Annotated in this window: 44 protein-coding genes and 2 tRNA genes (1 of these 46 running past the window's edge); 22 read left to right on the top strand and 24 right to left on the bottom strand. The window is 57.6% G+C overall.

Going from position 1 to position 57,671, the window contains the following annotated elements:
* On the top strand, positions 1-110 hold the end of the coding sequence (smpB, locus tag M8N44_RS01960) for an SsrA-binding protein SmpB (protein ID WP_022396625.1). It extends 349 nt beyond the left edge of the window; 110 of the gene's 459 nt are visible here — the last part of the coding sequence; its start codon lies beyond the left edge, outside the window; its stop codon occupies positions 108-110.
* 115 nt (positions 111-225) lie between these two features.
* Here the strand turns inward: smpB and M8N44_RS01955 are convergent, their stop codons facing one another.
* Positions 226-789, bottom strand: coding sequence for a ribonuclease H-like domain-containing protein (locus M8N44_RS01955; RefSeq protein ID WP_022396624.1), 564 nt, complete (start codon positions 787-789; stop codon positions 226-228).
* Positions 790-868: 79 nt separating this feature from the next.
* Between M8N44_RS01955 and M8N44_RS01950 the strand changes: the two genes are divergently transcribed.
* Positions 869-1,333, top strand: a complete 465-nt coding sequence (locus tag M8N44_RS01950; protein ID WP_102728257.1) for a tRNA (cytidine(34)-2'-O)-methyltransferase — start codon at positions 869-871, stop codon at positions 1,331-1,333.
* 107 nt (positions 1,334-1,440) lie between these two features.
* Here M8N44_RS01950 and M8N44_RS01945 read toward each other — a convergent pair whose 3' ends face one another.
* The 3 genes from M8N44_RS01945 to tsaB all read right to left on the bottom strand — a co-directional run bounded on the left by M8N44_RS01945 (position 1,441) and on the right by tsaB (position 4,030).
* Positions 1,441-2,055: a DUF2238 domain-containing protein gene (locus M8N44_RS01945; protein ID WP_102728256.1), complete on the bottom strand. Its 615-nt coding sequence runs from the start codon at positions 2,053-2,055 to the stop codon at positions 1,441-1,443.
* A gap of 89 nt (positions 2,056-2,144) precedes the next feature.
* Complete coding sequence (locus M8N44_RS01940) at positions 2,145-3,287, bottom strand: citrate/2-methylcitrate synthase (protein WP_022396621.1); 1,143 nt, start codon at positions 3,285-3,287, stop codon at positions 2,145-2,147.
* Between the two features lie 74 nt (positions 3,288-3,361).
* A complete protein-coding gene (tsaB, locus tag M8N44_RS01935) occupies positions 3,362-4,030 on the bottom strand; it encodes a tRNA (adenosine(37)-N6)-threonylcarbamoyltransferase complex dimerization subunit type 1 TsaB (RefSeq protein WP_022396620.1) in 669 nt (222 codons plus the stop codon).
* Between the two features lie 125 nt (positions 4,031-4,155).
* Here tsaB and M8N44_RS01930 point away from each other — a divergent pair, with 125 nt between their 5' ends.
* The 3 genes from M8N44_RS01930 to M8N44_RS01920 all read left to right on the top strand — a co-directional run bounded on the left by M8N44_RS01930 (position 4,156) and on the right by M8N44_RS01920 (position 6,230).
* On the top strand, positions 4,156-5,064 hold the full coding sequence (locus M8N44_RS01930) for a hypothetical protein (protein WP_102736324.1): 909 nt from the start codon (positions 4,156-4,158) through the stop codon (positions 5,062-5,064).
* A gap of 80 nt (positions 5,065-5,144) precedes the next feature.
* Positions 5,145-5,666 carry a hypothetical protein gene (locus tag M8N44_RS01925; RefSeq protein WP_022396618.1) on the top strand — a complete coding sequence of 174 codons (522 nt, stop codon included), beginning with the start codon at positions 5,145-5,147 and terminating at the stop codon, positions 5,664-5,666.
* Positions 5,667-5,777: 111 nt separating this feature from the next.
* The gene (locus M8N44_RS01920; protein WP_102726967.1) at positions 5,778-6,230 is read left to right on the top strand and encodes a hypothetical protein; all 453 of its coding nucleotides are present in this window, start codon (positions 5,778-5,780) and stop codon (positions 6,228-6,230) included.
* Between the two features lie 26 nt (positions 6,231-6,256).
* Here the strand turns inward: M8N44_RS01920 and M8N44_RS01915 are convergent, their stop codons facing one another.
* The gene (locus M8N44_RS01915) at positions 6,257-7,183 is read right to left on the bottom strand and encodes a hypothetical protein (RefSeq protein WP_022396616.1); all 927 of its coding nucleotides are present in this window, start codon (positions 7,181-7,183) and stop codon (positions 6,257-6,259) included.
* Between the two features lie 13 nt (positions 7,184-7,196).
* The gene (locus tag M8N44_RS01910; RefSeq protein WP_146018135.1) at positions 7,197-7,856 is read right to left on the bottom strand and encodes a hypothetical protein; all 660 of its coding nucleotides are present in this window, start codon (positions 7,854-7,856) and stop codon (positions 7,197-7,199) included.
* 821 nt (positions 7,857-8,677) lie between these two features.
* On the opposite strand from M8N44_RS01910, the gene M8N44_RS01905 reads away from it, so the two are divergent.
* From M8N44_RS01905 to M8N44_RS01895, 3 genes are all read left to right on the top strand, one after another.
* Positions 8,678-9,250: a hypothetical protein gene (locus M8N44_RS01905; RefSeq protein ID WP_102722525.1), complete on the top strand. Its 573-nt coding sequence runs from the start codon at positions 8,678-8,680 to the stop codon at positions 9,248-9,250.
* Positions 9,251-9,317: 67 nt separating this feature from the next.
* On the top strand, positions 9,318-9,911 hold the full coding sequence (locus M8N44_RS01900; protein WP_102728255.1) for a hypothetical protein: 594 nt from the start codon (positions 9,318-9,320) through the stop codon (positions 9,909-9,911).
* A gap of 17 nt (positions 9,912-9,928) precedes the next feature.
* Positions 9,929-10,171, top strand: a complete 243-nt coding sequence (locus M8N44_RS01895; protein WP_102726963.1) for a hypothetical protein — start codon at positions 9,929-9,931, stop codon at positions 10,169-10,171.
* Positions 10,172-10,544: 373 nt separating this feature from the next.
* Here the strand turns inward: M8N44_RS01895 and M8N44_RS01890 are convergent.
* A tRNA-Arg gene (locus M8N44_RS01890) sits at positions 10,545-10,619 on the bottom strand.
* Positions 10,620-10,988: 369 nt separating this feature from the next.
* Between M8N44_RS01890 and M8N44_RS01885 the strand changes: the two genes are divergently transcribed.
* The 6 genes from M8N44_RS01885 to M8N44_RS01860 all read left to right on the top strand — a co-directional run bounded on the left by M8N44_RS01885 (position 10,989) and on the right by M8N44_RS01860 (position 28,293).
* Positions 10,989-12,350, top strand: a complete 1,362-nt coding sequence (locus M8N44_RS01885) for a hypothetical protein (protein ID WP_215709549.1) — start codon at positions 10,989-10,991, stop codon at positions 12,348-12,350.
* 95 nt (positions 12,351-12,445) lie between these two features.
* On the top strand, positions 12,446-13,633 hold the full coding sequence (locus M8N44_RS01880; protein WP_102722505.1) for an iron-containing alcohol dehydrogenase: 1,188 nt from the start codon (positions 12,446-12,448) through the stop codon (positions 13,631-13,633).
* A gap of 430 nt (positions 13,634-14,063) precedes the next feature.
* On the top strand, positions 14,064-20,510 hold the full coding sequence (locus M8N44_RS01875; protein WP_102722504.1) for an alpha-2-macroglobulin family protein: 6,447 nt from the start codon (positions 14,064-14,066) through the stop codon (positions 20,508-20,510).
* 410 nt (positions 20,511-20,920) lie between these two features.
* The gene (locus tag M8N44_RS01870) at positions 20,921-21,838 is read left to right on the top strand and encodes a DMT family transporter (protein WP_102728431.1); all 918 of its coding nucleotides are present in this window, start codon (positions 20,921-20,923) and stop codon (positions 21,836-21,838) included.
* A 418-nt stretch (positions 21,839-22,256) separates the two neighbouring features.
* Positions 22,257-25,130, top strand: a complete 2,874-nt coding sequence (locus tag M8N44_RS01865; protein WP_102728253.1) for a PD-(D/E)XK nuclease family protein — start codon at positions 22,257-22,259, stop codon at positions 25,128-25,130.
* Position 25,131: 1 nt separating this feature from the next.
* Positions 25,132-28,293: a UvrD-helicase domain-containing protein gene (locus tag M8N44_RS01860; protein WP_102728252.1), complete on the top strand. Its 3,162-nt coding sequence runs from the start codon at positions 25,132-25,134 to the stop codon at positions 28,291-28,293.
* A 228-nt stretch (positions 28,294-28,521) separates the two neighbouring features.
* Here the strand turns inward: M8N44_RS01860 and M8N44_RS01855 are convergent, their stop codons facing one another.
* The 3 genes from M8N44_RS01855 to rseP form a co-directional block, all read right to left on the bottom strand.
* Complete coding sequence (locus tag M8N44_RS01855; RefSeq protein ID WP_102728251.1) at positions 28,522-29,313, bottom strand: PEP-CTERM sorting domain-containing protein; 792 nt, start codon at positions 29,311-29,313, stop codon at positions 28,522-28,524.
* Positions 29,314-29,646: 333 nt separating this feature from the next.
* Positions 29,647-31,032: a DUF6056 family protein gene (locus M8N44_RS01850; RefSeq protein WP_146021216.1), complete on the bottom strand. Its 1,386-nt coding sequence runs from the start codon at positions 31,030-31,032 to the stop codon at positions 29,647-29,649.
* 34 nt (positions 31,033-31,066) lie between these two features.
* The gene (gene rseP / locus M8N44_RS01845; protein WP_102729189.1) at positions 31,067-32,512 is read right to left on the bottom strand and encodes an RIP metalloprotease RseP; all 1,446 of its coding nucleotides are present in this window, start codon (positions 32,510-32,512) and stop codon (positions 31,067-31,069) included.
* A gap of 123 nt (positions 32,513-32,635) precedes the next feature.
* Between rseP and M8N44_RS01840 the strand changes: the two genes are divergently transcribed.
* Positions 32,636-33,433: a thioredoxin-like domain-containing protein gene (locus M8N44_RS01840; protein WP_022396603.1), complete on the top strand. Its 798-nt coding sequence runs from the start codon at positions 32,636-32,638 to the stop codon at positions 33,431-33,433.
* Positions 33,434-33,562: 129 nt separating this feature from the next.
* On the opposite strand, the gene rplT is transcribed toward M8N44_RS01840, so the two are convergent.
* From rplT to M8N44_RS01820, 4 genes are all read right to left on the bottom strand, one after another.
* Positions 33,563-33,946: a 50S ribosomal protein L20 gene (gene rplT, locus M8N44_RS01835; RefSeq protein WP_022396602.1), complete on the bottom strand. Its 384-nt coding sequence runs from the start codon at positions 33,944-33,946 to the stop codon at positions 33,563-33,565.
* A gap of 149 nt (positions 33,947-34,095) precedes the next feature.
* Positions 34,096-34,305 (bottom strand): 50S ribosomal protein L35, encoded by a 210-nt coding sequence (gene rpmI, locus M8N44_RS01830; RefSeq protein WP_012420592.1) that lies wholly within the window; start codon positions 34,303-34,305, stop codon positions 34,096-34,098.
* Positions 34,306-34,429: 124 nt separating this feature from the next.
* On the bottom strand, positions 34,430-35,992 hold the full coding sequence (locus tag M8N44_RS01825; RefSeq protein WP_146021217.1) for a hypothetical protein: 1,563 nt from the start codon (positions 35,990-35,992) through the stop codon (positions 34,430-34,432).
* A gap of 583 nt (positions 35,993-36,575) precedes the next feature.
* Positions 36,576-38,729: an excinuclease ABC subunit UvrB gene (locus tag M8N44_RS01820; RefSeq protein ID WP_102729191.1), complete on the bottom strand. Its 2,154-nt coding sequence runs from the start codon at positions 38,727-38,729 to the stop codon at positions 36,576-36,578.
* An 86-nt stretch (positions 38,730-38,815) separates the two neighbouring features.
* On the opposite strand from M8N44_RS01820, the gene M8N44_RS01815 reads away from it, so the two are divergent.
* Complete coding sequence (locus tag M8N44_RS01815) at positions 38,816-39,196, top strand: magnesium transporter CorA family protein (RefSeq protein ID WP_022396598.1); 381 nt, start codon at positions 38,816-38,818, stop codon at positions 39,194-39,196.
* Positions 39,197-39,235: 39 nt separating this feature from the next.
* Here the strand turns inward: M8N44_RS01815 and M8N44_RS01810 are convergent, their stop codons facing one another.
* Positions 39,236-39,688, bottom strand: a complete 453-nt coding sequence (locus tag M8N44_RS01810; protein ID WP_102726952.1) for a hypothetical protein — start codon at positions 39,686-39,688, stop codon at positions 39,236-39,238.
* A gap of 106 nt (positions 39,689-39,794) precedes the next feature.
* Here M8N44_RS01810 and M8N44_RS01805 point away from each other — a divergent pair.
* Both M8N44_RS01805 and M8N44_RS01800 read left to right on the top strand, forming a co-directional pair.
* Positions 39,795-39,879, top strand: a tRNA-Leu gene (locus M8N44_RS01805).
* Between the two features lie 575 nt (positions 39,880-40,454).
* Entirely contained in the window at positions 40,455-40,826 is a 372-nt protein-coding gene (locus tag M8N44_RS01800; RefSeq protein WP_146021218.1) for a hypothetical protein, read from the top strand.
* 42 nt (positions 40,827-40,868) lie between these two features.
* Here M8N44_RS01800 and M8N44_RS01795 read toward each other — a convergent pair whose 3' ends face one another.
* Positions 40,869-42,029: an MFS transporter gene (locus tag M8N44_RS01795; protein WP_102722937.1), complete on the bottom strand. Its 1,161-nt coding sequence runs from the start codon at positions 42,027-42,029 to the stop codon at positions 40,869-40,871.
* A 230-nt stretch (positions 42,030-42,259) separates the two neighbouring features.
* Complete coding sequence (locus tag M8N44_RS01790; protein ID WP_022397226.1) at positions 42,260-42,640, bottom strand: NADH-quinone oxidoreductase subunit A; 381 nt, start codon at positions 42,638-42,640, stop codon at positions 42,260-42,262.
* A 127-nt stretch (positions 42,641-42,767) separates the two neighbouring features.
* Here M8N44_RS01790 and M8N44_RS01785 point away from each other — a divergent pair, with 127 nt between their 5' ends.
* Positions 42,768-43,859: an MBL fold metallo-hydrolase gene (locus M8N44_RS01785; RefSeq protein ID WP_102722936.1), complete on the top strand. Its 1,092-nt coding sequence runs from the start codon at positions 42,768-42,770 to the stop codon at positions 43,857-43,859.
* Positions 43,860-44,009: 150 nt separating this feature from the next.
* Here M8N44_RS01785 and M8N44_RS01780 read toward each other — a convergent pair whose 3' ends face one another.
* On the bottom strand, positions 44,010-44,834 hold the full coding sequence (locus M8N44_RS01780) for a Cof-type HAD-IIB family hydrolase (protein WP_102722938.1): 825 nt from the start codon (positions 44,832-44,834) through the stop codon (positions 44,010-44,012).
* A 526-nt stretch (positions 44,835-45,360) separates the two neighbouring features.
* Between M8N44_RS01780 and M8N44_RS01775 the strand changes: the two genes are divergently transcribed.
* Complete coding sequence (locus tag M8N44_RS01775; RefSeq protein WP_022397229.1) at positions 45,361-46,722, top strand: ankyrin repeat domain-containing protein; 1,362 nt, start codon at positions 45,361-45,363, stop codon at positions 46,720-46,722.
* A 32-nt stretch (positions 46,723-46,754) separates the two neighbouring features.
* On the opposite strand, the gene M8N44_RS01770 is transcribed toward M8N44_RS01775, so the two are convergent.
* The 3 genes from M8N44_RS01770 to M8N44_RS01760 all read right to left on the bottom strand — a co-directional run bounded on the left by M8N44_RS01770 (position 46,755) and on the right by M8N44_RS01760 (position 50,249).
* A complete protein-coding gene (locus tag M8N44_RS01770) occupies positions 46,755-48,542 on the bottom strand; it encodes a sialidase family protein (protein WP_102722748.1) in 1,788 nt (595 codons plus the stop codon).
* A gap of 85 nt (positions 48,543-48,627) precedes the next feature.
* Positions 48,628-49,416 carry a GDSL-type esterase/lipase family protein gene (locus tag M8N44_RS01765; protein WP_102729192.1) on the bottom strand — a complete coding sequence of 263 codons (789 nt, stop codon included), beginning with the start codon at positions 49,414-49,416 and terminating at the stop codon, positions 48,628-48,630.
* Positions 49,417-49,571: 155 nt separating this feature from the next.
* On the bottom strand, positions 49,572-50,249 hold the full coding sequence (locus tag M8N44_RS01760) for a GDSL-type esterase/lipase family protein (RefSeq protein WP_249852992.1): 678 nt from the start codon (positions 50,247-50,249) through the stop codon (positions 49,572-49,574).
* A 376-nt stretch (positions 50,250-50,625) separates the two neighbouring features.
* On the opposite strand from M8N44_RS01760, the gene pflB reads away from it, so the two are divergent.
* Together pflB and pflA are read left to right on the top strand one after the other, a co-directional pair.
* On the top strand, positions 50,626-52,893 hold the full coding sequence (gene pflB, locus M8N44_RS01755; RefSeq protein ID WP_102729194.1) for a formate C-acetyltransferase: 2,268 nt from the start codon (positions 50,626-50,628) through the stop codon (positions 52,891-52,893).
* 16 nt (positions 52,894-52,909) lie between these two features.
* The gene (gene pflA / locus M8N44_RS01750; protein ID WP_102729195.1) at positions 52,910-53,692 is read left to right on the top strand and encodes a pyruvate formate-lyase-activating protein; all 783 of its coding nucleotides are present in this window, start codon (positions 52,910-52,912) and stop codon (positions 53,690-53,692) included.
* Positions 53,693-53,787: 95 nt separating this feature from the next.
* Here the strand turns inward: pflA and M8N44_RS01745 are convergent, their stop codons facing one another.
* The 3 genes from M8N44_RS01745 to M8N44_RS01735 all read right to left on the bottom strand — a co-directional run bounded on the left by M8N44_RS01745 (position 53,788) and on the right by M8N44_RS01735 (position 57,256).
* Entirely contained in the window at positions 53,788-54,006 is a 219-nt protein-coding gene (locus M8N44_RS01745; RefSeq protein ID WP_102729196.1) for a helix-turn-helix domain-containing protein, read from the bottom strand.
* Between the two features lie 74 nt (positions 54,007-54,080).
* The gene (locus M8N44_RS01740; RefSeq protein WP_180975286.1) at positions 54,081-55,943 is read right to left on the bottom strand and encodes an LpxL/LpxP family acyltransferase; all 1,863 of its coding nucleotides are present in this window, start codon (positions 55,941-55,943) and stop codon (positions 54,081-54,083) included.
* A gap of 590 nt (positions 55,944-56,533) precedes the next feature.
* Positions 56,534-57,256 carry a LamG-like jellyroll fold domain-containing protein gene (locus M8N44_RS01735; protein ID WP_102729199.1) on the bottom strand — a complete coding sequence of 241 codons (723 nt, stop codon included), beginning with the start codon at positions 57,254-57,256 and terminating at the stop codon, positions 56,534-56,536.
* Between the last annotated feature and the right edge of the window lie 415 nt (positions 57,257-57,671).

Genomic DNA, 57,671 nt, shown 5'->3' with positions numbered 1-57,671 from the left:
CGCTGGGCCTTGGCAAAGGCAAGACCCACCGCGACCAGCGCTATGACCTGAAGGCCCGCGTGGAAATGCGGGAAGCCCAGCGGGAAGTGGCCCGCATCAACCGCCGTTAATCAACGCCGTCCGCTTCTTCCTTTCCGGAGGCCGTTCCCGTTTCCCTGCTCTCCGCTCTATATTCTGCCGGAGTGAGCGGGAACGCCCTATAGAAAAGCCGCCGCGGGAAAGGGACTATAACTTCCAATCCACGGGCAACTCCACCTGGCCGCCCTTCTTGTCGTCATAACGGATGAAACCGTGCTCCGCCCCGTACCAGTGGACATCCCGCGTCACCTTCACGTCAAAACAGCAATAGCGGGCAATATCCATCAGCAGGTCCGTATTTCCCGTCTGCACGTATTCCGCCCACCACTTGAGGGCCTGGGTGCCCACGGCCGTTTTTGAAGAGCCGATGGAAGCGGCGGCCACGGAATCCAGCTTGACGCGCACGCCGCCGCGCTGTTCGATGTCCTTGCACAAATCGAGGTTGTTCGTGATGTCGATCATATTCCACATCGTATAGCGCTGGAGCACGCCGTAGTCGAAATGCTCGTGGTTGTACCCTACCACCAGGTCGGCCTGGCGAAGCTGCAGGATAAGGTCGTCCACCATCTCCTCGGAATAAATCGTGTATTTGCCGGAAGCTGTGGAATAAGTCACGCCCACGGAAACGCGCATGTCGGCCGTATTGTGCCAGCCGCCCACCTCCGCTGCGGAATGACGGGTTTCCAAGTCAAAATACACGATGTCTCTCATCGGAGGAAACGTACATTATTTGCCACTTTTGGACAAGTCCCACTTGAACGGAAGGCGCGTTTGTGGTGAAAATAGGCTCATGCAGCCCCGTTTCCACATCGTCATGTTCCATCCGGAAATTCCGCATAACACGGGGGCTGCGGGGCGGCTGGCTCTGGCAACGGGATCCAGGCTCCACCTGAGCCGGCCACTGGGGTTCAGCCTGGATGAAAAGCACGTGCGGCGCACGGGACTGGACTACTGGGCCAAAGTGGACCTGCATGTCTGGGACAGCCTGGAGGAGTTAAAACAGGCGGCAGATCCCTCCGCGCGGTTCTGGTACCTGAGCACCAAGGCGCACCGCTCCCACTGGGAGGCGGATTTCCGGGAGGGGGATTACCTGGTCTTCGGCCCGGAATCCCGCGGACTGCCGGAAAGCATGCTGAAGGAACACGCGGGCACCGCCCTGACCATTCCCATGCCCGGAGAAGGCTCCCGCAGCCTGAACCTCTCCACCGCCGTGGCGATTGTCCTCTATGAAGGATTGCGCCAGCTCGGCATCTGACACGGAGACCGGAGCAATCCTTCTTGCCGCCCCGGTCACGACAGGCCACGGGCATGAATGGACTTCCCGGCAACGGCAGCGGTCCAATCAGAAATGGAAGGCGCTCCCTAGCCAGGAGAAGAAGCGGTCTCCGCGCCCTTCCGCCGCCAGGGGCGCACCAGATAAAAGAGAATCAGGGAGGCGACAGCGCCGCAGGTATCGCAGAACATGTCTTTCTGGGCGTCCCATATATCGCCCTGGGAGCCGAGAAAATCATTCGCGTCATTCCCGCCCACAATGACCGCATACTGCCATTCAATGATTTCATACGCCGCGGCTACAGCCATCACGAAAAAGAGGCCGAAAATCCCCGCCAGCACTTTCCCCGCATATTGCTTGCGCACCAGATACTCCGCTACGGGAAACGCATAAAACCCCACCGTAAAATGGGCCACCCGGTCAAACGGGTTCCGGTGGGCTCCCACCAGCTCCCGGAACCACTCGAAAGGCACTTCCGCAAACGTGTAATGCGCCCCCACCGTATGGCAGGCCAGCCAGAAAAACATCAGCGTGTAGGACCAGTTGCTGAAACGGAATCTCCGGAACCCGGTCGCCAGGAGGACGACCGCCAGCGCCACGGGAATCACCTCCGCCACCCAGACGGAACGGGAAGAAGGGGAAATGCCAAGGGCAATGAACAGCACGGCGAATACCGCCAGCAGGTAGAAGGGATAATTTTTCATGAGGGAGAAAGGAGAAGCAGAAAAGCGCGGGAGCCGACACAGGAAAGGCGCCGGAGATAATCTCCGGCGCCTTTTCCGTTAAAAAACTTTTACCGCATGTCAATGGTAGGCACCGGAATGCGGTCCTTGGGGCCCGTATAAAGGGTCAGGGGCCTGTACAGCGTATTGTCCTCCATCTGTTCCAGCACCTGGGCCACCCAGCCGCAGCAGCGGGCAATGGAGAAAATGGCGGTGAACAGCCTAGTGGGAATGCCGATGCTGTAATAAACCGTGGCGGAATAAAAATCCACATTGGCATTCAGCCCCTTGCGTTCCCGGACAAGTTTGGCGATGCGTTCCGACATGCGGATCCACTTGGGTTCCCCGATCCGGGAGGAAAGGCGGATGGCCATGCGGCGCAGATGCGGAGCGCGGGGATCCAGCACACGGTACACGCGGTGGCCCATGCCCATGATCTTTTCCTTCCGCGCCAGTTTGTCCTCAATGTAGGAATCCACCTTGTCCTCCGTACCTATTTCCTTGAGCATTTCAATCACGCCTTCATTGGCGCCCCCGTGAAGCGGCCCTTTCAACGTGCCGATGGCCGCCGTGATGGCGGAATACATGTCTGAAAGAGTGGCGATGCAGACGCGCGCCGCAAAGGTGGAGGCATTCATGCCGTGGTCGGCATGCAGGATGTAGGCCACGTCCAGAATGTGGGCTTCATCCCGGTTCGGCTCCTCCCCTTTCAGCAGCCACAGGAAATGTTCCGCCTCATTCAGATCCTCCCGCACGGGGGGAAGATCCAGCCCCTGGCACAGACGGTAATAGTACGCCACCATCACGGGCACCTTGGCGATGAGGCTGAGGCCTATCTCTTTCAACTGGCCGGAATCCTTCGTCCGGTCGTCATACATGCCGAGCATGGAAACCGCTGTCCGGAGGGCGGACATGGGCCGGGCGGACTTGGTGGCCGTTTTAAAGAAATCCAGAATGGGCTGGGGAAGGTCGCGGTCGGAACGGAGGCGCTTCTTGATGCCCTCCAGCTCATCCCGGTTGGGCAGCCGCTTGTTGAGAAGCAGGTAAATCACTTCTTCAAAACAGCACATCTCCACCAGGTCATCAATATCGTAGCCCAGATACAGCAGACGCCCTTCCTCACCGCGCACATCACTCAAGGCAGATTCATTAGCTATGATTCCTTTTAAACCTTTGGGATATGTGTGTCGTGCGGAAAAAGTGTCATTGCTCATGTTTTAAAAAATGCTACTAGTGATGAAGATTACCGATTAAAAGTCTAACAATCTTCCAGAAAGTCAAACCTTAATTACGCCTTCACGGCCCACGCGGGGCGTTTGGCGCAGGTGATGTGGGGCGCCCTTACATACAGCGGTTCCGCCGGACCTTCCAAAAGTTCCTCCCTGCGGCCCGCGGCCAGGGACTGCCATGCGACTCCCAGAGCCTCTGCATGCGGGTACACGGGAACGCCCCCCGTCATTTCCCGGGCTGCCAGAGTTTCCGCCGTTTCCGTGGAATAAACGGGCACGCCATTTTCCAGGCATTCCGCCATGCGGGCGCGGGCCTGCTCTGCGGGCAGCACTTCCGGAGCGGCCGCCAGAATGCCGTTTTCCAGCCTTCCCCAGGTCCAGCCGCCGCGCCGGGCGTCGGACATCACGCAGGCCTTCCCGTCGTGAATGCCCAGTCCGTTCCAGGAGGAAAACGCCGCCACGCGGGAACCGTGCACCAGGGAAAGGCCGTCCGCCACGGCAAGAGCCACGCGGATTCCCCCGTAGGCGCCGGGCCCGGAACCGACCACAATTTCCTTTAAACACCGTCCTTCCAGGGCATCCAGCGCCTGGCGCACCGCCTCAAAGATGGCGGAGGAATGGTTGCGTTCAGCTCTCCATTCCACCCGGCACAGCAGTTCCTTTCCGCCCCATGCCGCGGCGGAAGACTGCGCGCAGGAAGTTTCCAGAACCAGCAGAGCATCTTGCATGCGGTGGATTATACAGGAAGTTCCGGCGCGCATAAAACATTTTTTCCCCCGCTTTCCGGAAGCAGCAAATTTGGTTCGCATTTATGCGGAAGTCCCCTTATGCTGGCCTTGCACTTCACCACCGCATGCCCAAGGCACCCAGACACACACCGCCGCGCCAGGACTGGCGCCGGTATGCAGAAACCGCCCGGAAGCCGCGCTCCACGGCAAGCCTTGGCGACATGATGAGGCAATGCAACCGTGACGCCTGGGACAAGACCTACCGCGCCCAGGTCACCTCCGAATGCTGGGAGGACGAATGCCAGGAATTCACCTTCATGGACCTTCCGCGCAAAACCCGGTTCGTCAGGCACGCCGTAGCCACCCTTCTTCTGCTCCCGCTGGCCCTGATTACGGCCATGTCCCTGTGCGACCAGCTCGCCCACGCTTCCGGCAGTCTCAACATCCTCTTCTCCATCCCCGTATGGTACGCCCTGATGGGGGCGGCCGTGTGGGTGGTGCTGGGCAGCAGCAGGCTGTTCACCTCATCCCTGCTGTACCTGTACGTGCTGGGCCATGAACTGACTCACGTGCTGGCGGTCTTTTGCAGCCGCGGCTCCATCCATGCCTTCAAGGCGGATCTGGACGGGGGATACATCCAGACGGATAAAAACAACCTCTTCATCTCCCTTTCTCCCTATTTTCTGCCTCTTTGGGCCATGCTGTGGGGGCTGGTCTGGGGGATGGCGTACCTCTTCTGGCCCACGGTCACCTGCCAGGCCCTTCTTTACTCCGGCCTGGGCTTCTGGTGGTGCTTCCACCTGTTCTGGACGGCATGGATCATCCCCAAGGACCAGCCGGACCTGGCGGACAACGGAACCTTCTTCTCCCTAATCCTTGTTTACTTTGCCAACCTGCTTCTCTTCCTGGTGCTGCTGCGCCTGTTCAACGCCGTAAGCCTGCACCGCTTTTTGACGGACTGCGTCCACAATGCGGAAAGGCTGTGGGACGCCCTCAGGGACCTCCTCATGCTGGCGGCCGGCTTGTTCCTGTGAAAAATATTCTTTTCCTTACCGGCAAGGATGAACGGCAGAAGGTGAAAAGGAATCCAACCTTTCAGCAAAAAGGAGATTCCATGCAAGCCACACACTTCATTACCCTGACCATGGCCGCCGTTTCCCTGATGGGCTGCAACCCCAAGGAAACCGTGAATGCCCTCACCTCCGATCAAAACGTCACCCAGCAGATGGCCGTGAGATTCGCGGAAAACATGGTAGGCCTCCCGCGGGCACTCGTCGTCTCGGATGCCAGAAAAGCGGCGCCAGGCGATAAAGTCACCGTCAAGGGAGCCGTACTGGGGGATGAACCCGTTTTCTCAAAAAATATTGCCTCCTTCACCATCGGGGATCCGGCCCAGCTCCTGGCCAACATGAAGGAGCGCGGAGTGTGGTCCACCGGAACGGTGCCGGTGGAAATACGGAAAAACAACACGATGACCGTTCAATTTGTGGATGACCAGGGCCAGCCCATCAAACACTCCGCCAAAGGTGTGAACGGGCTGAAGGAACGTGACGCCGTCATCATTACCGGAACCATTGATCCTCATTCCACTCCTGAAAATCCGGTGCTGAACATTGAAAGCATCGTGATTGAATAGCAACCCTTCTGTGCCAAACCCTGATTCATGTCAAACGGTTCGGGCGTCTTGCGCCTGAACCGTTTTTCGTATCAGGATGCGCGCATGGGATTTGATCCAGCATCTTTGGGAATGATAACACTGGCCGCCACTTCGGCGGCAGCGGGCGCGGCCTCCGCGTCCGCCCAGAAAAAAAGTGCAGAAGCCACCAGGCAGGCGGCGGATGCAAACGCCGCCACCCTCAGGAACGAGGCGGACCTCCAGAAACAGACGGGCGTGGAAAATGCCAAACGCATGCAGCAGGACGCCACACGGCAAATGGGCGACGCCCGCCTGGACGCCGCCCAGTCCTCCCTGCTCCGGGATGGTTCCGTGCCGGTCAGGGAACAGGCCCTGGCGACGCGCCTGCAAACCCGGATTCAGGATGAAGCGGCGGCAGCCATGAGGAATGCCCAGTCCCTGTACAACCGGGCGAACATGGAACAGTACATGGGCCGCGCCAATGCAAGAGCCCAGAAAACCGCCGCGGCAGGCACCCTGCTCTCCGGATTCGCCCAGGGAGGCAACGCCCTTCTCAAATGGTGAGGCAATCGGCGATAGCTGGAGACCAATCAGCGGGAACCGGAATCTGCCTGAGGAACCTCCGCAGGCGCCGGAAGGACTTCCGGCACCACGCCGCCTATCCCTATTTTGATATTCACGGGAACCGGCCTGATGCGGGAGGCCCCCTGGTACAGGGCGGCCACTTCTACAAACCGGGGCGATTTCCTGAACAGGAAGGACTTCCCCCTGTATTCATTATAAGAATGGTCGCAGGTAGGGACAGGCTTCAATCTTGCGCCTTTCACATCGTGAAACACAAAATCCTCCGCCCGGAACATCTTCTCCGAATACACCTCGGAATACACCATGAACTTCCATTCCTCCCCCGGTTCGTTCGCCGGCGCATGACGGCTGCGCCCCGTCTGCCTGGTCACTTTCAGCGTCACCGTCTCCAGCTTGGACATGTCGGCTACCTCCACCCGGTTATTCTCCAGGGCTCTCCGCACGGCAATAGGGTCCGGCACCGGAATGGAAACTCCGCTCTCCTTCAATTCCACCATCCCGAAATCCAGAGACTCCAGCCCCTGGCACAAAGGGAGAAAAAGAGTGCCGCTCACCTGAATCCAGCGGGCTCCCGGAGAAGGAACATCCTTTAAATTAAGGCTCACGTTTACCCGCCTCAAGCTCTTGTCCTCAATAACCCCTTCCCATAGACGGACGGAGCGCACCCTCAGACGCACGCCATTGGAATCGACAGCCGTCAATTCCTGTTCCGGCTGTTCCGGAGCCAGCATTTCAGAACCGGGAAACACGCAATACAGCACGATGCCTGTCTTGGTGAAATTAAAAGGCTCCCCCCTCACCAGTCCCATGGAAGACAGCCCGATGACGGGGCCCTTCAAGCTGGTGCCGGAATAAGAAGCGCTCTTGATGGGAACATCCGCCGCCATCAGCGTTCCCGCACACCAGCAGGCGATTGTGACAAACCATTTCATCTGCTTATTCGGACTAACAGCCGGGAATGGCAGCCCCTCCCAGGCCGATCTTCATATCTACGGGCACCTTGCGGAACATGCGCTTATTCCAATAGGAAACCACCACGCGCAAGGAGCGGCAGCGGGCGGAAACACGGTAATCCTTCCCCCACATGCGCATCTTCCTGCCCCGGCTGTTCAAATCGCCGCGGCCTTTCAGGGGAAGCCCGTTTTCCTCCCTGACACTCATGGAATTGAAATAAAAATCACTCCTTCCCTCCACCTTCAGATTCCAGCGGTTAAAGTTTTTTTCCAGCGTAAGGGCCACCTTGTCCTTCCGCGGCTTTTCAAGAGGCAATTCCACCCTGGTTCCTTCCTCCAGCAGAGGCAGGACTACAGCGGGCAGCTCCACCAGGTCATCAGCAAAAGCGCACAAAAGAAATCCCCGGAGGCGCACCCACTCCGCACCGGGATCAGGGCGCTGGATAGCGACGGCAAACCAGACGGGATCACCGTGTCCCACGCCGGACGCCTTGGTTGCATCGGCGGAAACCCTGTAAATCTTCAGGCTTCTTCCCGTTGAATCCGTGCAGACAAGCTCTTCCGGGGCCTCTTCATAAAAAACGGGGCCCCCAAGCTGATCTTCATAAACGCATGACATCCCCAGCAGCAACTGGGGAATAATTTTGGTCACAGGATCTTCCACCAGAATTCTCAGGAAGGACAAATGCAGCGCCGCATCCCGGAGCAACGGAACATTCGTTGAAGCAACAGCGGGATGGATAGCTGAACACACGAGAAAGAGACACGCGGAAAAACACTTCATGGAGGTAGCGACGGGGGCAATCTAACAAACACTAACGTCTGCGCAAGGAAAAAGGAACGCTTTGAAAACAAGCTGGACATAGCGACCACTCAGTATTCCTGCTTTCCCGCCGCTCTCCGTGGTTTTCCTTTCCTCCATCCACTATTCATAAAAAAACATGGTAAAATGGAAATCTGCTCAAATAACAAGGAAATAAAATTACTTTAAAAAATATAGCCAAATCCAGAATTGCTATATATTCACATCATATAAGTGCTGAAAGCCCTCCCCATTTCAAGAGAGTGTAAATCCCGGATAGAGTCCAACCTTGTCAAGTTGACTTCGCGCGTTCCAGCTCTATAAGTCATTTTATCCATTCTAACCTTTAAGATCTTTTAATCCAACGCCATGAGAACAGAGAAATATTTTATGATTGCCTTCGCCTGTGCCCTTATGAACGTCATAGACGTTCATGCAGAAAACAGGATGCTGGAAATCACATCCCAAACAGAAAACCCATCAGCTGATTGTATCATTAAAAAATTGAATAAAAAAAGGATAAGGGGCGAAAAGAAATAGGCATAGGAGAAATTGTAACACTGACACTAACACGCAAAGGAGGCAAGCCATTGAATAAGAATACGAAGGTTACCTGGACTAAGAAGGGAAAAGGAGCAACGTTAAATGGACGCGGAACCACTGCAACCTTGATGGCTGACTTGATCATGGAAAATAATAATGTTACCGTCAAAGCAGAAGCTGAGGATTTTCCTCCGGCAGAAATTACTTTTAACCTTAAAAAACCTACTCGTTTAACAGGAAAAAAAGGAGAAGAATACAGCAATCAATCAAATATTGGGTTCGGCATTACTGGGTACATTATCATTACTGTACATCCAACGTCCGTTAGCTTTTCCAACTGTGGTATTATAGAGAAAGATGGGGGTACCGTCCTTGACCCAAAAGAACCTCCGCCATTTAAACTTAACGACCATGATCCCGGCAATAAGGGAGATCCTCCTAATTTGCGCAATGAATTAGATGACCACGTAACTTTGGTTATGTTATTTAACACCATTGCCAAATTAAACGGAACGTGCAAATGGACATGGTTATCCAATTATGAAGCAACTCAAATTAAGAAGCGTATTGAACAAATCCAACAGACATTTACCGTCACACGGACAAATGATCCTGAATTCCCGAAACAGAAAAACTGTTCCGGAACCATTACAAAATTCAAAGTCCCTTTTTCGGTAAAGGCTATAGAACAAATATTATAAATTTTTATATAAAATGATAAATATATTAATATCAATTGGAATTTTCATTTTTTCCATCTATCCTACTATGGCAAAAATACAATTATTTGATGCCAGCCTCGTCAAACCTGATTCTCTTGAGGTTTTAAAAAACGCTCAGACATCAGCATCAACATTAAAAAAACTTCTTGATAAAGGTCAATCAGAAGAATTTTTCAAGGAAGCAGCCATGGAGCTCGAACGCATCAGGAAGTCTACAGGAGAAAATGAATTTCCAAGTGAAGAAATTCGTAACAATATCCCTTGGATTCTTTATTTTATCGCCAATACACCTCTTCTTACCATAGATTCAGCCGATCAGGCAAGGCGCACTATAAACAGCCGCGACGCAGATCTTTATCTTAAGGAGGAAGCCCTGGAAATGCTCGCCATTTCCACTTATCGCGACCTTTTTCCCGATGATAAAGCATCAAGAGAATCGATGGCATCCTACGGGGCTGCCATTATGCGTGACTTCCTCAACGGCACTAAATCAAAATCCTACTCGGACGAACCGGTATTCGTTTCTGATAAAGAAGCAAAAGCCACGCTGAAGAAAAACATTGAAATCATGGAAAACGCATTTTCTAAAATTGCTCAAATCCAAAAAAAGGAACAGGACCGGAAACAGAAAAAAAGATAAATGACGTCTCTAAAGACATGAACAAACGGATTCATGACAACGACCAGCAATTCAAGGATTACACCGTTGTAAGCAACACGCAAACTTCCCGAAACCTTCTGCTAAAGAACATTATTGAACGCTCGGAGAAGAATTTCATGATTCTTCTTACTAATTTATTTCCCGGCAAAAAAACAGAGATTCGTAAATATATCAAGATGGCAGGATATTCCGACCAAGAGATTCATCAATTTATCGATCGCACCTTGAAAAAAGATTGAAAGGCCAAATTGCTTGATAGAACACTTGGCACTCGAAACTAAAATCAATCCGGAGTTAGTGTCAAATTACTTGCCTTAATCAATTCATTACAAAAGCTTTCGTTTTTTCGGATGGGCCACCATTGAGAATGGCGGGTATTCTCTCCGTTTTTACCTGCTGTTCCCTGCAACGCACAACGCAACAAGCCAAGCATGGTTTCTCTTCTTCCACTCAGCCATCATGATGGAGAAATTGCGGGCATGTCTTGTGAAAAGTACAAAATGTACCCTTGAATGTAGCTCGACCCAGAAGATCAGAGATGCATTAGGGGAATGCAATAAATAAAAATCCTTGCATTTTCAATACTTACGCAAGGTATTAGAAGGATTTAGGTGGCGTCCCCGGCAGGAATCGAACCTGCATCTAGTCTTTAGGAGAGACCCGTTCTATCCATTGAACTACGGGGACCGGACATTGTCCGTGCAGGACAATAAACGGGAAGGTTTCCCCGCTCAAGCAAAAAGCAGGGCAATTACTCCATGAACCTTGATTTTGAAGCATTTTTTTCCTAGAACCGTTTTCGTGAGTTTTTTCCCAACTGCTTGTTTTCTCTCTGTTCTCTGCGTTTCCCTGACCGGATACGGCCATTGTCATGACAGCCTGCCGGACGCAAGGCCGGCCATACGCGCCATGTACCGGCCCGCCCCAACCCCGGATCAAACAGGATTGGGCCCGGAGGAGGTAAAGTATTACCCTCTCCGCCTTTACTGGGAATGGGAACGGTATACTCCCCGGGTCCTGTCTCTGCTTTTGCCGGAAGCGGCCCGGAATTATGAAATGGCCGCTGTGGATTGTCCCTCCTGGGAGCCGGAACGCGCAGTCGCCCTCATAGGAAACGAACTCCACTGGGCGGTAGCGGCAGAAGGCAACAAAACAGATTATTTTATCAACAGCGCTCCCCTGTGGAAGAGCTGGTGGGCCTCCCTTCTTGAAAAATATCTTCCGGATTATTTTCCGGAAGAAACATTCCCTGCATGGCTACACCCCTCTGCCGCTCTGCTGAATGCATGGAAGGATCAAAAAATCCGCCGTCTGCATTGGCAGGAGTACAGCAGGAATTACGTTCGCCGCGGCGTTGCCATCCTGCCGCATGCTCTGGCGCAGGAACTCAAAACCACCTGGAAGAAGTGCATGGAAACCGCCGTGCTGGACATTCCTGCGGAGATGTTCGGGTGCTGTGACCAAGGATATTCCTTTTACTCCGCGGCTCCCGGACTGATTGCCACGGAACTGCATTCTTACCGCGGCCGTTTACCCCTGAAACGCCAGATGTTCCACATTTTCCATCTTCTTGTTGACGCGGCGAGCATGGATAATTTTACGCCTGAGACCCAGCTCATGATTCATGAGTTATGCGCCGACACCCGCAGAATTGCCGGGGAAATGAAGAAAGTTCCCCCGCGCGGTTTTTACTGGCGAGAGTTGGACGCAAAATTTTATTCTTCCTGTCCTGACTCGGCAAATAACTTTTGGGAAGGGAAAAAGCCCTCTTTGCGCCAGGGCAAGTCTGCTGAAGCATTCCTTCGGAAAGAGTGTATGACGCTGCCTCTTTCAACAAATCCGGTCTGGAAGGATCTGTTCCCCAATGCTCCGGAACACGCCACGGCCTGGATGAAAATTTATTCGGACGGCCAGTGCGGGGGCGCCTATATCCACCAGGGATTTCTCCACACAGCCACCACGTATCTGGGACGGCATTCCCGCTTTCTGTACGATTTCAGCCGGATGGACCATCCGCCCGCCATGACGCCCTATGATTTGTGGTGGAACGGGGAAGAAATGAGAGTCCGGCGTTCCTTTTTGAAACTGGAACCTGCTGCGGAACAGGAATTGAAGACCTATCTCCATTTGCTTTCCCGCTTCCGGGGCGGCAAGAATCATCACGGAGCCTTCTCTGGCATGCTGTTCAGTACGGACCTGGGCTGCAAAGACCTGATTCTGCAAGCTCTGAAAGAAGAATTCATGGAAGATGAGGATTCCTGCCCCCCTATTCAGTCATCCGTGCTGGACCACGTTTATTCGTTCTGGACTTCGGGAGACGTCAATTATCTTCAGGAAGGCTCCGGCCAATTGAATCAGCTCCGGAAAAACAGGGAGGAATTGGAACGGTATATGAAAAAACATCCTCCGGAACAATAAATCCGCCCTTCCGGAAGCGGAACGGGGCGCACAAAAGCCTTGAGCCGGGGATGGAAGAGCCGTAGCGTTAAAGGTACCGTCACCGCATCCCCGCCATGCTCAATTTCGTTTACGATAACAAGACCACGCTCATTTTCGGAAAAGGAACCCAGCATGAAGCGGGCGCCCTTCTCAAGCCGTTCGGCAAAAAAGTCCTCCTCCACTACGGAGGCGGCAGCATCAGGCGTTCCGGCCTTTACGACGCCGTCACGGCTTCCCTGAAAGCCGCCGGCGTGGAGTATGAGGAATTGGGCGGCGTCCAGCCGAACCCCACGCTTCCCCTGGTATATGAAGGCATCCGCCTCTGCCGGGAACACGGCCTGGGCCTCGTGCTGGCTGTGGGAGGCGGCAGCGTGATTGATTCCGCCAAGGCGATTGCGCTGGGCGTTCCCCATGAAGGGGACGTATGGGACCTGTATCTTTCCAAACAACAGCCGCAGGCGGACCCGCTGCCCGTCGCCACCGTGCTGACCATTCCCGCCGCAGGCAGCGAGAGCAGCCCGAACACGGTCATCACCAATGAAGAAACCAGGCGGAAGCTGAGGTACGGTTCTCCCAAATTGCGCCCCGTGTTCAGCATCATCAACCCGGAATTGTTTTTCACGCTCCCGCACCACCAGATGGCCAACGGCGTCAGCGACATGATGAGCCACATTTTTGAGCGCTATTTCACCAGAACCCTGCATACGGACCTTTCCGACGGCCTTTGCGAAACCACCCTGCGCACCATCATGAGAAACGCCCGCATCCTGAACGGGAACCTGCACGATTACGACGCCTGGGCGGAGATTGCGTTTTCCGGCAACCTCGCCCATAACAACCTGCTGGGCGTGGGCCGTGAACAGGACTGGGGCTGCCACGCCATGGAGCACGAACTGAGCGCCCTGTATCACGTGGACCACGGCGCGGGCCTGGCCGTCGTCACCCCGGCATGGATGAAGTATGTTTCCCCCAAACACCAAGGAATGTTCGCGCAGTTCGCCGTGAAGGTGATGGGTGTGGAGGGTTCCTTCCGGGAGCCGGATGCCCTCATCCGGGAAGGCATTTCCCGTCTGGAACGTTTTTACCGGGAATTGGGGCTTCCGACGACCATGGAAGAGTTGAACATCAAGTCCGGGGATTTTCCACTGATGGCGGAACAGGCCATCAGCGTGCGCGGCCCCATCGGGGGGCTGGAAAAACTGGACGCCCGGGACGTCCAGGCCATTTACCGCCTGGCATGCGAAGGCCCGCTGCCCGATTGACGGCATCCCCGTTTCTTCCTTCATCCTGCATTCCGGGACGGCCAGCCATGCAGGCCGTCTTTCCCTCCCGCAGAGACATGAACATGCATGCGGTTCGGCTCCCTCATCCGGCAGAGCTGATTCGGGACGAGGGGACGGCAGTGGAATATAAATATACCCAGGCAGTCCCTTTCCCTGGGAAGAAGAGAAGACGGCGGTTGCATATCCTCCGGAGGGGAACCTGAGGAAGCCGCCCTGAAAGCTCAAAAAGGACGCCGCGGCAGACGATCCGCACCGGAATACAGGCCGGAACGTAAAAGAAGTCCGGTTTGCTCGTTGAAAGTCAATCCTTCCAACGCTTCTGGCCATTGAACGGCATTAAGACAATCTCCCGCATGTTGTAACCTACTTGTAACTTGCCAAATATTTTACATGGAAGTAGTCTGGTTGAATGAACAGAATCTTTTCCCTGCTTTTTCTGGCGGGAGGCTTGCTGGCTTCCGGAATGCCGTGCCCGGCAGCCGCTTCCACTCCACCACAGCGTCAGGACGGCCCGTCCGCCCATGCCGATGACAAGGGAGGACTTCCGGAAGATTCCACTTCTTCATCCCAAAAAGGCGCCAAGGATGCGGACAAGGCAACTTCCATCTCCCAGCAGAGGAAGCAGTCCGTTGAGGCTATTGAAAAGCTTTTGGAAAAGAGGTTGTTCAAGAATGCGGCCAAACAGGCTTTAAAACAGCTTGACGAATACGACGACCAGTACAGCGGAGCGGACCTTCTTCTTTATTACCAGGCTTTGACCCGTCTCAATGCCCTGGACGATTCCACGAATCTGGATACCATCCTGCAAGAGCAGATGAAACGCCACGGCGGCAATCCCTATTTCCTGATGGACGCTGCCCATCTGTACCAGAACGCCAGCCATACGTTCAAACTGGTGGACGGCGCCTACATCCGCAGCGCCGAGCCATGGGACGGGGAATATTCCGGGGAAGCGAGGGACCGGGTGGAAGCCCTGCGGTGCCTTTCCAAGGCCATGCAACTGGCGGAGAAGGAAAAGAACATGAAGCTTCTGGGACAACTGCGCTTCATGACGGCTCAGGCGTTGCTGGTGAAAGGCAGCCGCTACAGTTCCCTTTCCCCCTTCCAGGCTTACGCCGCCCTGGGGAACCTCACCAGCCTGAAGGAACTGCCGGGGTACGTCGCCAGGGAGGAAGCCCCCCCGTTCCGGAACGTCGCCACCGTGCCCGTCACGGTCAATGCCAAAACGGGGAAGCCGGAAGTCGTCTTTTACCATGCCTCTTCCTCCTGGGAGACGGCTAAAAACGACGGGGAACGCATGCGCTGGCTGCTGGACGCCGCCATTCAGGCGAACCCGGAACTAGCCAACCAGGTCAACTATTTCACCGCCTCCTGGTGCCACCGGCTGTTCTCCTATTCCAATACGGCTCCGGACCAGGAGTTCGTGTACGGCCCCGGCAACGCGGGCATGGTGGCGGGCATCAACCCGGAGGAATTGAAAACGAACCAGACCGTCGTTAAAACCGACCGGACGGGCAACGGAAAATTCCTGCTCACCACCCTTCCTCCGGATTACGATTTCATCCGGATCGCCGCTGCGGTCCGAGTAACTCCGGAGCCGGATTATTACGTTAACGCCGGCAATCTGGCAGCCAATGAGTTCCTGGCCCGCAACCAGAGGCCCGCTGCCGCGGAGCTTTTAGGCAAAATCCTTCAGACCTGGAACGCACAATCCTGGAATCAAACGGACAAGGAGGATTTCCTGCACGTTGCGGACAACCTGAAGAAGCGCATTGCCTCCATCACGGAACCCAACGGAATGTTTGATGCGGATAAAAGAACGCTGCTGGCGGGGGAACCGGTGACGGTCGCCTTCTCCTACCGCAACGCCGCCCAGGCCAGCGTGACGGCCCGCTCCGTGGATATGAAGCGGTGGCAGGAGGAACGCATGGACAAGGTGCAGACCTCCAGCACGCTGGGCAACGCGTACAGGAAAAAGTATTCCAGCCTGGGGACCCTCCTTTTCAATCTGCTGCATGAGCCGTCCTACGCCCGCTATCTGGGTGAAGAAATCAAAGGGGAAAAGGTAGCTCTGGCTCCCGGGGAACGGCACCTGAACCGCATCGCCCAGATTCCCGTGCCCACCCGCAAGCCCGGCTGGTACCTGCTTACCGTCACGCTGGATAACGGCTACCGGTTCCACCGCTTCCTCACTCTGTCAGACATGGTATTGGTGCGCCGTTCCGTGCCGGAAGGCAACCTATGGTTCCTGGCGGATGCCGGAACGGGAATGCCCGTGGAAGGGGGCAGCCTGCGCCTCCTTCGCTACCAGGAGGATAAAACGCTCCAAAAACACCAGGTGAAGGGAACCACGGACAAGGACGGAGCCATGATAGAAACAATCCCTCCCCGCGGTTCCCGCACTCCTTCTTACAACATGTTCCTGGGCATCGCTTCCAAAGGGGACAGCTATGTGCTGGCGGGAGTATCGGATTACGGCTGGGAATCCGGCAATTATCTCATGGATACGGCAAACAAGGCCTCCGACCCCTATTCCTGCTTCTTCCTGGAAAGCCAGCCCGTATACCGCCCCGGACAGACGGCGCGGTTCAAGGGCGTCCTCTTCCGTCCGGACATCGCAAATCCCGGAACGAAGGACTGCGCCGGAAAAAAGCTGACGCTGACCATTACTTCCCCAACCGGGGATGAGAGCGTTTTTCCGCCAAAAACCGTCACGACGGATTCTACCGGCTGTTTTGAACTGGAACTGCTCATTCCTGCGGAAGCTCCGCTGGGCCAGTATGGAGCCAAGCTGAAGCTGCATGATTCCGCGGACCCGGATTTCCGGCTGTATGCCCCTCTCTTCCGTATGGAAGAGTACAAGAAGCCGGAATTCTCCGTCAGGATGGACGCCCCCTCCAGACCCATCCGCCTGGGCCGGCCCATTCCCGTCTCCATTCAGGCGGACTATTACGCGGGCGGTCCCGTAAGCGAGGGGAAGGCCACCATTACGATCACCCGGACACTGGGAGCGGATGTCTGGACGCCCTACTGGAAATGGAGCTGGCTGTACGACAGGTCTTTCAGCCCGTACTACATTCCCTTTTCTCCGGATGCACCCCTGACCGTCCTGGAAAAGACGGTGCCGCTGGATAAGGACGGAAAAGCGTCCGTGGAGCTTTCCACGGCGCAGGACGCCCGGGATTTCGCATCCCAGAATATCACCTACCGCGTCTCCGCCAGCGTGACGGATGCCTCCCTGCGGGAAGTTTCCGCTTCCGGGCAGGTCATCGCCACCTTCCGCCCGTTCAACATCTTCACCGCCCTGAACCGCGGCTACGCCCCCACCGGAACGCCGGTGCAGGCCTCCATCACCGCGGCCACGGCGGACGGCGCCAAGATTGCTCACGCCAAGGGAACCTCCGTTTTGCAGCATATCCGCGCGGACGGCAGCCGGGAGGCTCTGGAAACCTGGAATATCACCACCGGAAAGGAAGGGGAAGCCACCCTGTCCTTCCAGACCAGGGAATCCGGCCTGTATGCCCTTTCCTCTACCCTGAAGGACGAACACGGCAACAGGGTGGAAGAGTCTTTCCAGTTCCTTTCCTACGGCAAGGGCAAACAGAATCCTTTTAAAATCAATCCCCTTTCCATCACTCCGGACAAGAAGGAATACGCACCGGGAGATACGGCCAAACTGCTCCTCGCCTCTGATTATCCGGACGCCCGCGTCTGGACCTTCCTGCGCAATTCCTGGAAAGACGAGTCCCGCAGCCTGGTCCCTCTGGACCGGCAAACCGCCCTGGTGGAATGCCCCCTGACCCGGGAAGACATGCCCAACATGGGCGTGAACGCCTTCACCGTCAGAAACGGGGAACTTCACACGGCTTCCGCCGAACTGCTGATTCCGCCAGCCAGCCAGATTCTGGCTCCTTCCGTAACACCGGGCAAATCCCAATACCAGCCCGGTGAAGAAGGGCGAGTAACGGTTCAGGTCAAAGGGCCGGACGGCAAACCCGTCAGGAACGGCATCGTTACCCTGGCCGTCTATGACAAGGCTCTGGAATATATCGCACGCCCCAATATTACGGACATCGCCAAGACCGTCTGGGGGAGCCTGAACGAAACCGGCTTTCTCAGCCTGAAAAAAATGACGGCCGCCGGAACGCAACAGGACCGCGGCCCGGACCAGCCCTACTTCCAATCCCTGCTCTACAGTGACTACGGCTATCTGTTGCGGAGGGAAAAAGGAGCCGTCAACGGCTTTGCTACCGCAGGAGTCAGATCCGGTAATTATGCTATCAGCGGAAAAGCCGCAAGCCGCGTATTGGCTGAAGGAGCGGCAGTCCCCGCCGCCGCACCGGTTCCGGCCATGCAGCAGATGGCTTCGGATGAAGAAAGCGCAGAAAGTGATTCCTTTGCAGCCGGACAGGGAGACGCAGACGTGCAGGAGAACAGTTCCCCGCACATTCAACTGCGCACCAATTTTGCGGACTGCATCAAGTGGTGCGGCACGCTCAGGACGGATGAGGAAGGGAACGTTACCGTTCCTGTGGAGATGCCGGACAACCTGACCACCTGGAAAGCCGCCGCCTGGGCCATCACCCCCGGATTGCAGGTAGGGCAGGCTTCCGCGGAATTCCTGACCACGAAGGACTTCATGGTCAGCATGCAGGCCCCGCGCTTCTTTGTGGAAAAAGACGTAGTGATGCTCAGCGCCCTGGTCCGCAACCGGACGGACAAGGCCGTCCGCGCCCGCGTTTCCATTTCCCTGAAAGACGGTTGCCTGGAACTTCTCCCGGCTGACGCTCCGGCCGTAAAGGGGCTCGCCGCAGATACGGACAATTCCGCCGTGCGGGAAGTGGACGTTCCCGCCCAGGGGCAGGCAGTCGTCAACTGGTGGACCGCCGCCATCAGGGAGGGAACCGCCGCCGTCGCCATGGAGGCGGCGTCCGGCTCCACCGGAGACGCCATGCAGATGAACTTCCCCGTGCTGGTGCACGGCATGAAGCAGCTCCATGCGGGGAGCGCCGTGGTGCTTCCCGGAGAACAGGAGCAGAAACTCTCCATTTCCCTGCCGCAGCAGCGGCGCAGGGAGGAAAGCGAGCTGGTCGTCAAGGTTTCCCCCAGCATCGCCCTCAGCATGGTGGAAGCCCTGCCCTACCTGGCGGAATACCCCTATGGCTGCGTGGAACAGACGCTCAACCGCTTCCTGCCCGCTCTCGTCGTGACGGACGCGCTCAAGCAGCTCGGTCTGAATCCTGGCGCGGCGCTGGAAAGCCACCGTAATCTGAATCCCCAGGCCATCAAGAACAAGGCCTTCCATGACAGCATCATGAAGAAGCTGGAACGCAACCCCGTTTATGATGAAGCCGCGCTGAAGAAGATGGCCGCCAAGGGAATCTCCTCCCTCCGGGAGAAGCAGCTCTCCAACGGTTCCTGGGGATGGTTCGGAGGAGCCAGCGAGGGAGACCCCGTCATGACGGCCCATGTGGCGCACGGCTTGAAGATTGCTTCAAACACGGTCAATGTCCCGGATGGGATGCTTTCCGGAGCCGTCCGCTGGCTGAAAAACTATCAGGAAAGCCAGGCCGCTCTTCTTGAGAAAGGAGACGAATACCGGAAACTGGAAAAACTGCCGGACGGCCCGAAGAAGAAGGAAGCCATCCGCAAGCTGGGGGATTACCGCCTGACGGTCTCCGCCACGGACACCCTCGTTTATTCCGTTCTGGCGGAATGCGGCGTCAAAAACCTGCCCATGGAACGCTACCTGTTCCGCGACAGGCTGGAACTTCCCGTCATCAGCCAGGTTCAACTGGCGGAAATCCTGCTGGACGCCCACCGCATGGACGACTTCAAGAAGGTAATGCCCATCATTTCCCAGTTCCTCCAGCAGGACGACTCCCTGCAAACCGCATGGCTGCGCCTTCCCAATGAAGGCTACTGGTGGCGGTGGTACGGCAGCGGCGTAGCCACGCAGGCCGCCTACCTGAAACTGATGGCCAAGAGCGACCCCGGCAATCCCGTCACGGCGCGCCTGGCCAAATGGCTGCTCAACAACCGCGCCAACGGTTCCTACTGGGACTCCACCAAGGATACGGCGGATTGTCTGGAAGCCCTGTCCGCCTACCTTCTCCAGACCAGGGAAGGCATGGAGGACATGGAAGCGGAAATCCTTTACGACGGCGTTCCGGTCAAAACGGTCGCCAGTACGAAGGAGACCCTGTTCACCTTTGACAACGCCTTCCGCATGAGCGGGAAAGACCTGGCGGACGGCAGCCACGTCATCACCATCCGCAGGAAGAAGGGCAGCGGAAACATTTATGCCAATTCCACCCTCAGCTACTTCTCCCTGGAAGACCCCATTCCCGCCGCGGGGAATGCCGTCACCGTGGAACGCTCCTACTACTGCATCCGGAAGGAAACGGTGAAGGACGACTCCGTGAAGGACACCCAGACGGATGCCGGAGAGCTCGTCTCCCAGGGCAAGGACCTGACCCGCCGCACGCTGTTGAAAGACGGAGACGTCATCGCCAGCGGCGACATCATTGAAGTGGTGATGACCGTGAAAACGAAGAACGACGTGGAATACCTCATGCTCCTGGACCCCAAGCCCGCGGGATGCGAATCACAGGAAACCACCAGCGGCTACGCCTGGATGGGGACCGTATCCGGCTACAAGGAAATAGGGGATGAAGAAATACGCGTCTTCCTTTCCTCCCTGCCCATGGGACAATACCAGATCAGCCACCGCCTGCGCGCGGAACGCCCGGGACGCTTCAGCGCCCTGCCGGCCGTCATTGAGGCCATGTACGCGCCGGAACTCCGCGGCAACAGCAAGGAACACAAAATCGGCATCTCCATGCCTGCCGAATAGAAGCCCGGCCACCCGCAGGGACCCCGATAAAAACGCCTGCATCAGCGTCCCCGTAAAGGAACAGGACTTCAGCCAGGGTCTTCTTATTCCTGTTCCGCCTCAAATCCTGCCGCATGGAGTTGAGGCGGAAAGCGGGCAATACCGCCACTCCCGCCCCATAGGAGCCGATGCAATTTTGGACGAACGGCGGGTCAATCATTTTCCCGTTAAAATCAAATGAAGACGGAAACCGGACCTGCCCGGCGTCAGGGGGAAAAAACCGGAGAGCCATACCTTCCCAATTCCCCGGATGAGCATGCCCCTCTCCCCGCCTGGCCGTTCTCTCCGGGGCTGCGGTTCCGCGCTAAAAACTCTTGCAATCCGTCCGCGGAAGCGGAGAATGCGTTGCCCGCTGCGCAGCGGGCCGTACCATGGAATCCGGAACCCTGAAGGGACATATCGCGATGGGAGCGGCGGCCATTATCTGGGGCCTCATGTCTCCGGTCAGCAAACTGGTCATGCAGCCGGGGGAAGTCAGCTCCGCTTCCCTGGCTACCTTCCGCCTGCTGGGAGCGGCCATCCTGTTCTGGCTGGCCTCCGCCTTCGTGCCCGGGGAAACCATTGCAAGGAAGGACCGGCTGACCCTGTTTTACGCCTCCCTGTTCGGCATCATTTTCAACCAGATGGCCTTCACGGTGGGCGTGGGATTCACCTCTCCGGCGGATGCGGCCATCATCACCACCATTACGCCGGTACTGACCATGATTCTGGCGGCCTTCGTCCTCCGGGAAATGATCACGGGAAAAAAAATCATCGGGGTCTGCGCCAGCGCCATCGGAGCCATTCTGCTGGTTTCCGGCAGCGGAGGGCGTGCGGCGGCCCTGCCGGGAGACAACAACCTGCTGGGGGACATCCTTTGCCTGGCCTCCCAGTGCAGCGTAGCCGTTTACTTCGTCTTCTTTAAAAACCTGATCGGCAGATACTCGCCCGTCACCCTGATGAAATGGATGTTCACCTACGCCGCCATCGCCTGCCTGCCCTTCACCTTCCGGGACGTGGTTTCCATCCGTTATTCCGCACTTCCCATGCAAACGTGGCTGGGCATTGCCTACGTGGTGGCATTCGCTACCTTTGTAAGCTACATCTGCCTGTCCTTCGCACAGCAGCGGCTGAAACCCACCGCGGTCAGCATGTACAACTACTGCCAGCCGGTGATTGCCTCTTCCGTAGCGGTGCTGTGGGGGATGGACCACTTCGGCTGGATGAAAACCCTTTCCGTCCTGCTGGTTTTCACGGGCGTGCTTCTGGTCACCAGAACCGGAAAAAAGACCGCCGTTCAGGAGCCGTAAATAATCGGGAACTTCAGAAAACGGCCTTCTACAGCCACGCAGGAATGAACACACTTGTTTAGGGAGGCGGGGCATTCCCGAAAAAGCCACTTGGTGAACTCCCTTCTGGGAAGAAGGTCCTCCCGGTCCCTACGGACGCCGGGCGGAACACAGCAAGAGAAAATTCCCCTCCACGAAGGGGCGGAAAAGCTCCCGTCCAAAAACCGGAAGCCTTCCTTCCCAGGCAAAAATCCGCGGATACAAAAAAAGGCATCCCTCCCTCAAAGCTAAAACGCCACTAAAGCCCCTGACACTCCGTGATCTCCCATCCCCCTCCCGGCAGCCCTGAAAAAATAGATGGGAAAATACGCCCCGGCAAGGTATAATACGCCCGTAGTCTCCGCCTTTTCCCCTTTCCGGGGAGTCCTGCTTCCCTGCCATGAACCGACTCTTTCTATCCTGGGACAAACCGGCCTGCCGGGCTGTAGCGGAGCGGCTGCTTTCCCTGGGAAACGACTTCCACCGGAATCTGGTGCTGGTCCCCACACGGGAATCCGGCAGGCAATTGAGGGAATACCTTGCCTCCATTTCCAGCGCACAGGCCATCTTCGCCCCCCAGGTTATTCCGGCGGACCAGTTCCCCCGGCTGGAGGAAAAGGAGGAAACGGCTTCCGTCCTGGAAGAGCTGGCCGGCTGGCTCCAGGCGCTGGGAACCTCTCCCCACCGTCTTTATCCGCGCCTGTTCCCCCGGCACATGCCGGAGGATTTTTCCAGCATGCTGGAAATGGCGGGCAGCCTGCAAAGCCTTAAACACGCCATGGCGAACCAGGGCATTTCCTGCGGCATGGCCCAGGATTCCTGCGCGGGCCGTGACGAACGCTGGACGGACATGGACAGGTTGTCGGAGTACTGCACGCAACAGTTGAAAGGCTGGCAGCTTGCGGACAGAACCGCCATGGAGGCGGAAGCACCGCCGCATCTGCTCCATTCCCTGCGGGAAACAGGAGGGCACGTCATCCTGGCCTGCGTAGCGGACGTTCCGCGTCCCCTGCGCCAGGCCCTCCAGCATGCGGAACGCAGCGGCGTGCCCGTCCAGATATGGATACACGCGCCGGAAGAGGAAGCCGGTTCCTTTGACTCCTGGGGATGCCCCCTTCCGGAAGTCTGGACCCAGTGCCCCATCCATATCAGCGACGCCCAGATCAGGATCACGGCCAACCCTGCCCGGCTGGCCGGGGAAACGTGCCGCATGGTCGCCCGCACAGCGGAGGGAACAACGCCGGACGTCGCCCTGGGCGTTTGTGATCCGGACATGAACGTAGCCCTGGATGCCGCCCTGCGGGAATACGGCTGGGGCCTCCACAATCCGGAAGGGAAACCCTTTGCCGGAACCGGCGTCATGGACCTGCTCCGCCACCTGCGGCAGGCGCTGGAAGAAAAGGGCGCGGCGCGGCCCGTCTTCTGCCTGGCGCGTTCCTCCCTGCTCTGCGCCTCCCTGGGAATAGGCAACCAGCAGTACTGCTGCGCCGCGCTGGATAAAATCCAGCAGAAGTTCCTTCCGGAATCGGAAGATTACCTGATTTCCAGGCTGAAGGAATTTTATCCGGCCGCCCTCCCTTCCATCCAGGCCATTCTGGCCTGGCGGAACCGGATGGCGGAACCCGGCACGCTGGGGGAAAGGCTGATGGAATGGTTCCCGGCTCTGGCGAACGCCTACGGTCCGGAAACGGAAGCCATGGAAATGCTCCATTCCTGCCTTTCCGGCCTCATACGCCTTCAGCAACGCTCCACCGCCTTCTCCAGACCGGAGACGGCCCTCCAGCTCCTGATGAAATGCCTTCAGCCGCTGCGCGTCAAAAACAGAAGGAAGGCCCACGCGGTACTGGATTCCCTGGGCTGGATGGAAGTCCACTTCCGCCCGGAGAAACACCTTATTCTGACGGGATTGAACGAGGGGACCGTACCGGAAGGCGGCGTTTCCGACCAGTTCATGCCGGAGGAACTGAGGGAAGCCCTAGGCATCGATTCCTTCAACCGGAAAAAAGCCCGGGACAGCTTCCTGCTGACCGCCCTGCTCCATTCACGGGAACGGGAGGGCAGCCTCACCATCATTCTCTCCCGGACCAGCAGCAAAAACGATCCGCTGACGCCTTCCTCCCTGCTCATGCGCTGCCCGGACGCGGAACTGCCGCACCGCGTGGAACAGCTTTTCCGGGAAATCAGCGATCCGCCCGCACCCCTCCCCTACCAGCGCGGAAGCTGGTACCTTCAGCCCGCAGAAGGCTGGAAGGCCGCCACGGACATCGGCGCGATGGCGCCCGGCTACAAAAACCCGTGGAAGGAAAAAGGGCTGGCCTTCTCCCCTTCCGTCCTCAAAAGGTTCCTGGCGTGCCCCATGCGCTTCTGGATGCGGGAGGCCCTGCACATGAATGAGGAGGAGTTCCTGCCGGACAAGGAGGACATGGCCGTCAACGAACTGGGCACCATGCTGCACGATGTGCTGGAATGCTTCTGCCGGGAACACGCCGCCCTGAAAGACGGCATGGAAGCCGCCGCCCTTCAGGACGCCATCACGGAAATACTGGAACAAACCTTCCGGAAACAATACGGCCCCACGCCCCTCATGCCCCTGCTGCTGCAAAAACGCTCCATGGAGCAGAGGCTTTCCGTTTACGCCGTCCAGCATTTGCAGGACCTTCAGGAAGGCTGGTCCTGCATCGCCTTTGAGCACCAGGTGGAAGACTGGTCCCTGGGCGGCTTCCCCATGAAATTCCGCATTGACCGCATCGACCGCCACGCGGACGGCCGCATACGGGTCATTGACTACAAAACGGGAGCAGCCGCATCCTGTGAAAGAAAGCATCTGGAACCGATCGGGCGCCCGGACGCCCTGTCCCTGCTTTCCCCGGCCCTGCGGCCCTACACCAAACGCCAGAAAAACGGAAGGCTGGCGCACGCGCGCTGGAAAGACCTGCAACTGCCCGTTTACGTGCTGTGGGCCGCGGAAGCCTATGGCGGCCACCCTTCGGCGGCGTATTACGCCCTTCCCGCCAATCCGCTGGACATCGGCATCTCTGCCTGGGACACGCTTCACGACCCCATGCCCGGCTATGAGGAATGCGCGCTGGACAGCGCGCGCGCCTGGACGGTGGAGCTGATGAAGCTCCTTCATGAGGGCCGCGGGCTCATCACCGCGGAGGAACTGGGCTGGAACCCTCCCTCCTACGACGTGTTCAAGGACCTGATGGCCTCCCGGCGTGAAAGCCTGCAGGACCTGCTGGGCCTCAACCTCACCCCCCACCTGCCTTTCTGAGATGTTCTCCCTGACCAACATGCTGATCTCCGCATCCGCCGGAACGGGAAAAACCTACCAGCTTTCCCTGCGCTTCCTGGGGCTGCTGGCTCTGAACCACGGCAGCCACCCCGAACGGCTCATCGCCATCACCTTCACCCGGAAGGCGGCAGGGGAATTCAAGGACCGCATCCTGACGGACCTGGCTGCGGGGGCTACGGACGAGGAGGGGGCGCAACGCCTGAAAGAACAGCTCTGGACGGTCATCAAGGGAACACCGGGGGAACCCGGCATCTGGCCCGGAGCAACGGAGGCATGGAAGGCGGAAAACCTGCACCGGGAGCGTTTCCGGCATCTGCTGCACATCCTGGTGCAGAACCTGGCGCGCCTCAACCTCTGCACCATTGACAGCCTTTTTGCCCAGATTGCCTCCACCAGCACCTTTGAGCTGGGCGTCAGCGGCTTCAGCATGATTGACACCACGGCGGAGAAGCTGGCGCGCCGCGAAGCCCTGCTTTCCCTGTACCGGGAATGCTCCGTGAACAGGGAGCGGAGGCGGAATTTTGAAGACGCCTTCCTCTCCGGAGCGGACTCCGATGCGGAAGCCGCGGATGCGGAGGATTCCATGATGCGGCGTCTCAACACCTACCACGAACTTTTCCTGGACGAACCGGACGCCGGAACATGGGGAAACCCCGTCGCGCTGGGCTTCACGCCGGAAGAACTGGCCCCCCCCGTTCCCCTGGAACAATTTGACGCCGTCCTGCATGCCGTGGCTTTCCAGGCACAGCAGGCGCCCGCTCCGGAAGGGAAAAACGGCTCCAAAAACAAAGAACTGTTCCTGCGCTTCCTGAACGGTTTCTCCCAATACGCCAGGCTGGGCCGCGTGCGCTTCCGCACGGACGGAGGTTCTTCCTGGAACATCACCGTGGAAGAGGCGCGGGAAAAATTCAAGGACTTCTGGTCCCCTCCGCTGGAAGAACTCATCCAGAGCTGGCTGCGCATGGAGGTCCTGCAGGCGCTGCGCCGCACCCGCGCCACGCACGGACTGATGCTCCTTTTTGAAGGCAAATACTCCTCCCTGGTCCGCAACAAGGGAAGGTTCCTGTTTCACGACGTCACGCGCATGCTGGGCGGGGGAGCCGTCACGCCGGAGCTCAAGAGAGACCTGCAATACCGCATGTACTGCCGCTATGACCATTGGATGCTGGATGAATTCCAGGACACGTCCCAGTCCCAGTGGCGCGTCATCAAGCCTTTTCTGGACGACCTGACGGAATCCAAGGCCGGGAGCGAAGGCAGCATCTTCGTGGTGGGGGACATCAAGCAGAGCGTGTACCAGTGGCGCGGCGGGGATCCGGAGCTTTTCCGCTCCGTTTCCACCCAGCTTCAACTGGAAGAACGCGGCATGTCCACCTCCTACCGTTCCGTCCAGCCCGTGCTGGACCTGGTGAACGACATCTGCGACTACGCCCGGACGGCGCCGGACTGCGAACCCGCCGCCCTGGAACAATGGGGGGAATATCCGGAGCACCGGTGCGCCCCCCATCTGGAAGGCCGGTCCGGCGTCTCCCAAATCTGGCAGACGCCCAAGGCGGAATCCTCCACCGCCAACGACCTGGTGTGCCAGGCGGCAGCCGACATCCTGGAACGTACCGGAGCCCTGCGCCGCGGCCTGGAAACCGCCATTCTGGTCAGCACGAAAAACCAGGCGCTAGCCATCAAGACCTGGCTGACGGACCACGGCGTTCCCGCGGAGGTATGCGACGACGTTCCGGTGGGCGTGGATTCCCCCCTGGGAAAAAACCTGCTGTACTTCTTCCGCTGGCTGCTCATGCCGGGAGACCCCTTTGCCGCAGGCCTGCTCACCCATTCCCCCCTCCGGCCCCTCGTCACTCCGGAACGGCCTGAAGGCATGGACTGGAAGGCCTGGCGCCTCCTGCTGGAACGGGACGGCTACGCCGCCGTCATGGAGGAACTGGAGCGGAGGCTGGCCCGGACGGGAACGGAACTGACCGAATTCCACCGGGACCGCCTGGCCGTCTGGAAGAATGAGGCGGAACAGGTGGACGAGAAGGGCGTTTCCCTGGATGAATGGATCAGGCACATGGAAGACGTGACCCGCCGGGAGGATCCTGCCGGGGGCATCGTCCGGATCATGACCATCCACAAATCCAAGGGCCTGGGATTCGACATCGTCATCCTGCCCCAGATCGGCAGGGACGCCCCCTTTGCAGACGGAAGGCACCTGACCCACTTTGTCAAAAAGAACCGGGAGGGCAGCATAGAAGGAATCGTGCTGGTCCCTTCCAGGCACGTTTACACGAACGTTCCACAGCTCCAGGAGCTTTACCGGGAATGGCGCGCCCAGCAGCAGTTTGACGGCTTCTGCAAGCTGTACGTGGCGCTCACCCGCGCCAAGCGGGCCACGTACGTCATTCTCCCCTACCGGGAAGAAAAAGGTGAAATGACCGCGGATTCCATGTGGAAGGTCGTCCGTTCCGCAGCCCGGTCCTGTGAAAAAGGAACGGAAGACACGCTTCCGGAATCCGGGGCGGAATGCCTGTATTCCTGCGGCCATGGCGGGTGGTACGGAGAATTCACGGAATCCGTACGGGAACGGGCGGAGGAAGACACGCCGGAATGGCCCCTCCAACGGCCGATGGTCAGGGAGCGGCTTTCCCCCTCCGGCCTGCCGGCGGCAGAAGACGCGGCCCACGAAGGAAGATATGCCGACGATGCGGAATCCGCCGCATTCGGTTCAGCCGTTCACGCCGTCTTTGAACGGATTACCCGCTGGGATGAATCGGACAAGCCGGAATGGGCTCTTCATCCCGCCACGGAGGCGGAACGCACGGTGGCCGCCTGCATGGAGATTCCCTCCATCCGCGAACTCTTCACCCCTCCCGGAACGGCACGCATCATGAAGGAACAGCGCATTGAAGCCATTGACGGGAACAGTTGGATCTCCGGCGTGATTGACAGGCTGCTCCTTCATGACGGAAGCGCCTGCATCGTGGACTTCAAGACGGACCATGCGAACTCTCCGGAGCAATTGCGGGAACGCCACTCCAACCAGTTGAACGCCTACGCCCGCATCGTGTCCAGAATCACGGGAATACCGCCGGAACGAATCGCGTGCATCATTGTTTCCACCCATTTGAAGGAAACCATCCGCATTTAAAGGAATTTTTTTCCTGAAGGACCGGCAGTTGTCTTTCCCCGCATTTTCCTTGCCGTTCCTCCCTGCGTTCCTATGTTAACGACGGATAATCCCCTATGGAAAAAACCGTTGCCGCGGCTGGAAAACATGCCGCCCCGAAGGCGCGGAAAGGGAAAGGCCGTTAAATAAAAAAGCCGTCCCGCGCGGACGCGGAACAGCTTTGAATAAAAACGGTTGGAACCTTCCTGGTCAGGCGCGGCGGCGGCGCAGGCACAGAGCGGCCAGGCCCAGCAGGCTCAAAGTAGCCGTAGCAGGTTCCGGAACCTGGGTCAGGGAAAGGTAATTGAGGGCCGTACGGCCAAAATTGCTGGAACCGTCCCCCTGAATCGTGAGAGTAAGCGTCCCGTCTTCCCCCACCACGATGTGCTCCACCGTGGAATAAAGGCCCTTGTTGGCGGAAGGATTGGAGCCGTCTGCGGCATTCCCGGGAGCCAGAACGCCGGAACTGTCGCCCGTCGTCGTGGAAAGCTCGTTCCAATCACCGCTGGCGTTTGTGCCAAAGTTTGTCCAGGTCGCGTTGGAAGCGTCGGCGCCTCCGATCGTCCACGTCTGTCCGGCAAAGACGTCCTTACCCGTGAAACCGCCGAAAAGGGACAAGGTATATTCCCCGGCGGCAAGACCGCTGAAAGTCACGGTAAAAGAACCGGAACCGGTCGCCGTCTGCGTTAAAAGGCCGTCCCGGAAGCTGTCTCCCAGGGAGAAAGGCATGCTGCCGCCAAAAGCGTTCTTCCACCCGTTTTCTTCGCCGGGCGTCTTGGTCGTGGTATGGCCGTCATCCCCCACAGGGTATCCGGCCGTGCTCCATCCCAAAGTGACGTCGCCCGGCATCGTGCCCAGGGCTGCGGAGGAATGGCCGTAATTCATATTGAGGGCTCCGTCTGTCGCGGCGTCATCGCGCCCGAAGTCAATTTGCACAGTCGCCGCCTGCACTGCCAGCAGGGAACTTGAAATCAGAGCCAGAGAAAACAAGGACTTCTTCATGGTGACACAAAGTAAACCGGATCAATAATCCGATGTCAATGGAAAACACTAAAAATTAAATAATATATCTTTTTTGTTTTCCATGTATTGAGGGATTCATATCAAGATATAAATATATATAATGTATTTAATATAAATAGATTTAATATTAATTAAAGATTTTATGCAATCATCGGATTATTGATCCGCAAGAGCATTCCTGTTCCACCGGCATTCGAGTAAAGAAAAGATGGCCGGAGGGCGGTTTATAAAAACAGCCGGACTTTTACCGCGCCGCCGTTTCCACCGGAATACGGCCGCGCCGGGAAAACAGCTATTCGCCAAAAAAGACGGTCAATGTTCAGGCACAGCCACCCGGATGCTTTCAATTCCCAGATAACGGGCAATGGAACGGTTGATAAATTCATCCGGGTCTCCGCTGCTCATGCGCCACATCACGGAAACATAGGGAGCCAGAGGCACGGGCTCATAAGGAGGGACCGCAATGTTTCTCTCTCCCTTTTCCAGTTCATGGCGGATGAACATTTTCCGTTCCTCGCACTGGCGGTGGATGCGCGGGAAGGCATCCAGATACCCGGAGCATACCCACAGGGCCAGCCCGGCCGCCGCAAGCAGCACGCAGGAAGGAATCCAACGCCTCTGCGCGGCGTCCATCCATACCCCGTACAGTCCCAGGATGCCCGTCATCATCAGCACCGTAGCGGAAAACATGGCATGCCAAGCGGGAATCACGCGCACAAAAAAGCTGATTGCCATGGCATGGGCCACCAGAATGAACAGAAGGGAAACGCACATGCGGCGGAGAGAAGCCCCCTTCCAAGTCTTCCAACCTCTTCTCCACGTCAGCAGGGTCAGGGCCACGGCGACGGCTGCCAGCAGGATTTTAGGAAGCGGCATGAACTCGTAAAAAGCATTCATCAGTTCCGGAATGGCGCCGAAACGCTCCGCCCAGGAGTGAAGGACGGCGGCGCCACCCGCCGTCTCCGAATGAAGACGCACGCCGTTTCCCGGAGCCAGCAGAAGGCAGGCGCCACCCAGGGCATGAAAACCCCAGCCGACGAAGAACCAGCGGGGAAGAGCCAGGCTCTTCCAACGCGCATACAGCCAGTACAGGAACAGCATGCCCAGGGAAGCGGGAATCTGGTTCTCGTTGGTCATCCCGGCGGCAAAAGCCGCCACGCCTATCCAAAGCCAGGAAAAGGGCCTGTCCTTAATCCGGGAGGTCCCGGCCCATAAGCCGCGGTACAGGCACAGGAAGCCCAGCCAGACGGCGGCTGACCACGCATAGTTTGTCCCTCCGGACAGCCAGAACATCGTGATGCCCGGCCTGGATGAAGACGTGAGCAGAAGAAGGGCGCCCACAGAAAACAGCAGAACATCCCGCCAGTGCCCGGAATTCACCCTCCTTCCCCGCGCCAGGTAAAACATCATCAGGGCCAGGGAAAGAATCACGAAGGGATTGACGGCCAGGAAAAGCCACTTCCCCGCCGTGGCCGTAAAGACAGCCAGGAATTCCCCCAGGCGGGGATTCCAGTTCATGTACGACCACCAGCACCGTTCCAGCACGGGCTGGAAGGCAAGACGGTGGCCAGCCCCGAATACGGAATGCATGAAGCTGTCCCCGGTGAAGGGGGTCCACCAGGTGAGCAGCATGGCGTACACGAGAAGCGCCAGCACCACCGCCCGGAACAGGAAACGCGCCGCCAGTGACTGCTTCATGGAATCAAGCCGTATCAAGGGTCGCCGCCCGCGTTTAATCCGTCACGGCCTTGAATACCGGGGTGGGCAGCTTGTCCGGCTTCTTGCCAAAGAAATCCCCCACGTCCTTGAATGTCACGAACAGGAAGAAGCCCATCAGCAGGAAGACGAAGCCGAACTGCACGAATTCCAGCACTTTCACGTTCAGGGGGCGGCGGAAAACCAGCTCAATGGAGTTCATCACCACGTGGCCGCCGTCCACCACAGGAAGAGGCAGGATGTTCAGGATAGCCAAGTTCACGTTCAGCACCACGGAGAACCACAGGGCCAGCTTCCAGCCTTCCTCCAGGGAGAACATCTTGTAAAACTGGTTGGCAATTCCCACGGGGCCGGAGAGGTGCTCCACGCCCACGCTGCTGCCGGGGGCCACCACCTTCGCCAGGGTATCTCCCATCCATTTCAAACTCTGCTTGATCTGCGCCCACGGAGTAGGATGCACAGTTACGTCACGGCCCACGGAGCTGAGGTCCCAGGTTACGCCCAGAATGGGCTGGGCGCCCTTGAGCAGGGAGCCGTTCGCGCCGTTGTGCCAGTTCTCCGGAAGCCTGCCCTGGATGTTCACCTGCCTCGCGGCGCCATCCTTGCCCGTCACGTCCAGCAGAAGCGGTTCATTCTTCTTCAACAGCCCATCCAGCGCCGCAGGGCTCCAGATGCGTTCCCCGTTGGCAGCCGTCACCACGTCGCCCGGCTTCAATCCGGCCTGGTCGGCAGGAGAATTGGGAAGCACTTCCCCGATGACGCAGGGCATCGCCTGCATCAGCCCTACCTGGCGCATGCCGGAGCGCTGCCACCAGGACGTTTCCGGAATCCGGAACCCGCAGGAAATTTCCATCTCTCCTTCATGCCCAGGCCTCTGCACCGTAAAAACTACCTGGTCATGCTCACCCAGCATAATCAGTTCCCGGACGCCTTCCATATTGCCCGCCCACTTGTCCACCGGGCGGCCGTCCACCTTCACAATCCTGTCGCCGGGCAGAATGCCGGACTGGGCCGCAGGGCTGTCCGGAGCAACAAAGCCGACCGTAGTCACCCCCATCTCCACATCAGGCTTGCCCACCATCCAGACGGCCACGGCAAAAAACACGGCCAGCAGGAAAGAGGCGATGGGGCCGGCGGCGGCCACGATGATCTTGTCCAAGGGGGTAACGGGCTTCAAATCCTTGGGAAGCTCTGCTCTCCCTTCAATAGCCTCCATCGGAGCCATCTGCGGCAGGGAAACGAAGCCGCCGGCCGGAATCCAGCCCACCCCCCATTGCACGCCGTTGACGGTCTTTTTCCAGATGGGGCGTCCAAACCAGATTTGGAACCTGTCCACGTACAGGCCGCGCCAGCGGGCGGCGAAAAAGTGACCCAGTTCATGAATGAAAATCATGAAGTTAAACAACATCACCACACCGAAGATAATGGCAATGGTGGTAAGAACGGAAAGAATGCTATCCATGGTAGTGCTTTGTGGGTCAGGTTATCATGACGCCTCCCGGCGGACAAGCTTCAAGGATGTCCTAATGACAGAGGGAACATTTAAATTCTGGACATGCGGCAGAAAACACCATAACAACGAAAGATGATTGTCTCCAAGTTTCTCATGACGGGCATTCCGGCAGCCGCATTGATAGCCTGTACGCCCTTTCTTCACGCCGCGCCTCAGGAAGAAGCGGACATCCCCTCCATGACCCGGACCTGGACGAACAAGGAAACGGGCGCCACCTTCCAGGCTAGGCTGGCCGGCTTGAACAGCGTCAACGCGATCATGCAGAACGTCTTCACGAAAAAGAAAATCCCCTTTCCCCTCAAAAAACTTTCCAGGGAGGACCTGGACTGGATTGACTTCCACAAGGAGCTGGTCGGCAAGACGGATGCAGAGCTGGCTAAAATGGTCATCCCGAAAGGAGTCCTGGGCAAACAGCTGAAAGGGCTGACCTACCGGGAAAAGGACGGCAAGTTCGTCAAAATGGACGGCAAATGGAACGCCAGGTATTTTATCCTGTATTATTCCGCGAGCTGGTGCGGCCCGTGCAGGGCCTCCCTTCCGCGCAACCTGGAGGTGTACCGGGATAAAATCGCTCCCCGCAAGGATCTGGAAGTAGTCCTGTGCAGCATGGACCATGCGCTGGAAGGCGCCCAGAAATGGGCCGTTTCCAATAAGATGCCGTGGCCGGTCTTCCTGTTCGGCTACCTGGACAACCTTTCCAAGGAAAGCCCTCTGATCCGCAAGAATTATCCCGGTCCCATCCCCTCCCTGGTGCTGGTGGACGCCAACGGGAACAAAATCGCTTCCGGCAGCATGGATGGACTGGTGCGGAAGGTGGAGGAGCTGGCCAGCGCGGAAAAGGAAAAGGAGGCAACGGCCGAATCCGAATAAACGAATCCTCCCCTGGCGGGATTTCACGTTTTTTTCCGCACCCGGACATGAAGACGCAAAACAGCCCCGGAAGGCTAACCTCCGGGGCTGTTTGTTAATGTTTACTGAACAGATGGACTCTGCTGCGTCTTAGGCGCGGAGAGCGGCACCATCCTTGGCTTCAATGGCTTTCTTCGCTTGGGCGAAGATGGCGTCAAAAGCCTTTTCGTCGGAGACGGCCAGGTCGGCAAGAACCTTGCGGTCCAGATCAACGTTGGCGGCTTTCAGGCCTTCCATAAAGCGGGAATAGGTCAGACCGCGGTCGCGGACGGCAGCGGAAATACGGGCGATCCAGAGACGGCGGAATTGTCCCTTGCGTCTCTTGCGGTCGCGGTATTCATACTGCCAAGCCTTGTAAACAGCATCCTTGGCGTAGCGGAAGAGTTTGCTGCGGAAACCGCGGAAACCCTTGGCACGCAAGAGAATGCGCTTACGGCGCTTGCGAGAGGCCGGTCCATTAGTGGCACGTGGCATAGCTTATTTCTATTTCTATCTTGAACAGACTGTTCTTCCTCACCTCCCTGCAGTCTCGCCTGTTCTTATCTTCTCATTGGAAGAAGGCTGCATGAAGGCCCCCCGTTCAGCGGGGGGAAAGCTCGGCGTTGGTCGAGCGTTTCCGCGGTTTAGGCGAAAGGCAGGTTCTGCTTGACTGCCCAGACTTGCGTTTCGTCCACCAGAGCCACCTTGCCAAGCTGACGCTTGCGCTTGCTGGATTTCTTCTGGAGGATGTGGCGCTTACCCTGTTTACGGCGCAGTACCTTGCCCGTGCCGGTAACCTTGAAACGCTTGGCGACTGCCTTGCGAGTTTTATTGATACCACCTTTGCGGGTCATGGTGGAAGGAGTATAGGCGCCAATCCGCTCTTGGCAAGTGGAAAATGACCCCGAAACATTTTTCCGGTTAAAATGGCACGCTTCCCCACCTGCCCGGTCCCCCTCCCGGACCAGTGCGGCACGCTCAAATTCCGGAGGAAAGGCGGCCTTCCTTTTTCTCTCCCTCCTTCGGGACATCCGCTCTTTTGGCGCAGGAGATGGAATAAAGCAGCAGGACGGGGAACAGCAATTCCAGAGGCAGCATATAGCGGACTTCATACGTAGTCGCCGCCGCGCCAATGGCCAGAACCACTCCGTAAAATGGCACAAAAGGGATCAGATACGCCTTTTTCTTCATCATTCCGTAAACGAGGAAGCTGAGCACGCAGCCGTAAAACAGGGAAAGCTGCGGCATATCCCTGACATTGCCCGCAGGCAGGTTCCAAACCATCTGGCTGTTCAGAAGAAGAATCTTCCCCGCCAGCAGGGGATTGTCCGCAGAAACGGAGAAAAACAGATTCCTGACAAGTTCCCCTTTGCCGGACAAGGTCCACGCAAACCCATACTTCATTCCCGTCTCCCAGGACTCAAACAGGCCCGTGTGGAGATACTTCTGCCCGTACCCGGCTGACACTGCGGGATGCAGGGAATCTTCATAAAGGCGGTACTGCCTCATGATGACGTCCCTAGGCATGATTTCCCGTTCAATCAGCTCCATGTCTCCGTCACTCACCTTCCCGCCCTCTGCAACAATATCACAGACCACATGAGCCATCTTGGCATACTTGGTGCCGGACGCGCCGCTTTCCGCATCCATCAGAAAGGGAAGGACGAGAAAAGCGAACAGCCAGCAGCAAATTCCCCCTATCACGGGAATCGCCAGGCGGCGGAATTCCTCACGGTGATGGAACATATGGACGGACAGGGCCGCGACAGTAAGAAAAAACGGAACGGCTCCGTCATAGCGCAGGCTCCCGGTTCCGGCCAGCCCAAGACCGATCAGCCACAGGGCGGAGGTGCGTTTTTCCAATAACCAGGAGCATAATCCCACCGTAAGCGCCATCAGGAAAATGGAATAGGGAACGTCCTTGATCACCGTCGTCACCATCTCAAACTGGAACAGGCACAGCAAGACGGCTCCCAGCACGATCAGCGCCCGCATCCGTTCACGCGCCGCCCAGGAAACGATCATGAAGCAAACGGACAACAGCAGCCCCAGTTGAACCAGAACGATGGCCTGAAATTCCGGCCAGACGCTTAAAACACCCTTGCACAGCAGGGTGTGGGCCAGCGTATGCATCAAATTATACTGTCCGCTGACGATCTGGGGATACTGGCGATATTGGAAATCAAAGGAACACTGTGAACCCGCATGCCACCACCACGCCAGCACGGCGATGGAAATAACGGCCATGACGCCCCATTTCCCCCAGGGGCTCCACTCCGTTTCATGGCGCGCGCCATACCATACCACGCCATTCAACGCCTGTACGGACAGGCATAAAGCCATTAAAAAAATTCCATACTGGACAATAGAGGATGCGGCGCCCTCCCAGGTTCCGAAACACAGGCCATCCGCACGGAACACGAGACCCAGGGGGAAAAGAATGACACTGCAAATTCCGCAGGCAGCCACCACCTTCTTCCACGGCAGCATGCAGTCATCCGCACGCCAGCGCCATAAAACAAGCAGAGAAGCTAGAATCACGAAGAAAAAGAATACGCCAAACATCATTCCGTCACAGTCAATGAACCCAGTGCCGCTCCGGCGCCTGGACGGATAAACTAACGGATTGCTAATCCGTTACGGATTAGCACGGAATGGACTCCATGCCACAGGGAGCGCCGCAAGCCTTGCGGCATCCGGACATCAACAGGAACGGCAGAAAACTTTTTTCCCTGAAAGTCAGGGAATCGTAGCGAGACACCTGCTTTTCAACGGCTGCAAAGGCTTGCGCCGCTCCAAAGGCCGGTCATGCAATTCCGGAAGGTTTCACCACAAGGGAACGTTTCTCAATAAGGACATGGCTATTCAGCATAAGTCCCTTGTTATAAAAAACAGGCCTTGACCCCGGATTAGCAATTCGTTTTTTGAAATGCGGCAACCTCCCATGCCTTCTCCGTAAAAGGGTTCCCCGTTTTTGGCAGCGATTGCCGCGGAACATTTCTCCCGGGAAAAACGCTTGAAAATCAATCATCGGCACGATGATCCCGGAAAAATGGCGTCATTGCCTCCGTCCCGGTCTGGAACATCCGGGCTTTCCCGTTCCGGAGGGGAAAAGAGGCATTCTTCAAGGAATGCCCTGCTCTTTTTTACCGCCTTCGCGCATTTGCCTGATTTCATCCCGGATCAGGGCGGCGCGTTCAAATTCCAGATGGGAGGCCGCCTCCTTCATTTCCGCCTCCAACCTGGCAATGCGCTCTTCCAGCCCGTACCCGGCCTCGTCCTCCGTCACGCGGAAGGACTCTTCATCCTCTTCCGCATACAGTTTCAACTGCCCCTGTTCGGACCGGCTCACCGTCTGGGGAACAATGCCGTGCTCCAGGTTGTACTTCTCCTGAATGCCCCGGCGGTAATCCGTCAGCTCAATCAGCCGCTTGATGGAATCCGTCATTACATCCGCAAACAGGACGCACTCCCCGTTCAAATGGCGCGCGGCGCGGCCCGCCGTCTGCACCAGGGACGTTTCATTGCGCAGGAAACCTTCCTTGTCCGCATCCAGAATGCACACCAGGGAGACTTCCGGCAAATCCAGCCCCTCCCTGAGCAGGTTGATGCCCACCAGAACGTCTATCCTCCGGGCACGCAGGGCGCGCAGAATCTCCACGCGCTCAATCGCGTCCACATCCGCATGAATGTAGGAAACCTTCAGCCCCACCCCCTTCAGGTACTCCGTCAGGTCTTCCGCCGTCTTCTTGGTCAGCGTCGTGACCAGCACGCGTTCATTCTTGGCAACGCGCTCGTTGCACAGGGCAATCGTCTCGTCAATCTGCCCTTTCAGGGGACGGATGGTGATCTTCGGCTCCAGCAGGCCGGTGGGACGGATAATCTGCTCCACAATCAGGGGTGTGGAACGCTTCGTGGGATCAAACTTCTCCACCGGTTCCGTAGACGGGCTGGGAGTGACGCGGATATCCTTGGGGGAAGTGAACAGAATCCCCTTGAAGCCTTCCGGCGCCTTTTCCCCGGACCTGGCGGCACGGCGCACGGGAATATAAGTCTTGTTGTCCGCACGGCAGTTCACCAGCTCAAACGGCCCCGGCGTAGCGGAGGCGTACACGATCTGGTTCTGCCTCTCCATGAACTCATGGAATTTCAACGGCCTGTTGTCCAGCGCGCTGGGCAGGCGGAAGCCATGCTCCACCAGAATATTCTTGCGGCTGCGGTCCCCCTCGTACATGCCGCCCAGCTGGGGCACGGCCACATGGCTTTCATCAATCAGGGTCAGGGAATCCTTGGGGAAGAAATCCAGCAGCGTGGAGGGGGAACTGCCCGGCAGGCGGCCGGAAAGATGGCGGGAATAATTCTCAATCCCCTTGCAGAAGCCCAGTTCTTCAATCAGCTCCAGATCGTAATCCGTACGCAGTTTCAGGCGCTGCGCTTCCAAAAGACGCCCATGCTTCTCAAACCATCCCACGCGGTCCTCCAGCTCCGCCCGGATGGCCTTAAGCGCCGCGGCCCGTTTTTCCGGAGCGGCCACGTACTGCTTGGCCGGGAAAAAGGTGTAACTCCCCAGCCGTTCCCGCACGCGGCCGGAGGTGGAATCAATCAGGGAAACCCGTTCCACCTCGTCTCCGAAAAACTCCACGCGGATCGCCTCCCCTTCCGAATAGGCGGGAAACACCTCCACCACCTCCCCGCGCACGCGGAACGTGCCGCGGGTAAAATCAAAATCCTGCCGCTCAAACAGGCGTTCCACCAGCTGCCGGAGGAACACGTCCCGGTCCATGATGTCTCCCTCACGAATGCGCAGGGTCAGGTTACGGTAATCTTCCGGGGTGGACAGGCCGTAAATGCAGGAGACGGACGCCACCACAATCACGTCCCGGCGCGTCATCAGGGAATTCATGGCGTTCAGGCTCAGGCGGTCCAGCTCGTCATTGATGGCGGAATCCTTCTCGATATAAGTGTCGGAACTGGCGATGTACGCCTCCGGCTGGTAATAGTCGAAATAGGAAACGTAGTAATCCACCGCGTTATTCGGGAAAAAGCTTTTCAGCTCCGAGTGAAGCTGCGCGGCGAGCGTCTTGTTGTGGGAAATCACCAGCGTGGGCCTGTTCATCCGGGCGATCAGATTCGCCATCGTGAACGTCTTGCCGCTCCCGGTCACCCCCAGCAGGCCCTGGTGCTTGTTGCCCGCCTCCAGAGACTTGAGCAGCTTGCCGATGGCCTGCTCCTGGTCCCCGGAGGGCTTGAAGGAGGAATTTAATTCAAAAGACGACATACGCGAGGAAGCCAGTATAATCCCCCCGCCCCGCCGGGCTAGGACAATGTTTGACAATTCCCCCCTGCTGACCCAGTATATGCGGCATGTACATTCCCACGCAGGAAGAACGGTATGCAAAAAAAGGGTTCGTCTCCCTCATCCTGTGCGTCGTGGTCCCCTCCTGCCTGTACGTCTCCCTTCTATCCAAGCAACTGATGATGGTGCGCGGACATGAATGGGAAGCCATCATGAAAATCTTCCTGGCGTTCACCTATCCGCTGGCGGCGCTCTTTGCCATGACGGGCATTCCGTTCTTCTGGTGGTCCGTGGGCATCTCCCTGGCGGTCCACGCGGGAATCGTCATCTGGCTGAAGACGGCTCCCCGCCTGTCGCCCAAAAAGGCCATCTGCATCGCCCTGTGCGTGGGAATGCTGGATTTCCTGTTTGTGAAAATATTCCCCTTTCCGGCGCAAATCATGGGCTGAACTGCCCTGCGGAACGCCCGGAATGTTCCGTCCTCCGGTTCAGGACTGCTTTTTAGCCAGGGCAATAATCTGCCTCTTGATCTCGCGCGCCGCTTTTTTGGAATCCGCCTGGTAGGCCTCATACGTAAAGCACTGCGCCCCGGAGCCGTCGCTGGCAGTCAGCACCAGCTTGGGATAAAACTTGCCCTTTTCCAGGGCCTCCTTCACGGGAGCGGCCACCGTGGACTTGCCTCCCTTCACCGGGAGATAAACCAGCACGCACCGTTTTCCCACGGCTTCAAGAAATCCCTCCGTCACGCCGGCGGCCAGCGGGCAGGTCGTGGCCGTGTTCGTATAAAGATAGGCCACGGGCTTCTTTTGCTCTTTCGCTGTTTTCAGAGCCTCTTCCATTCGGTCCGTGGTGAAAGTGCTTTTGGGCAGCCTGACATCCGCCCGTGAATGGGGGGACGCGGCCAGAAGACAGACACTCAACAGGGTAATTAACATTTTCATAGGCCGCCACCATACGGGCTGCCCTGGGGCATGTCAAAGACAAAGCTCCCCCGTTTAATCTTGAACGCCAGGGCGCGGTATGGCAGAGTGCGCCCACGCATTCGTCGCGCCTGTGGCGAAATTGGTAGACGCGCCAGACTTAGGATCTGGTGCCGAAAGGCGTACAGGTTCGAGTCCTGCCAGGCGCACCATTTATGCCCCTCCTTAAGTAAACAACTTGAAGGGGGGTTTTTGTTTATGATGAAAAATTGGACCCTTTCAAGCCGCTTTCGCCCCTATTTGACAAGGTATTTCCGCCATGCCAACTACATCATGCACGGGTATTTGGCCGCCATGTAAAACAACAATCCAGTGCCTTATTCATCATTATCTACGCTTGTCACCATCAGGTAAGGCGATTGGATGAATTACTCCGCAGTAATGACAAGAAGTACCCGGCTGACGGCTCCCAACAGAAAAGCCGGCGGCCGCCCTTCGCACTCGCCTGCCCTGTCCGTACATTTGGAAGTCAATTCGTGCACCCGGCAAAGAGAATATTCAAAAAATCCTGCTTAAAAATTAATTTAAAATCCTTATTATCAACACAAAAAAATAATCATGAATACCATACCCAAGAAAAAATAGAACCCGTTAATATCGGAAATTTCATACCACACCCCCAACAATACGGTCACAACTGTCTCCCGGCCGCTATCAGGGCCCGGCTCCATTTATTCCCAGAAGGCGGAGAGTAAAAACCAAACCGCTGATTACCAATTATAAAGGCTTGTTAACATTTGACGCCAATCCGGCAGTATTGTCCTCCGTCGGCCTGAGATCGTGCGTTTCGGTCATCTACACATCGACAGACATACACGCTCAAGCATGCGCCCATGTTCATCACGCCAATTGCGGAACCCTCACACCAACTGATATTTATCAAGCTATCCAGTCTCTTTACCCGGATAATCCAGACTATTCACCCGATCCCCGTAAAATCTATGTAGTCTATGCCCACCTCGGCAGCAACAATCTATATGAAGTGGAAATCAAAAAATTGCCGGAATGCGATATTCTCATAAACAACATCATAGAAATAGAAGAATTGCCTGTAGATAACTTTGGAATAGATAATAAGGGCTGCATAGGTTGCTCTTAATGACGTACCCGCATGCCCGCGCTCATTCCCTTTTCCGGAAGTTTACCTGAACTTTTTCAGGAAGGGGGCGATGAACGCCGTGCCCAGCCCCACCAGGGCAATGAGGGAGAAGGACCACCGGAGGGAGAAAGCATGGGCAATGTGGCCGATGACCGGAGGCCCCAGCAGGAAGCCCAGAAAGCCGATGGTGGAGACGGAGGCCAGGGCTACGCTTGGTATCATTTTTTTGGATTTTCCGGCCATGCTGTAGCAAAGGGGAACGATGGAGGAGGTTCCGAAGCCCACCAGCAGGAAGCCCAGCGTGGCGGACCACAGCATGGGGAACAGGACGGAGACCAGCAGCCCGGAGGCAATGAGAATGCCGCTGGCGCGCAGCACGCGCACGGGGCCGAAGCGCATCACCATGCGGTCCGCCGTAAAGCGTCCCAGGGCCATGGTGCTCATGAACGCCACGTAGCCCATCTGCACCAGTCCGGGACCGGGCTGCACCACGCTTTCAAAGTACACGCCGCTCCAGTCAAACATGGTTCCCTCGCTCACCATGCTTCCGAAGGCGATCAGTCCGATCACCAAGACATAGGCATCCATGCTCCGGAACATGCCTCCGCCCTGGGTGGAGGAGCGGCGTGCATCCCGCGGCAGGAGGGAGGGGGAAAAGACGGCCAGAATGACCATGCACATCAGGAAAATGGCGATGAAGTGCATTTCCGTGGATACCTTCCAGTCCACCATCACCGCCCCCAGCAGGGCGCCGAAGAATCCCGCCAGGCTCCACAAGCCATGGAACCGGGCCATGATGCTGCACTGGTACAGCCGCTCCACTCCCACGCCCTGCGTGTTGACGGAGATATTCGTCAAATTAGCGGCCACCCCGAAGAAAAACAGCCCCGCCGCCAGTTCCCAGAAGGAGGACGCCATGCCCAGATACACAAGCACGGCGGGATAAAAGATGGAAGCCGCTATCAGTATCCTCCGGCTGCCGCAACGGCCCACCAGATAGCCGGACAGCGCCATGGCGGACATTTGCCCCACCGGAACGGCAAAGAGCACGGAGCCAAGGTCGGCGTCATTCAGTCCCAGCGCATTCTTGATGTCCGGAATACGGCACGCCCAACTGGCGAATACCAGGCCCTGGAGAAAATAGAAGGTGCTGACCGACAGGCGGTAGACTCCCTGCGTCGTTTTGGGAAGAGGCAGATTCATGCTGGATTTCCTGGTCACGCAGACGCTATCCCCATTCCCTTTCCCTGGCAAGAGAAATCATCTTTCATACAATAAGAATTTATCCGCAAAAGAGACATAGAGGCAAGGAATAAGCCTTAAGGGGATTTTTCCCCGCCATAGGATTTCCCAGGGTTGTCCCCTCTCTTCCCCATGAAAAACGCCGCGTTCCCGACGGAGCACGGCGTTTGATGAAATGGAATAAGGAAGGGTCAGCGGGGATCGTGGTGCCAGTTCAGGGCCCCCTTGCCCAGCGCGTACAGGTAGGCCACCAGCAGAATGCCGATGAAGATGCACATGGCCGTGAAGGATTCCGGATTCATCATCACATAGTCCCGGAAGTTGACGGCCCAGGGATAGAGGAATACCACTTCCAGGTCAAAAATGACGAAGAGCATGGCCACCATGTAGAATTTCACGGAGAACATGGGAGCGCCTTCCCCCATGGGAATCATCCCGCATTCGTAGGGAATGTCCGCAGGCTTGCGCACGGAGGAGCGCTTGCCCATCAAGATACTGAGCAACAAGATAATGCCGGCCAGCCCCAGGGCTGCCACCACTTGCACAAGCACTGAAAAGAATTCCTGATTCATGACGTCTGGCACGGATGTACCATATACGCCCCGGAAAAGCAAAACTAAAAAGGGCGGCGGCTTTCATGCTGACGGGGGCGCCCGTTTCCTCCCGGAACCGGAACCGTTATGATGGACCGCGTTCCCCATGTCCCTGCATTCCTTCCTCCAGTCACGGCTCTGCCGCACATTTTCCTTAGAAAAACGGGCGGCGCAACGGTTCCACTCTCCGGAACCGATACCGCACCGCAGCCACTGGAGCATCGTCAAATGGATGCTCACGCGCCGTCCGCGCCCCTATCCGTCCGTGGCGGAAAACGCCCGTATTCCCTCCTTTCATGTTCCCGTGGAACGGGGGCAATGGGAGGCCGTCATGGTCAATCATGCCACCATCCTGATCCGGCTGCACGGCCTGAACGTGCTGACGGACCCCGTCTGGTCCGGCCGCGTGAGCCCCGTGGCATGGATGGGCCCCAAACGGAAGCGGCCCGCGGGTATCGCATGGGAGGATCTGCCGCAGGTGGACGCCGTACTGGTTTCACACGACCATTACGACCATTTTGACGCGCCCACCCTGAAAAGGCTGGAGGAACGCTTCCACCCCGTCTTTCTTGTTCCTCTGGGGCTGCGCCGCCTGCTTCTGCGCCCTTGCGGCGCACAGGCGCAGATCCGCGAGCTGGACTGGTGGCAGTCCGCCGCCCTGCCGTCCGGGGATGGGGAAACCACCGTCACCTTCACCCCCGCACGGCATTACAGCGGCCGCAGTCCATTCCACGGAGACGCCAACCGGTCCCTGTGGGGAGGCTTTTTCCTGCGCGCGGCGGACGGTCCGGGCATTTATTTTGCCGGAGATACGGCCCGGACACGCTTTTTCGCGGAAATACGGGACCGCCTCGGCTCTCCGGACCTGGCCCTTCTTTCCATCGGGTCCTATCTTCCGGAAGAACTCATGGCAGGCGTCCATCTGTCGCCGCGCGACGCAGTCCGGGCCTTTAAAACGCTGCGCGCCAGGCAGGGCATGGCCTTCCACTTCGGCACCTGGCAACTGGCGGACGACGGCTACCAGGAAACGCTGGACGATTTCCGGGAAGCCCTTCGCCGGGAAGGCGTGGAGGAAGCATCCTTCATTGCCGCGGACAACGGGTTTACGCTCCCATCAAATGGAGAACCCAGTCCCCAGCCGCTTCCATCAGAACCAGACACCCCGCCAGAATCCCAAGAAGGGGATCCTCCAGCTTGAACAGCAGAAAGCCAGTTCCCGGCAAAACGCCGCCCACGCAGGCGAACACGGCCATCACCGGCATGGAACATAAGCCTGCCAGCCACGCCAGGATGCCCCATGCCCTTGTTTTACCAGTTTCCCTGCTCCCGGCAATATGGACCGGACGGCTCAGCAGTCCCCGGCCCCACCCTGCGGAGCATGGACCTCCAGCAACTTTCCGAGCACCTGCATGACTCCGTTTTCCTGATTGGACGGGGCCTCAAACGCGGCCATGGCACGGATTTCCGGCACGGCGTTCGCCACGGCATAGCTGAACCGGGCCTGCCGCATCATTTCCGCATCATTCATCTGGTCCCCAAAGACCATCGTTTCCTCCGGAGAAATGCCCAGTTTCCGCTGAATCAGCTCCAGGGCGGCGCCCTTATCGGCCCCCTTCCGGCTGATGTCCATCCATTTTTCTCCGGAGACGGCCACCTGGAAGCCATGCTCCAAATGCTTCAGGCGGGGATAACTGTTTTCCTTCGCTCCCTTGAAGTCATATACGGCTATTTTCAGCAGCTTGTCCCCCTGCACGTCCAGCAGGTCATCCACCTCCTTGCAGCGGGTGTAATACCGGCGGGCCTCCCGGACGAATTCCGGCTGTTTATCTTCAATATATGCGGAGTCCAGGCCCGCAAGGACAATGCACGTCCCTTCAATGCGCCTGATCATGGCAATCAGCCCGGCCACCGTTTCACGGTCCATGTCCAGCACCAGCCATTCTCTGGAACCAGACGCCACATAGGCGCCGTTTTCGGCAATGAACAGCATCCGGTCCGCCACGGGGGCAAAGGTCCGGCGCAGTCCGTCATACTGGCGCCCGCTGGCCGCCGCAAAGCGGATGCCCCGGTGTTCAAGTTTTTTAAAGAGGGAGAAAAACGCAGGGTCCAGTTCTCCCTTTCCATTGAGCAGCGTTCCATCCATATCGGACGCAATAAGTTTGACGGAGTCCATAACGTTGCCTGAATCATCATGCGCCGTTTCTTCCAAGGCAAGAGCGGCTTCAGACAGCACGGGCCAGGCGGCGGAAGAGACGTTTCAGCACACAGTAACGGAAATGCCGCCTTTTTTCCGGCTGTTTTTACGGAAAACTGGTGCTCCCTGCATTTTTTAACTTCAATGGCAACAACAGCAAATGAAAGAAATTTTAAGACAGACGTCACAACCGCAACGCCTAACGCATCATACCGGATTGTGAATCCGGACATAATTCAAATAATTGGAATTAAATGAACCACATCATAAGACCCATGTCCAATATGACGTCCGGGGCATGACACCATATTTTCCGCCACCCTCGCAAATGACTTTATCCACGGGCTTCTTTTCCATGTCAGGCAGGAAAAAATCTCCCTCCGGATTCACAATCCGCCGTTTAAATTTCCATATAATTCGCTCCGGGCATTCCTTGCGCGTACCATTTTTTCATTGCCCGAAGTTACGGATTCCTGCATCATGGCTTTTTGCAGTTCCCCTGCTTATGATACACACGACCTTAAGAAAGAAAACCCTCTGGTTTCTTGGAGCTTTGAGCGTTTTTGCGGCTCTTGTCGCAGGCTCCACCATTTTCTGGTTCCTCAGGAATGACCCTTCCCCCGCGGAATGGAAATTCAACCCTATCTGGACAAAAGCGGAAAGGGAGCAAATTCTTACCGCAGCGGATTTCACGGCGCACCGCAGCCCGGAGCGTTTCATTTTCCGCGGGCTTTCCCCCAATTCCCGCCATATTGACTGGCACATGTTTTCCGAGGTTTCCATGCGCCAGTACATGCAGGACGAAATCAGGGAAAGGCTCCAGATGATCCGGAATACGGCGGAGAGCGCGGACGGCCGCTGCAGCACCTCGTCCCACGAAACCCTGCTGCACCTGGCTGCGGGGCTCGGAGAGGTGCAATTGCTGGGCCGCCTTCTGCAGCGCAACGCGGACCCGAACCTCCAGATCATCCTGCCGCACCAGGCCCTTCCCTCCATCCCGGGGTCCGAACAGGGGGATACACCCCTGACTTATGCCTGCCAGCCCGGAATGGACGATACCAGACCCCTGCCGGTGCACAACAGGCTTTCCTGCCTTAACCTGCTGATCCAGAACGGCGCGGATGTGGATAAACCGGGCCCGATGGGCTGGCCTCCCCTCGTCATGACCTGCGTAGCCGGCATCGGAGGGGCGCCCTATGAGGAAACGGCTCTGTTTCTTCTGAAATGCGGGGCGGATATTTCCCTCCAGCCGGAATTGAGGGGTAAAAAAACCAGTCTGCTGACCTGGGCCGCCGCTGCCGGATACCCTCTTCTGGTCCGCAAGCTTTGCGAAGCCGGGTATGATCCCAATTTCCGCGGAGAGATGACCCCTCCCCTTCTTTCCCTGAACCTGAACACCCCGAAAACCGCGCTGCAAATCGCGCATACCCTGCTGGAGTACGGGGCGGACGTCAACGCGGCCATGCCCATGAACACGGCTCCGCCGGATTCCGGGGGAGACACGGCCCTGCTGAACCTGTGCCGCCAATTGGCTTTCATTGATATATCCCATCTCCCCCAAATCAGGGAACTGGTCAATCTTTTCATCAGCGAGGGGGCGGACGTCAACCATCAAAACGCAGCCGGGGAAACGGCCCTCATGCTGTGCTGCCGTGACATGCTGCTGGGGGACGATTCCCTTGACCGCCTGAAACTGGGCATTGCACGCCTGCTGCTGGACCACCAGGCAGACCCTTCCCTGCGTGACAAGTACGGGCGCACGGTCCTCCAGCAGATAGGCAACCGGTCAAACGACCATCTGCACATGGTCCTGAAGAACCTGCCGGAGTTAAACGCTTCACCGCTTCCGAAAAAGAGAGGCCGCTGAGTTCCTGCCGCCCCCCTGCGGCAGGACGCCTTTTATTTCACCCGGGCGTTCACCGTATCCAGCAGGATGCCGGCATCCGGTTTGGAACCGGTGCTGATGAAATGGATGTAACTGGCTCCGTTGGGAGATTGATTGGCCATTTTCAGCGTTCCGGCCTTCTTCCCGTCCAGGGAGACCACAGCCTGCGGCCCCTGCCACAGAATGGAAATTTCATGCCACGCGCCGGGCGCAAAAGGAACTTTTTTCATGCCCAGCAGCAGATGGGGCGCGGGCTTCAGCTTGATGGGGAAGGTGAACAGGGCGTAATCCTTCGTGGTGGTATCACAGGCATTGAACAGGCGGTCCGTCAGGGAAACCTGAAGGCCGGAATCGTCCGCCTGGTCCCCGTCCGCCACACGGAAGCGGAACTTGACCAGCCCCGTGGTCCCGTTCGGGAAGTTCCAGGTGGCGCCCCCGTTCTGGTAATCCACATTGGATTTCTCATTAACCAGTTCTGGATCATTCAGGCGTTTGATTTGCAGCACTTTTTTTCCACCTCCAGAGGGGTCGGGCACCAGTTCAGCGGAGGGTTTGCGGTTATAGCTGCAATGGCCTTTTTTCTGGGGGATATAGGTATGGATGGTCCACTGGCCGTCCAGGTCCCTGCCCGTCTGCGTGGAACGCGTTTTGGCAGCCACCCAGCGGCGGTCCACAATGACCAGGCGGCGGTGGTTTTTGTGCTGCCCCAGGGAAATCAGGATGCGGTTCTTGTCAAGCTGCACCATTTCACTCTGGTGCTTGCCGCGGTCCTCCGGACCGTCCAGGGTGGCATAGCCGGGATGGTTGCGGTGTTCGTCCAGAATGATTTCCCGGAATCCGTACCAGGTCTTGCCCTCGTCATTGGAAAGGGCAATGTGGTGGGAATCACGGTTGGTGAACACGTCCTCCCACGTGCCGTTGCCTGCCGTGGCGTTTTCAGGCAGGGCCATCGTGTTCGTCCACAGGGAGACGATGGTTCCGTCATCCAGGCGGCCCAGCGTATTCATGGTCAGGGTTCCGAAGAAACGGGACGGCTCCGGCTTGCTCCATGTTTCACCGAAATCCTTGGAGAAAGCCTGCCACGCCTGGTCCTGGGAGGTGCGGGCCAGCGCCCACAGGGTGCCGTCCTTCATTTCCAGCACTGTGGCTTCCACGGCATTGTTGAACCACCTGACGCCCTGGTGGGGCGGCCTGGCTTCATGCTTGGGAGAGGTAACGCCATTTTTGGACACGCGCCAGGTCAGGCCTCCGTCGTCGGAAATATGGAACTTGGTGCCGCCGCCCATGTTATGGAACGGCACGATCACCCTCCTGCCCTTGTTGACAAAGGTGGGCGTGCGCATGATGCCGCCCAGTTTTTTCAGATTTTTCTGCTTCTCCGGATTTTTCCAGTCTTCCTCCAGCTTGCCGTCGTTCGTGACCGCAAACCACTTGCCGTCCAGGCCTCCCTTGGAGAGGAAGATGAACCCTCCGATGGGCTGCACGCGGATGAATTCCCTGGTCACGGGGTTGCGCGCAATCGCCGGGGATTCCTTGGGAATGCCACCGTAGTTGGGCGGGTAACCGCTCGGAGCCGCCTTCATTTCCCAGGTCTTTCCGTTGTCCTTGCTGACCAGGTAGTCCGGTTCCTTGCGGGTGCCGGAGTAATGGCGGATTTCACGGGAGTTCACGCGGATGAGGCCGCGCCCGGCATCGGACGGCGGCGTAGCGACAATTTCAGGCTCCGGAGCGGGAGCGGCGTTCTGCTGGGCATAACAGCAGCAGACGGAACCGGCAAACAACGCAAACAACAGGTTTTTCATAAATCAAATACTAAAGGCGGTACATTTTCCTCAAACAGGACTTCCCCTTCAAGCACAATTCCCTCCTTCCTCAAAAAGACCACCGTCAGGAATGCTTGCCCGCGGATTTCCCGCCGCGGTATTTCGCATCCAGCTTTTTCAGAAGTACGGACAGTTCCTTCTCCAGCACCTCATACCCTTTGGCGTTGGGATGCACTACATCCTTCATCAATTCATTGCGCGGAGAAACGCCGTCCGCGGAAAGGAGAGCCTTCCCCGGATCGGCAAAAAAGACGTTTTTTCCATTCTGCAGCTTTGCGAGCAGCTTGTTCGTCTGCTTCACCGGCTCCGCCAGGTTTTTCTCCCTCCTGGGCAGAATGCCCAGCAGCAGGATTTTGGAAGAGGGGCATTTCTGATGCACCAGGCGGACAAATGCCTTGATATTGTCCGCACAGGCCTGCGGAGCATCCTTCCGGTGGCCCAGATTGTTGGTTCCCAGCAGAATAATGATGACCCGCGGGGAGATGCCGGCCAGCTCCCCGTTCTGCACGCGGTAATAGGCATTGTCCACGTAATCAAAGCCAAAGCCCATGTTGGTCACCGCATGGGGACCGAACAATTTCTCCCAGGAGGCCTCCCCCGCCTTCCTGCTGTCTCCGGAGGGTTCCCCTCCCCAATGATGGGTGATGCTGTCCCCTATCATCACGTATTCCGGCTTCACGGCCCGGTTCCGCTTCTTGACGGCTTCATGCCGCGCATTCCAGTCATACGGATCCCGCTGGTGGGGTTCCGGCTTCAGGGTGGCGGGCAGCGCGGCCGCAGGAGCGGAAAATGCGGGGAGCGCCAGGCAGGCGGCGCCCAGCAGCGCAGTGAACGTATACAGCAGGGAATTCATGACGGAAAAACGGAATTGAAAAGCAGTTTAAGGAAATACTTCCACGCATCAAGACCACATGCTGAAGCGGCCTTTCCCGGAAGAAAAAGACCACTGCCCCGACAGCCGGCCATGCCGCGCCGGAACATCAGGACGCGCATCCTCCCATTCCTGTCTTACCGAACTACGGAACCTCCCTTGTATCTGCCGTCTATTTTCTCCAGAAGCGAACTCAATTCCTTCCCCAGCACGTCATATCCCGCAGCACTGGGATGCAAGCCATCCACCAGCAGGCCGCTCTTTGGCGACACGCCATCTTCTGCCAGGAACGCCGTGCCCGGATTGGCAAAAAACACCCTCTTTCCATCAGCAAGAACGGATATCATTTTATTGGTTTCCACAATCAGGGGCGCCACCGCCTTTTCCTTCCTGGGCAGAATGCCCAGGAGCAGGATTTTAGAGGCCGGGCACTTCCGCCCCACCAGGCTCACAAAAGCCTTGAGGTTGTCCGCGCATGACTGGGGGGTATCCTTCCTGCCGCCAAGATTATTGGTTCCCAAAAGCACGATGATCACGCGCGGAGAGATTCCGTCCAGTTCCCCAAGCTGCACACGGTAGTAGGCATTGTCCACGTAATCTGAGCCAAACCCCATATTGGTCACCGTATGAGGGGAGAAAAGATTTTTCCATGCCTCCTTTCCCGTCCCCAGGCCCCTGTTGTCTCCGGAAGGCTCCCCTCCCCAGCGGTGGGTAATGCTGTCGCTAAAGACGGCATATTCCGGATTAACGCTCCGGTTCCTCTCCATCACGGCCTTATGACGGCCATTCCAGTCATAAACGGCGCGCTCGTTCACCTGAGGCTTTAGCGTAGACGGCAGCTCATTGGCGCACGCGCCGGAGAAAAAGGCTGCGCAAGAAACTCCCGCCAGCAACAAACAGAGGAATGAATGGGATTTCATCAAAATGATAGTTAAAATATTGTTGGCGGCAATTTGGAGAGTAAAGAAAAAACTATCCCCCATAACCGTAAATTTCCCTCATTTTTTATTCCGGAACAGCCAGATGCCTGAAACAGACCAGCGCAACCGTTCCAGTTCCCCCGCCTGGAAGAATTGGCCTTGTTGACCGCTAACATTCCCGGTATAATCAGGTGGTGCGGAGTTTCGCCGCTTCCGGGCTTTCAGCGGGCGCGGAGCGTCTTTCTCCGGTCTTCTTCACTACATCCTATTTATGATCAGCATAGTAAAAGACTTGAAGGAATCCCCCGCCCTTCCGCAGGAATGGCAGGGATTCAAGCCGGGAGCATGGACGGAGTCCATTGACGTACGGGATTTCATCCAGAACAACTACACGCCCTATTCCGGCAATGAAGAGTTTCTTTCCGGCCCTTCCCAACGCACGCTCCGGCTCTGGGAGGAACTGAAAGTCCTGCTGAAACGGGAAATAGACAACGGCGGCGTGCTGGATGCGGACCAGGAAGTGGTCTCCTCCATCGTCTCCCACAAGCCCGGCTACATTGACAAGGAGCTGGAAGTGGTGGTGGGCCTCCAGACGGACGCTCCCCTGAAACGCGCCCTGATGCCCTTCGGCGGCCTGCGCATGGCCCAGCAGGCCCTTGAATCCTACGGGTTCAAGATGTGCGAAAAAACGGCGGATATTTTCAACAAGATACGCAAGACGCATAACGAGGGCGTTTTCGACGCCTACACCTCCGACATCCGCGCCGCCCGCTCCGCCGGCATCATCACCGGACTTCCGGACGCCTACGGCCGCGGCCGCATCATCGGGGACTACCGCCGCGTGGCCCTGTACGGCACGGACAAGCTGATTGCCGAACGCCGCAAGGATCTCAAAAACCGTGAAAATTCCCCCCTTACGGATGAGCTGATCCGCCTGCGCGAGGAAATGAGCGAACAAATCCGCGCCCTGGAGGAACTCGCCCGGATGGGCGCCTCCTACGGCTGCGACCTCAGCCGCCCCGCCGGGAACGCCCGCGAAGCCGTGCAATGGACCTACCTGGGCTACCTGGCCGCCGTGAAGGAACAGAACGGCGCGGCCATGTCCCTGGGCCGCGTCTCCACCTTCTTTGACATTTACTTTACCCGCGACCTGGAACAGGGCCTCATCACGGAAGAGGGAGTGCAGGAAATCATTGACCAGTTCGTGATGAAGCTGCGCATCGTCCGCTTCATCCGCACGCCGGACTACAACAACCTGTTCTCCGGGGACCCCACCTGGGTGACGGAATCCATCGGCGGCATGGGGGAAGACGGGCGCACCCTCGTCACCCGCAGCTCCTTCCGCATGCTCCAGACGCTGTACAACCTGGGTCCGGCTCCGGAGCCGAACCTGACGGTGCTGTGGTCCGGGAACCTGCCGGAAGCCTTCAAGAATTTCTGCGCCAAGGTTTCCATTGAAACGTCCTCCGTCCAGTACGAGAACGACGACCTGATGCGCCCGCACTGGGGTGACGACTACGGCATCGCCTGCTGCGTGTCCGCCATGCGCATCGGCAAGCAGATGCAATTCTTCGGTGCGCGCGCCAACCTCGCCAAGTGCCTGCTGTACGCCCTGAACGGCGGCGTGGACGAACTCAAGGGGAAACAGGTGGCCCCGCCCTCCCCGCGCTATACGGAGGAAGTGCTCAAGTACGACGAAGTGATGGCCCTGTACGACAAGATGCAGGACTGGCTTGCCAAAACCTACGTTGACGCGCTGAACATCATCCACTACATGCACGACAAGTACTGCTATGAACGCATTGAAATGGCGCTGCATGATCCGGAAATCCTGCGCACCATGGCCACGGGCATCGCCGGGCTCTCCGTGGCCGCGGACTCCCTGTCCGCCATCAAGTACGCCACCGTGAAGGCCGTCCGCAATGAAGAGGGCCTGATTGTGGATTTCAAGACGGAAGGGGAATTCCCGTGCTACGGGAACAACGACCCGCGCGTGGACGAAATCGCATGCAGCCTGGTCAGCAACTTCATGGAAAAGCTGCGCAAGCTTCACACCTACCGCAACTCCCTGCCCACCCAGTCCATCCTGACCATCACCTCCAACGTGGTGTACGGCAAGAAGACGGGCAACACGCCGGACGGCCGCCGCGCCGGGGAACCGTTCGCGCCCGGCGCCAACCCCATGCACGGAAGGGACAGGAACGGAGCCGTGGCCTCCATGCTCTCCGTAGCCAAACTGTCCTATGGCGACTCCCTGGACGGCATCTCCTACACCTTCTCCATCGTGCCGCAGGCCCTGGGCAAGGAAGAAGGGGAACGCCGCACGAAGCTCGTCTCCCTGCTGGACGCCTACTTTGCCGCCACCGGGCACCACATCAACGTGAACGTGCTGGAGCGGGAAACCCTCCTTGACGCGATGGACCACCCGGAAAAATACCCCCAGCTCACCATCCGCGTTTCCGGCTATGCCGTGAACTTCATCAAGCTGACCCGGGAACAGCAGCAGGAGGTCATCAACCGCACCTTCCATACCCGTTAACCCAGCCAGGAAGCGGATGCCGCAGGCTTTCTCCCAGAATCCGGCCCCGGACGGTGAAACTGCCGTCACCGGACTGGTCCATTCCGTGGAATCCTGCGGCACCGTGGACGGTCCAGGCATCCGCTTTGTCCTCTTCCTGTCCGGGTGCAGCCTGCGCTGCCGCTACTGCCACAATCCGGACACCTCCTACGTGCGGAGGGGACGCTGCAGAAGCGTGGCCGACGTCCTTGAAGAAATAGCCCGCTACCGGGATTTCCTGCTGGCGGCGGGCGGAGGCGTCACCCTTTCCGGGGGAGATCCCCTTTTCCAGCCGGATTTTGCGAGAACCGTACTGAAAGGATGCAAGAAACTGGGGCTGCACACCTGCCTGGACACCTCCGGCCATCTGGGCGCGAACGCGGATGAAGAACTGCTGGCGAATACGGACCTCGTCCTGCTGGACATCAAGGCGTGGAACCCGGAACGGTACCGGGCCCTGGCAGGCGGGGAATTGCGCCCCACCCTGGAATTCGCGGAACGCCTGGCCGCCCTCCGCAAACCCGTCTGGCTGCGCTACGTCCTGGTTCCGGGCCTCACGGACAACATGGAAGACATCACAGAGCTCTCCCGCCATGCGGCGCGCCTGGGCAACGTGGAGCGCGTGGACGTGCTCCCTTTCCACCAGATGGGGCGCTTCAAGTGGGATGAACTGAAGCTGGACTACACCTTGAAGGACGTTCCGGAACCTTCCGAGGAACTGACGGAACAGGTCCGCGACATCTTCCGCCAGGAAGAAAATTTAAAAAGTTCCGTGCATTGAAGGCAGGAAAAATTCTTTTCAACCATGAGGCGTTTATAAAACATCCATTCCTCCTTTTACCATTCCAAGTAAAATCTCTACCTTATATTCAGCTTTTAAAGCACGTTCACGCCATATTCTGACATCCAAAGCCAGACCCTCCTCCCGTGCTTGTAACAGCAACGCAAGAATACATTCCCGTATGCAGGGAGGAATTTTTCTCCCTGTTCCAAACGAACTATATCGGTCACGTCATATCCAGACAATTCAGCAAGATGAGCCAGCGTTAAACCGGCATCATTTCTCAACTTTTTAAAATTAATGCCTTTAGACATGACTTCCTGTTTAACACAGGCGTTTCTTCATCATAAGAAAAAGGACTAAGCTCTTTTCTTGGTAGAGAAACCCGTTAAATTTCAGAGGTTGTTATTTCCCTCAGAGCATCCAATACCTCCTGCACGGCAATATGGCGGTTGCAGGGAACATCACGGTCGCACTCCTTCAGGAAGCAGGGGGAACAGCACTGGTGGCTGTACAGGGAGCGGTTGAAGGGGCCCATGGGCCGGCAAACGTCCGGGAGGCGGGTGGAAAACAGGGTCACCACCGGAAGACCGCGGAAGGAGCAGAGGGACGGAATGTCACCATCCACAGCCACGGCCGCCACGGCGGCATCCATCACGGGGAACAAGGCTTCCGGAGTTCCCACCGCCAGCTCCACATTCAGGCGTTCCGCCAGAGCGGACGCGCGTTCCCGGTCTTCTTCCAGAGCGGCCAGTACGGGCCTGCCCGGCAGAAGGGAAACCAGCTCCGCCCATTGTTCCTCACTCCATTCACTGGCGCTGCCCAAGCTGGAGAACGGAGCCAGCAGGATGGGGGCGTTTTCCGCCGCAGCCGCCTTTTTCACCGGGAACAGGGACGGATTCCAGGCATCCAGCCCGTGCAGCCCCCCCAGTTGCAGATAAAGCTGAACCCGGTGCATGGGGGGAGCGGCGCGCAGGACGGGAGCCTTCACCCGGAATTTGTATTTCCGTGCGCCGGGATGCGTGTCCAGCCCGGAGAACATCATGGGCCCGTACGGTTCCAGCGCCTTGAGCGTTTCCATGTCCTGGTCCAGCATGACGCCCAGGTCCAGCGGACCGTCATTGTAAAATTCATCCGCGGCCAGCGCCTCCCGGAGCTGATTCAGGGAATCGTGCGGCAGAACATGGGTGACTTCCGGCACCGCCTTCCATACCCCCGCCTGCGCGGACGGGCAGATGACGTTCACCTGCATGTCGCGCCGGACGGCTTTCAGCGCACGGACCAGGGGAACGGTCACCAGGGCTTCATCCAGCGCCTTGGGAACAGCCACCAGAATGCGGTACGGCTGCAGCTCCATGTTTTCCAGAAGGCCGTCCGTTTTTTTATCCTGCGGAGCAAAGCGGTCGATGGACTTCCAGCGGTGGTGCATCCAGAACACGTCCAGAACGGACTTGCGGATCAACGTTTCCAGGCTCCGGTTCACTTCAATGGTGTCCCCCGCCAGGGAACCGTCCGAGTTGGAAAAATCCACCACGTTCCCCATGTCCGCTATCCAGTGTCCGGGAGAATCCGTGCGTACTGCGATGGCTACCATATCCGCTCCCGTCCTCTTCCGCAGCAAAGCGGGCAACGGCGTCGTGCCGGTCACCTTGCCGAAGAAGGGGACATACACCCCCTCCCAGACGAACTGGTCGCTCAGCACACCCAGGGCGCCGCCCTCCTTGACCATCTTCATGGGAGCCTTGATGCCGCCTTCCTTGGAAAACATCCGCGTGCCCCGCTCCGTGCGCCGCTTGTATACGTATTCCTCCATCAGCGGGTTGTCAAACTGGCGGTACATGGACCCGTAACGTTCCACTTCTGGAAAGAACACGCGTATCCTCGCCAGCGCCTCCCAGTTGCCGGAATGGGCTATGGCGCATACCTGCCCGCGCCTTTCCGCCGCAGGAGCGGCAAATTCTTCATGCCCCGCGATGGTGACGCATTTTTTCAACTGCTCATCCGTCAGGGTGGCCGTCTTCGCGGAGCACAGGAAATTGGCTATCGTCCTTTTGAAATTTTCCCTGCTCAATTTTTGCAGTTCCCTGCCGCGCAGGGCCGGATCCAGCACAATGCGCAGGTTTCTTTCCACAATTTTCCGGCGTTGCGGCAGCAAGTACCACGCCACGCCGCCCGCCACGCGCCCCAGGCGGTAAAGCGTTTTCATGCCCACGAGCTTCAGCAGCCCTTCCATGATCAGGAATCCTTTCATTCCCAGCTGATGGGCAAATGCAGGGCGGGAAGGAGAGGATGAAGGGGAGCTCGTCATAAGAAAACCGGAGAACATTTTATACGAATCCCTTCCGGTCCACAAACCCTTTATTCTCCCGCATGCGGCTTCCTTCCCGCGTTCCGGCGGCCTGCCGTCCCGGGAAGCCCCGTTCCATGCTTCCTTCCCACGGCGGAAAAGAACCGCTGCCGGAACGGAAACTGCACCGCCCTCCCGTCCCGTTCCGGATTTCACCATGAACTGTTACTCCTCCAAATGCAGGAAAAAGTTTCCGGAAGGCTGCAACTGCCGCAAGCTGCAGCCCGGGGCCATACAGGGACCCGGACCGCAGCAGATCATGGAAAAGATGTATCCCGTCCGGACAGCGGATACCGTTTACATGACATCCGCACGTCCGAAGGAAGGGCCGGGAAAAACAGAAACTCACCAGTACATGGCGGCCCAGAGCCGCCATTGGAAAAAGAAGAGCCGTCTTTCTGCAACAGTTCCGTGAAACAATAAAAAAGCGGACATTCCCACCGGAAATGTCCGCCCTGCTGCCTGCCGTTTGAAATGTATTTTTTCCGCCTCTCTCACTTCCGGCGGCGCACCAGCAGCGCCATCAGTCCCAGAACGCTCAAGGAGGCGGCCGCTGGTTCGGGAACCATGTTCCACGCCTCCTTGATTTCCTGTCCCGTCAATGCGGTACCATAAGCCTTGAAATCCGCGATGCTGAAGGAATGTTCATCCGTCGTGCCTCCGCCGACGGTCACGGTTCCGTTCTGGCCGCCGTTGAGCCCCGCGAACAACTGGGGGGTATCCACGATGTTTTCCCCGTTCAGGAAAATCTGGAAATCCGTTTTCCGGGTGGTGGTATCCGTACTGAGGGACATGGAGAGGTTGAACCATCCTCCGTCAATGACGTCCTGCCCAATGGTGAAGGTCTGGCCCGCTTCTCCCGTTCTCCTGGAAGTAAACGTGCCGTCCCCGTTGTAAACAAGCTGGAGGCCGCGGAGAGAACCCGTCTCTCCAAAGCTGTAAATAGTGGCGGCAGACCCCAGGGAGGACAAATCCAGCCACATGCCCACCGTCTGCGTAGAAATGTTGCGGTCCCCGCCCGTCACCGTCGCCCAGTCCGTATAGGAAGCCGCTGAATTGACCGGGGAGGAAATGCTCCATCCTTCCAGATTGATGCCGCTTCCCGTCATGAATTGTTCCGAGGGAGTGCCGGAAGAAAATTCCCAGGCGGCGGCAGTTGCGGCGCAGGCGGAACCAATGCCGGCAGCCAGCATGATGGTTAAGAATGTCTTTTTCATTATCTTAAACAGAGTTGATCGTCAGTTGGTTGAAGGGAATATCCAGAACCTTCCCTTCCATGCAAAACCAATACCGGATTTGTAATCCGGTATTGATTCTACAGTCGGGAAAAGCTGTCCTTCGCGAAACTCCGGCATCGTGGGTACGAACCTTAATTGATATTACCCAGCTCCTTTCCCCAGCCAGGCGGTATGCGGCAACGGTTATTGAACGGAAGCTTCCGCTGCGCTACAGAACGGGTTTCAACCACGAAAGGCGGGAGCCTTCCGCTCCCAGGCGACGGAGCCGCAAAATCACCGGGCACCGGCAAGCGAAATTTGCCCAAACCTTTTTTCTTTCAATTTTGTAGGCTTGACTTCGGATTACAAATCCGTCCATGCGTACTATCTTCTCTTCCGCAAGCCGCAGAAGCAG

It is taken from the genome of Akkermansia massiliensis (assembly GCF_023516715.1).
GTDB classification, from domain to species: domain Bacteria; phylum Verrucomicrobiota; class Verrucomicrobiia; order Verrucomicrobiales; family Akkermansiaceae; genus Akkermansia; species Akkermansia massiliensis.
This window is presented reverse-complemented; position numbering and strand designations above follow the sequence as displayed.

What these genes read in the sequence shown, in the direction of transcription:
- M8N44_RS01955 (WP_022396624.1), bottom strand. Translation starts at nt 789, where the DNA reads ATGAGAGACATCGTGTATTTTGACTTGGAAACCCGTCATTCCGCAGCG.
- M8N44_RS01950 (WP_102728257.1), top strand. Translation starts at nt 869, where the DNA reads ATGCAGCCCCGTTTCCACATCGTCATGTTCCATCCGGAAATTCCGCAT.
- M8N44_RS01945 (WP_102728256.1), bottom strand. Translation starts at nt 2,055, where the DNA reads ATGAAAAATTATCCCTTCTACCTGCTGGCGGTATTCGCCGTGCTGTTC.
- M8N44_RS01940 (WP_022396621.1), bottom strand. Translation starts at nt 3,287, where the DNA reads ATGAGCAATGACACTTTTTCCGCACGACACACATATCCCAAAGGTTTA.
- tsaB (WP_022396620.1), bottom strand. Translation starts at nt 4,030, where the DNA reads ATGCAAGATGCTCTGCTGGTTCTGGAAACTTCCTGCGCGCAGTCTTCC.
- M8N44_RS01930 (WP_102736324.1), top strand. Translation starts at nt 4,156, where the DNA reads ATGCCCAAGGCACCCAGACACACACCGCCGCGCCAGGACTGGCGCCGG.
- M8N44_RS01925 (WP_022396618.1), top strand. Translation starts at nt 5,145, where the DNA reads ATGCAAGCCACACACTTCATTACCCTGACCATGGCCGCCGTTTCCCTG.
- M8N44_RS01920 (WP_102726967.1), top strand. Translation starts at nt 5,778, where the DNA reads ATGATAACACTGGCCGCCACTTCGGCGGCAGCGGGCGCGGCCTCCGCG.
- M8N44_RS01915 (WP_022396616.1), bottom strand. Translation starts at nt 7,183, where the DNA reads ATGAAATGGTTTGTCACAATCGCCTGCTGGTGTGCGGGAACGCTGATG.
- M8N44_RS01905 (WP_102722525.1), top strand. Translation starts at nt 8,678, where the DNA reads ATGGCTGACTTGATCATGGAAAATAATAATGTTACCGTCAAAGCAGAA.
- M8N44_RS01900 (WP_102728255.1), top strand. Translation starts at nt 9,318, where the DNA reads ATGGCAAAAATACAATTATTTGATGCCAGCCTCGTCAAACCTGATTCT.
- M8N44_RS01895 (WP_102726963.1), top strand. Translation starts at nt 9,929, where the DNA reads ATGAACAAACGGATTCATGACAACGACCAGCAATTCAAGGATTACACC.
- M8N44_RS01885 (WP_215709549.1), top strand. Translation starts at nt 10,989, where the DNA reads ATGGCCGCTGTGGATTGTCCCTCCTGGGAGCCGGAACGCGCAGTCGCC.
- M8N44_RS01880 (WP_102722505.1), top strand. Translation starts at nt 12,446, where the DNA reads ATGCTCAATTTCGTTTACGATAACAAGACCACGCTCATTTTCGGAAAA.
- M8N44_RS01875 (WP_102722504.1), top strand. Translation starts at nt 14,064, where the DNA reads ATGAACAGAATCTTTTCCCTGCTTTTTCTGGCGGGAGGCTTGCTGGCT.
- M8N44_RS01870 (WP_102728431.1), top strand. Translation starts at nt 20,921, where the DNA reads ATGGAATCCGGAACCCTGAAGGGACATATCGCGATGGGAGCGGCGGCC.
- M8N44_RS01865 (WP_102728253.1), top strand. Translation starts at nt 22,257, where the DNA reads ATGAACCGACTCTTTCTATCCTGGGACAAACCGGCCTGCCGGGCTGTA.
- M8N44_RS01860 (WP_102728252.1), top strand. Translation starts at nt 25,132, where the DNA reads ATGTTCTCCCTGACCAACATGCTGATCTCCGCATCCGCCGGAACGGGA.
- M8N44_RS01855 (WP_102728251.1), bottom strand. Translation starts at nt 29,313, where the DNA reads ATGAAGAAGTCCTTGTTTTCTCTGGCTCTGATTTCAAGTTCCCTGCTG.
- M8N44_RS01850 (WP_146021216.1), bottom strand. Translation starts at nt 31,032, where the DNA reads ATGAAGCAGTCACTGGCGGCGCGTTTCCTGTTCCGGGCGGTGGTGCTG.
- rseP (WP_102729189.1), bottom strand. Translation starts at nt 32,512, where the DNA reads ATGGATAGCATTCTTTCCGTTCTTACCACCATTGCCATTATCTTCGGT.
- M8N44_RS01840 (WP_022396603.1), top strand. Translation starts at nt 32,636, where the DNA reads ATGATTGTCTCCAAGTTTCTCATGACGGGCATTCCGGCAGCCGCATTG.
- rplT (WP_022396602.1), bottom strand. Translation starts at nt 33,946, where the DNA reads ATGCCACGTGCCACTAATGGACCGGCCTCTCGCAAGCGCCGTAAGCGC.
- rpmI (WP_012420592.1), bottom strand. Translation starts at nt 34,305, where the DNA reads ATGACCCGCAAAGGTGGTATCAATAAAACTCGCAAGGCAGTCGCCAAG.
- M8N44_RS01820 (WP_102729191.1), bottom strand. Translation starts at nt 38,729, where the DNA reads ATGTCGTCTTTTGAATTAAATTCCTCCTTCAAGCCCTCCGGGGACCAG.
- M8N44_RS01815 (WP_022396598.1), top strand. Translation starts at nt 38,816, where the DNA reads ATGTACATTCCCACGCAGGAAGAACGGTATGCAAAAAAAGGGTTCGTC.
- M8N44_RS01810 (WP_102726952.1), bottom strand. Translation starts at nt 39,688, where the DNA reads ATGAAAATGTTAATTACCCTGTTGAGTGTCTGTCTTCTGGCCGCGTCC.
- M8N44_RS01795 (WP_102722937.1), bottom strand. Translation starts at nt 42,029, where the DNA reads ATGAATCTGCCTCTTCCCAAAACGACGCAGGGAGTCTACCGCCTGTCG.
- M8N44_RS01790 (WP_022397226.1), bottom strand. Translation starts at nt 42,640, where the DNA reads ATGAATCAGGAATTCTTTTCAGTGCTTGTGCAAGTGGTGGCAGCCCTG.
- M8N44_RS01785 (WP_102722936.1), top strand. Translation starts at nt 42,768, where the DNA reads ATGTCCCTGCATTCCTTCCTCCAGTCACGGCTCTGCCGCACATTTTCC.
- M8N44_RS01780 (WP_102722938.1), bottom strand. Translation starts at nt 44,834, where the DNA reads ATGGACTCCGTCAAACTTATTGCGTCCGATATGGATGGAACGCTGCTC.
- M8N44_RS01775 (WP_022397229.1), top strand. Translation starts at nt 45,361, where the DNA reads ATGATACACACGACCTTAAGAAAGAAAACCCTCTGGTTTCTTGGAGCT.
- M8N44_RS01770 (WP_102722748.1), bottom strand. Translation starts at nt 48,542, where the DNA reads ATGAAAAACCTGTTGTTTGCGTTGTTTGCCGGTTCCGTCTGCTGCTGT.
- M8N44_RS01765 (WP_102729192.1), bottom strand. Translation starts at nt 49,416, where the DNA reads ATGAATTCCCTGCTGTATACGTTCACTGCGCTGCTGGGCGCCGCCTGC.
- pflB (WP_102729194.1), top strand. Translation starts at nt 50,626, where the DNA reads ATGATCAGCATAGTAAAAGACTTGAAGGAATCCCCCGCCCTTCCGCAG.
- pflA (WP_102729195.1), top strand. Translation starts at nt 52,910, where the DNA reads ATGCCGCAGGCTTTCTCCCAGAATCCGGCCCCGGACGGTGAAACTGCC.
- M8N44_RS01745 (WP_102729196.1), bottom strand. Translation starts at nt 54,006, where the DNA reads ATGTCTAAAGGCATTAATTTTAAAAAGTTGAGAAATGATGCCGGTTTA.
- M8N44_RS01740 (WP_180975286.1), bottom strand. Translation starts at nt 55,943, where the DNA reads ATGAAAGGATTCCTGATCATGGAAGGGCTGCTGAAGCTCGTGGGCATG.
- M8N44_RS01735 (WP_102729199.1), bottom strand. Translation starts at nt 57,256, where the DNA reads ATGAAAAAGACATTCTTAACCATCATGCTGGCTGCCGGCATTGGTTCC.